Origin of the sequence: Hymenobacter puniceus, from assembly GCF_014333525.1 — a bacterium.
Classification (GTDB): domain Bacteria; phylum Bacteroidota; class Bacteroidia; order Cytophagales; family Hymenobacteraceae; genus Hymenobacter.
This window is the reverse complement of sequence record NZ_JACSCX010000003.1, coordinates 576,135-633,805: the sequence shown is the minus strand read 5'-3', so window position 1 is coordinate 633,805 and position 57,671 is coordinate 576,135. Positions and strand designations below refer to the sequence as shown.

The 57,671-nt window shown below is 60.6% G+C and carries 44 protein-coding genes and 2 tRNA genes (1 of these 46 only partly in view); 27 read left to right on the top strand and 19 right to left on the bottom strand.

All coding sequences use genetic code 11. The annotated features are described in order from the left end of the window. The 8 genes from miaB to groL form a co-directional block, all read left to right on the top strand. Positions 1 to 601, top strand: partial view of a tRNA (N6-isopentenyl adenosine(37)-C2)-methylthiotransferase MiaB gene (miaB, locus tag H8B14_RS11330; protein WP_187315742.1) — the final stretch only. Its footprint begins 863 nt before the window's first position; the window shows 601 of its 1,464 coding nt (coding positions 864-1,464); its start codon lies beyond the left edge, outside the window; the stop codon is at positions 599 to 601. 31 nt (positions 602 to 632) lie between these two features. After that, positions 633 to 1,088, top strand: a complete 456-nt coding sequence (locus H8B14_RS11325; protein ID WP_315984822.1) for a four helix bundle protein — start codon at positions 633 to 635, stop codon at positions 1,086 to 1,088. A gap of 1 nt (position 1,089) precedes the next feature. Next, positions 1,090 to 2,406 carry a sigma-54 interaction domain-containing protein gene (locus H8B14_RS11320; protein ID WP_187315741.1) on the top strand — a complete coding sequence of 439 codons (1,317 nt, stop codon included), beginning with the start codon at positions 1,090 to 1,092 and terminating at the stop codon, positions 2,404 to 2,406. Between the two features lie 64 nt (positions 2,407 to 2,470). Further along, positions 2,471 to 2,968 carry an LptE family protein gene (locus tag H8B14_RS11315; RefSeq protein ID WP_261989970.1) on the top strand — a complete coding sequence of 166 codons (498 nt, stop codon included), beginning with the start codon at positions 2,471 to 2,473 and terminating at the stop codon, positions 2,966 to 2,968. Positions 2,969 to 3,100: 132 nt separating this feature from the next. Beyond that, positions 3,101 to 4,540: a hypothetical protein gene (locus tag H8B14_RS11310; protein ID WP_187315739.1), complete on the top strand. Its 1,440-nt coding sequence runs from the start codon at positions 3,101 to 3,103 to the stop codon at positions 4,538 to 4,540. Further along, complete coding sequence (gene secG / locus H8B14_RS11305) at positions 4,541 to 4,942, top strand: preprotein translocase subunit SecG (protein ID WP_187315738.1); 402 nt, start codon at positions 4,541 to 4,543, stop codon at positions 4,940 to 4,942. Between the two features lie 385 nt (positions 4,943 to 5,327). After that, entirely contained in the window at positions 5,328 to 5,618 is a 291-nt protein-coding gene (gene groES / locus H8B14_RS11300) for a co-chaperone GroES (RefSeq protein WP_185889738.1), read from the top strand. A 45-nt stretch (positions 5,619 to 5,663) separates the two neighbouring features. After that, positions 5,664 to 7,304, top strand: coding sequence for a chaperonin GroEL (groL, locus tag H8B14_RS11295; RefSeq protein ID WP_187315737.1), 1,641 nt, complete (start codon positions 5,664 to 5,666; stop codon positions 7,302 to 7,304). Positions 7,305 to 7,770: 466 nt separating this feature from the next. Here groL and H8B14_RS11290 read toward each other — a convergent pair whose 3' ends face one another. Continuing rightward, complete coding sequence (locus H8B14_RS11290; RefSeq protein ID WP_187315736.1) at positions 7,771 to 9,507, bottom strand: peptide MFS transporter; 1,737 nt, start codon at positions 9,505 to 9,507, stop codon at positions 7,771 to 7,773. A gap of 251 nt (positions 9,508 to 9,758) precedes the next feature. On the opposite strand from H8B14_RS11290, the gene pckA reads away from it, so the two are divergent. Next, positions 9,759 to 11,372: a phosphoenolpyruvate carboxykinase (ATP) gene (gene pckA, locus H8B14_RS11285; RefSeq protein ID WP_187315735.1), complete on the top strand. Its 1,614-nt coding sequence runs from the start codon at positions 9,759 to 9,761 to the stop codon at positions 11,370 to 11,372. 204 nt (positions 11,373 to 11,576) lie between these two features. Next, complete coding sequence (locus H8B14_RS11280; protein ID WP_187315734.1) at positions 11,577 to 12,362, top strand: S1/P1 nuclease; 786 nt, start codon at positions 11,577 to 11,579, stop codon at positions 12,360 to 12,362. Positions 12,363 to 12,436: 74 nt separating this feature from the next. Here the strand turns inward: H8B14_RS11280 and H8B14_RS11275 are convergent, their stop codons facing one another. Beyond that, on the bottom strand, positions 12,437 to 13,459 hold the full coding sequence (locus tag H8B14_RS11275) for an SDR family oxidoreductase (protein ID WP_187315733.1): 1,023 nt from the start codon (positions 13,457 to 13,459) through the stop codon (positions 12,437 to 12,439). Between the two features lie 137 nt (positions 13,460 to 13,596). On the opposite strand from H8B14_RS11275, the gene H8B14_RS11270 reads away from it, so the two are divergent. Further along, a complete protein-coding gene (locus H8B14_RS11270; RefSeq protein ID WP_187315732.1) occupies positions 13,597 to 14,313 on the top strand; it encodes a 16S rRNA (uracil(1498)-N(3))-methyltransferase in 717 nt (238 codons plus the stop codon). Between the two features lie 8 nt (positions 14,314 to 14,321). On the opposite strand, the gene H8B14_RS11265 is transcribed toward H8B14_RS11270, so the two are convergent. Further along, positions 14,322 to 14,504: a hypothetical protein gene (locus H8B14_RS11265; protein WP_187315731.1), complete on the bottom strand. Its 183-nt coding sequence runs from the start codon at positions 14,502 to 14,504 to the stop codon at positions 14,322 to 14,324. 433 nt (positions 14,505 to 14,937) lie between these two features. Here H8B14_RS11265 and H8B14_RS11260 point away from each other — a divergent pair, with 433 nt between their 5' ends. From H8B14_RS11260 to H8B14_RS11240, 5 genes are all read left to right on the top strand, one after another. Next, a complete protein-coding gene (locus tag H8B14_RS11260; RefSeq protein ID WP_187315730.1) occupies positions 14,938 to 15,609 on the top strand; it encodes a DUF4159 domain-containing protein in 672 nt (223 codons plus the stop codon). A 180-nt stretch (positions 15,610 to 15,789) separates the two neighbouring features. Continuing rightward, the gene (locus H8B14_RS11255) at positions 15,790 to 16,368 is read left to right on the top strand and encodes a biliverdin-producing heme oxygenase (RefSeq protein ID WP_187315729.1); all 579 of its coding nucleotides are present in this window, start codon (positions 15,790 to 15,792) and stop codon (positions 16,366 to 16,368) included. Beyond that, the gene (locus H8B14_RS11250; protein WP_187315728.1) at positions 16,350 to 18,665 is read left to right on the top strand and encodes an ATP-binding protein; all 2,316 of its coding nucleotides are present in this window, start codon (positions 16,350 to 16,352) and stop codon (positions 18,663 to 18,665) included. Before H8B14_RS11255 ends, H8B14_RS11250 begins: the two co-directional genes overlap by 19 nt. Next, complete coding sequence (locus tag H8B14_RS11245) at positions 18,666 to 19,112, top strand: response regulator (protein WP_187315727.1); 447 nt, start codon at positions 18,666 to 18,668, stop codon at positions 19,110 to 19,112. 6 nt (positions 19,113 to 19,118) lie between these two features. Then, a complete protein-coding gene (locus tag H8B14_RS11240) occupies positions 19,119 to 20,363 on the top strand; it encodes a sensor histidine kinase (protein WP_187315726.1) in 1,245 nt (414 codons plus the stop codon). 56 nt (positions 20,364 to 20,419) lie between these two features. On the opposite strand, the gene H8B14_RS11235 is transcribed toward H8B14_RS11240, so the two are convergent. From H8B14_RS11235 to H8B14_RS11215, 5 genes are all read right to left on the bottom strand, one after another. Then, a complete protein-coding gene (locus H8B14_RS11235; RefSeq protein ID WP_187315725.1) occupies positions 20,420 to 20,947 on the bottom strand; it encodes a hypothetical protein in 528 nt (175 codons plus the stop codon). Between the two features lie 114 nt (positions 20,948 to 21,061). Continuing rightward, on the bottom strand, positions 21,062 to 21,634 hold the full coding sequence (locus H8B14_RS11230; protein ID WP_187315724.1) for a 1-acyl-sn-glycerol-3-phosphate acyltransferase: 573 nt from the start codon (positions 21,632 to 21,634) through the stop codon (positions 21,062 to 21,064). 104 nt (positions 21,635 to 21,738) lie between these two features. Continuing rightward, positions 21,739 to 22,587, bottom strand: coding sequence for a patatin-like phospholipase family protein (locus H8B14_RS11225; RefSeq protein WP_261989969.1), 849 nt, complete (start codon positions 22,585 to 22,587; stop codon positions 21,739 to 21,741). A gap of 33 nt (positions 22,588 to 22,620) precedes the next feature. Continuing rightward, positions 22,621 to 23,469 carry an MBL fold metallo-hydrolase gene (locus H8B14_RS11220; RefSeq protein ID WP_187315723.1) on the bottom strand — a complete coding sequence of 283 codons (849 nt, stop codon included), beginning with the start codon at positions 23,467 to 23,469 and terminating at the stop codon, positions 22,621 to 22,623. Between the two features lie 155 nt (positions 23,470 to 23,624). After that, a complete protein-coding gene (locus H8B14_RS11215) occupies positions 23,625 to 24,572 on the bottom strand; it encodes an acetyl-CoA carboxylase carboxyltransferase subunit alpha (protein WP_187315722.1) in 948 nt (315 codons plus the stop codon). A gap of 243 nt (positions 24,573 to 24,815) precedes the next feature. On the opposite strand from H8B14_RS11215, the gene H8B14_RS11210 reads away from it, so the two are divergent. From H8B14_RS11210 to H8B14_RS11185, 6 genes are all read left to right on the top strand, one after another. Beyond that, positions 24,816 to 24,889 (top strand) — tRNA-Asp (locus tag H8B14_RS11210). 273 nt (positions 24,890 to 25,162) lie between these two features. Beyond that, positions 25,163 to 26,794: a DUF6377 domain-containing protein gene (locus H8B14_RS11205; protein ID WP_187315721.1), complete on the top strand. Its 1,632-nt coding sequence runs from the start codon at positions 25,163 to 25,165 to the stop codon at positions 26,792 to 26,794. Between the two features lie 327 nt (positions 26,795 to 27,121). Next, the gene (locus H8B14_RS11200) at positions 27,122 to 29,239 is read left to right on the top strand and encodes a glycoside hydrolase family 97 protein (RefSeq protein ID WP_187315720.1); all 2,118 of its coding nucleotides are present in this window, start codon (positions 27,122 to 27,124) and stop codon (positions 29,237 to 29,239) included. Positions 29,240 to 29,388: 149 nt separating this feature from the next. Further along, positions 29,389 to 30,807, top strand: a complete 1,419-nt coding sequence (locus tag H8B14_RS11195; protein WP_187315719.1) for an alpha-amylase family glycosyl hydrolase — start codon at positions 29,389 to 29,391, stop codon at positions 30,805 to 30,807. 228 nt (positions 30,808 to 31,035) lie between these two features. Continuing rightward, positions 31,036 to 31,109: transfer RNA gene (locus H8B14_RS11190), tRNA-Asp, on the top strand. Between the two features lie 315 nt (positions 31,110 to 31,424). Next, on the top strand, positions 31,425 to 32,744 hold the full coding sequence (locus H8B14_RS11185) for a DASH family cryptochrome (RefSeq protein WP_187315718.1): 1,320 nt from the start codon (positions 31,425 to 31,427) through the stop codon (positions 32,742 to 32,744). Positions 32,745 to 32,831: 87 nt separating this feature from the next. Here H8B14_RS11185 and H8B14_RS11180 read toward each other — a convergent pair whose 3' ends face one another. The 3 genes from H8B14_RS11180 to H8B14_RS11170 all read right to left on the bottom strand — a co-directional run bounded on the left by H8B14_RS11180 (position 32,832) and on the right by H8B14_RS11170 (position 42,163). Continuing rightward, positions 32,832 to 33,779, bottom strand: coding sequence for an ADP-ribosylglycohydrolase family protein (locus tag H8B14_RS11180; protein WP_187315717.1), 948 nt, complete (start codon positions 33,777 to 33,779; stop codon positions 32,832 to 32,834). 129 nt (positions 33,780 to 33,908) lie between these two features. Beyond that, positions 33,909 to 35,792: a glycoside hydrolase family 13 protein gene (locus H8B14_RS11175; RefSeq protein WP_187315716.1), complete on the bottom strand. Its 1,884-nt coding sequence runs from the start codon at positions 35,790 to 35,792 to the stop codon at positions 33,909 to 33,911. A gap of 230 nt (positions 35,793 to 36,022) precedes the next feature. Next, positions 36,023 to 42,163 (bottom strand): carboxypeptidase-like regulatory domain-containing protein, encoded by a 6,141-nt coding sequence (locus H8B14_RS11170; protein ID WP_187315715.1) that lies wholly within the window; start codon positions 42,161 to 42,163, stop codon positions 36,023 to 36,025. Between the two features lie 244 nt (positions 42,164 to 42,407). On the opposite strand from H8B14_RS11170, the gene H8B14_RS11165 reads away from it, so the two are divergent. Beyond that, positions 42,408 to 42,644: a hypothetical protein gene (locus tag H8B14_RS11165; RefSeq protein WP_187315714.1), complete on the top strand. Its 237-nt coding sequence runs from the start codon at positions 42,408 to 42,410 to the stop codon at positions 42,642 to 42,644. 225 nt (positions 42,645 to 42,869) lie between these two features. Here H8B14_RS11165 and H8B14_RS11160 read toward each other — a convergent pair whose 3' ends face one another. The 4 genes from H8B14_RS11160 to H8B14_RS11145 all read right to left on the bottom strand — a co-directional run bounded on the left by H8B14_RS11160 (position 42,870) and on the right by H8B14_RS11145 (position 49,703). After that, positions 42,870 to 43,952: a DNA polymerase beta superfamily protein gene (locus H8B14_RS11160; protein ID WP_187315713.1), complete on the bottom strand. Its 1,083-nt coding sequence runs from the start codon at positions 43,950 to 43,952 to the stop codon at positions 42,870 to 42,872. Positions 43,953 to 44,064: 112 nt separating this feature from the next. Further along, on the bottom strand, positions 44,065 to 44,832 hold the full coding sequence (locus tag H8B14_RS11155; RefSeq protein ID WP_187315712.1) for a nucleotidyltransferase domain-containing protein: 768 nt from the start codon (positions 44,830 to 44,832) through the stop codon (positions 44,065 to 44,067). A gap of 58 nt (positions 44,833 to 44,890) precedes the next feature. After that, positions 44,891 to 46,657 (bottom strand): T9SS type A sorting domain-containing protein, encoded by a 1,767-nt coding sequence (locus H8B14_RS11150; protein ID WP_187315711.1) that lies wholly within the window; start codon positions 46,655 to 46,657, stop codon positions 44,891 to 44,893. A gap of 265 nt (positions 46,658 to 46,922) precedes the next feature. Further along, positions 46,923 to 49,703: a polynucleotide kinase-phosphatase gene (locus H8B14_RS11145; RefSeq protein WP_187315710.1), complete on the bottom strand. Its 2,781-nt coding sequence runs from the start codon at positions 49,701 to 49,703 to the stop codon at positions 46,923 to 46,925. A 76-nt stretch (positions 49,704 to 49,779) separates the two neighbouring features. Here H8B14_RS11145 and H8B14_RS11140 point away from each other — a divergent pair, with 76 nt between their 5' ends. After that, positions 49,780 to 50,226: an SMI1/KNR4 family protein gene (locus H8B14_RS11140; protein WP_187315709.1), complete on the top strand. Its 447-nt coding sequence runs from the start codon at positions 49,780 to 49,782 to the stop codon at positions 50,224 to 50,226. Positions 50,227 to 50,296: 70 nt separating this feature from the next. On the opposite strand, the gene H8B14_RS11135 is transcribed toward H8B14_RS11140, so the two are convergent. Then, entirely contained in the window at positions 50,297 to 51,697 is a 1,401-nt protein-coding gene (locus H8B14_RS11135) for a 3' terminal RNA ribose 2'-O-methyltransferase Hen1 (protein ID WP_187315708.1), read from the bottom strand. Positions 51,698 to 51,994: 297 nt separating this feature from the next. On the opposite strand from H8B14_RS11135, the gene H8B14_RS11130 reads away from it, so the two are divergent. Continuing rightward, entirely contained in the window at positions 51,995 to 52,555 is a 561-nt protein-coding gene (locus H8B14_RS11130) for a hypothetical protein (RefSeq protein ID WP_187315707.1), read from the top strand. A gap of 100 nt (positions 52,556 to 52,655) precedes the next feature. Here the strand turns inward: H8B14_RS11130 and H8B14_RS11125 are convergent, their stop codons facing one another. Further along, positions 52,656 to 53,168, bottom strand: coding sequence for an NUDIX domain-containing protein (locus H8B14_RS11125; RefSeq protein ID WP_187315706.1), 513 nt, complete (start codon positions 53,166 to 53,168; stop codon positions 52,656 to 52,658). A gap of 385 nt (positions 53,169 to 53,553) precedes the next feature. Between H8B14_RS11125 and H8B14_RS11120 the strand changes: the two genes are divergently transcribed. Together H8B14_RS11120 and H8B14_RS11115 are read left to right on the top strand one after the other, a co-directional pair. Beyond that, a complete protein-coding gene (locus H8B14_RS11120) occupies positions 53,554 to 55,002 on the top strand; it encodes a DEAD/DEAH box helicase (RefSeq protein ID WP_187315949.1) in 1,449 nt (482 codons plus the stop codon). A 208-nt stretch (positions 55,003 to 55,210) separates the two neighbouring features. Further along, entirely contained in the window at positions 55,211 to 55,702 is a 492-nt protein-coding gene (locus H8B14_RS11115; protein ID WP_187315705.1) for a hypothetical protein, read from the top strand. A gap of 156 nt (positions 55,703 to 55,858) precedes the next feature. Here H8B14_RS11115 and H8B14_RS11110 read toward each other — a convergent pair whose 3' ends face one another. Both H8B14_RS11110 and H8B14_RS11105 read right to left on the bottom strand, forming a co-directional pair. Next, complete coding sequence (locus H8B14_RS11110; protein WP_187315704.1) at positions 55,859 to 56,029, bottom strand: hypothetical protein; 171 nt, start codon at positions 56,027 to 56,029, stop codon at positions 55,859 to 55,861. A 764-nt stretch (positions 56,030 to 56,793) separates the two neighbouring features. Continuing rightward, positions 56,794 to 57,600, bottom strand: a complete 807-nt coding sequence (locus H8B14_RS11105; protein ID WP_187315703.1) for a helix-turn-helix domain-containing protein — start codon at positions 57,598 to 57,600, stop codon at positions 56,794 to 56,796. Between the last annotated feature and the right edge of the window lie 71 nt (positions 57,601 to 57,671).

Sequence of the window (57,671 nt, the reverse complement as noted above, 5' to 3'; positions counted from 1 at the left end):
TACGGACGAGGTGCTGCACACCATGGCCCGCTACGACAACATCTGCAAATACATCCATCTACCGGCCCAAAGCGGTAACTCGCGCATCCTGGCTCTGATGAACCGCACCTACGACCGGCCCTGGTACGAGGAGCGCGTGCAGGCCATCCGCCGCATCCTCGGCAACGACTGCGCCATCAGCACCGACATGATTGCGGGCTTCTGCTCGGAAACTGAGGAAGAGCACCAGGACACGCTCAGCCTCATCGACTGGGTGCAGTACGACATGGCCTTCATGTTCTTCTACTCGGAGCGCCCCGGCACGCTGGCCGCCCGCAAGCTCCAGGACGACGTACCGCTGGACGTGAAAAAGCGCCGCCTGCAGGAAATAATTGATTTGCAGCAGAAAAGCAGCGCCGCCCGCAACCAGCAGGCCGTGGGCAAAATGCACCGGGTGCTGGCCGAGAATTTCTCCAAGCGCAGCGACCAGCACCTCAGCGGCCGCAACAGCCAGAACCAGGTCGTCATTTTCCCCAAAAAGCACTACCAGAAAGGCGACTACGTGAACGTCTTCGTGCACACCGGCACCGGCGGTTCGTTGCTGGGGGATTCGGTGGAATAATTAGTTGTCAGTTGCTGGTTGTCAGTTGTTAGTGTCTGTTGATATGGGAAACGGAGCTGAAAGGTCCTACACAGAGCTTGTTGTCTGGCAAAAAAGCAGGGCTTTGGTCAGTGCGGTCTATAACCTGACCAAGCGTTTTCCGAAGGAAGAGCTTTTCGGCTTGAGCAATCAAATGCGCCGGGCCGCCGTTTCCATTCCGTCCAACATTGCTGAAGGCTGCGGCCGCCAACACTCGCGTGATACTCTGCAGTTTCTATTTATAGCCCGAGGATCACTATTTGAGATTGAAACCCAATGCTATCTGGCCGCTGATCAACAGTATATTTCCTCTGAAGAGTTGACTCTTATTCTGACAGCTATTCAGGAGTGCAAGAAGCTACTGCAGGGATTCATTCGTTATTATCGTACGCTCGCACCGTCGTCACAAGCGCATGAAGATGCTGCGTTCTACCAAACTGACAACGGACAACTACCAACAGACAACTGATTTGACACCTTCCGAAATACAAAGCATCAAACAACGGTTCGGCATCATCGGCAATGCGCCGTCGCTGAACTACGCCATTCAGGTGGCCACGCAGGTAGCGCCCACCGACATGACGGTGCTGATAACCGGCGAAAGTGGCTCCGGCAAGGAGTCGTTTTCCAAGATTATCCATGCCCTGTCGCCGCGCAAGCACGGGCAGTTTATTGCTATCAACTGCGGCGCCATCCCGGAAGGCACCATCGACTCGGAGCTGTTCGGGCACGAAAAGGGCTCATTCACTGGCGCGCAGGAAGCCCGCAAAGGCTACTTTGAGGTGACCAACGGCGGCACCATCTTCCTCGATGAGATTGGCGAGATGCCGCTCGGCACCCAGGCCCGCTTGCTGCGAGTGCTTGAAAACGGCGAGTTTATCCGCGTCGGCAGCAGCAAAGTGCAGAAGACCGACGTGCGCGTAGTGGCCGCTACCAACGTGAATCTGCTGGATGCCGTGCGCGAGGGCCGCTTTCGTGAAGACTTATATTACCGCCTGAACACGGTGCCGATTACGGTTCCACCACTGCGTGAGCGAGGCGACGATATCTACTTATTATTCAGAAAGTTTACCACTGACTTTTCCGATAGATACCGCGTCAAGCCGATAACGCTGACGCCCGACGCGGTGCAGGAATTACAGCGTTTCCGCTTCCCCGGCAACATCCGCCAACTCAAGAACGTGGCCGAGCAGCTGTCGGTGCTGGAGACGGACCGCGAGATTGACAACCGCCGCCTGCGCCAGTACCTGCCGCAGGAGCAGGCCAGCCAACTGCCTATGCTGCTGCACGCCGCCGGCCCCGATGCGGCCGGCAGCGGCTACTCGGAGCGCGACCTGCTCTACAAAGTGCTCTTCGACATGCGCCGCGACATGACCGACCTCAAGAAGCTGGTGTTGGAAATGGCCGCCGGCCAGCGCCCGCAGGACTCGCAGGAGTTGCTGCGCCAGAACAGCCACCTGTTCACCAACATCAACGCCGCGCCCTACGAAAGCGGCAACCGCCCGTTGCGCCAGCCCTCCCCCGATGGCGGCGCCACCGAATACATTCTCACCCCCGGCCCCCTCGACGACGACGCCACCGACTACGAGGACGAGGTGCAGCGGGTGGAAGATATTCCGCACGAAACCGAGGAAGAAACCCTCTCGCTGGAAGCCAAAGAGAAGGAAATGATTCTCAAAGCCCTGAAAAAGCACCACAACAAGCGTAAATACGCCGCCCACGACCTGGGTATTTCCGAGCGCACTCTCTACCGTAAACTCAAGCAGTATGACTTGGAAAATGCGTAGTCTTGCGCTACAAGCTCCTTTTCGCAAGGCCGGAACCAGGTCGGCTACCCTCTTAGCTTGCAGCTTGTGGCTTATAGCTTGCAGCTTACTGAGCGGTTGCTCGGTTTACTCGTTTTCGGGCACCAACATCGACCCGGAGGTGAAAACCATTTCCATCAGCACCTTCCAGAATAACTCCAGCAACGGGCCGTCTTTCCTGGCCCAGCGCTTCACCGAGGACTTCAAGGACTACTTCCAGCGCAACACCACGCTCAAGCTTGTGCCGCGCGACGGCGACCTGCAGTTTGAGGGCGCCATCACGGCCTACGACTATGCGCCGGCCGCCATCCAGAACCAAAACGGCATCGACCAGGCCGGCGTCAACCGCCTCACCATTCAGGTGCGCGTGAAGTATTCCAACACCAAGGACCCCAAGCAGGACTTCGAGCAGACGTTTCAAAGCAACGGCGACTTCCCAGCCGACCAAGACATTACGCGCATCAACAACGACCCCACGGCCACGCGCCGTATCACCCAGAACATCATCACTGATACCTTCAACAAGTCGGTGGCGAACTGGTAGCCGGGGTGGCCGGGCTGGCGCAAGTGCGGTAATTGCCGTATTGTTGCGCCCCCGACTTCGTTTTTTTAATGGCCGGCTGGTTTCCGGCAAAACCCAGCGCCACTTATCTGGCCCTCTAACACGCAAAAAGAAATGACCCGCGCGTCGCTGTTACATATTCTGGACCACGTAGGCGGCATTTCGGAAGCGGAAACCCGGGAGCTGGAGCAATTGGCGGCGGCTTTTCCGTATTGCCAGTCGGCGCACATTCTGCTGGCCAAAGCCGCCCACGACCGGGGCAGCATGCTGGCCAGCCAGCGCCTGCGCCGGGCTGCCACCTACGCCGCCGACCGCCAATTGCTGCGCCAGTTACTGGAGCAGCCGGTGCAGGAGCGCCTTGCTGCTCCCGCGCCGCAACATCTGGTAGGCGCGCCCTCCGCGCCGCAACCCGCCCCTACGCCGGGCAACACAGCGGCCTTCCTGCAAACGCTGGAGCCCGAAGACGTGCTGCCGCTGGAAAACACGCCGGAAGAGGTTTCCGCTGATGGCAGCAGCGCTACCCTGGTAACAGAAGAAGCCCCGGTTGCCACCACAACGGTAGCTCCGGCAGAAACGGAAACGCTGCCGGTTTCTGAGCCGCCTACCGAAAAAGTAGCGGAAGTCCTGCCAGACACCGCCGAGCCAGCGGCAACCACCGCCGACCCAACCTCTCAGCCGGCTGTAGAAGCTGCCGCCCCAGTAGAAACGGCAGCCGAAACCGTAACTTCTTTAATTGAGGGCACGAATGCCGCCGCCGCTACCTCGGAACCTGAAGCTGTTGCCGATTCCTTAGCCGCTACAGCAGCGCCGGCAGTTGCAAGCGCGCAGCCTACTGCGGTGGCAAGCGCCCCAGCCGCCACCGCTGTTGCCGACGCTTCAAACGAGCCTGTATTGGCCGCCGAGGAACTGCTGCCGCCCGTAGCGCCGCCCATCCGCCCTCCGGCGGAGGCAGGTATTTCCCGCTTTGAGTTTGGACTGGCAGAGGCCGAAACGCTGCCGGCGCCTTCATCCTACCAACTCACCGGAGACACTGCTGATGAGGAGGAAGATGATGTGCTGGCCCGCCTGCTGCCACCGGTGCCCAAGCCGGTTGTGCCGGCCTTCCATTCTGATGCCGCCCTGGCATATGCGCTGCTGGGCGGCGGCAGCCGCCTCGGCTATGCGCTGCAGATGCAGGATGGCGAATTGACCACCGGCCTGCCTACCGACGAGTTCTTCGAGCCCGATGCTCTGCTGCAGGCCCACGCTGCGGCGCACCAGCCCAAACGCCGGCCGGCCCGCTCTTCCCTCACCCTCATCGACCAGTTCCTGAAGAATCAGCCGCGGCTGAAGTCGGCGGCAAAACGGCCCGCCCCAACCGAAGAGCAGGCCGATTTATCGGTGCGCAGCACCAGCGTGGTGCCGCAGCTGGCATCCGAGAGCCTGGCCAAAATCATGGTCAAACAGGGCAAAATCGATAAAGCAATTGAAATATATGAACGGCTAATGGTGCGCCAGCCGGAAAAAAGCGCGTACTTTACCGACCAAATTCAACAACTGCAAACTCCGGAGTAGATGTACACTGCGCTTATTATTGTAATCATTCTTGTGTGTTTCCTGCTTGCCCTGGTGGTGCTGGCCCAGAACCCTAAAGGTGGTGGCCTCTCCAGCCAGTTCGGCTCGGGCGGCGCGGCCAACCTCATGGGCGTGAAGCGCACCGGCGACTTGCTGGAGAAGCTCACCTGGGGTTTTGCCATTGCCCTGATGGTGCTCACGCTGGGTACCCACGTGCTCAACGGCACCACGGATGCCGGCCCCGGCCGCAGCATCAACCAGCAGAAAGCCCTCGAAACCCGCCTGCCGGCCGCACCGGCTCCGGCAATTCCTGGCGCAGCCGCTCCCGGTGGCGCTGCTGCCCCGGCTACCGCGCCCGCTCAGGCTCCGGCCCAGGCCCCCGCACCAGCTCCGGCTCAGTAATCAGCTCTGGCTTTCTACAGCATGCAACGGCGGCTTCCTTCACGGGAAGCCGCCGTTTTTTGTGGCTGCTGGTACGGGGCGGCACCTCATTCGAAGGGCCGCAAGCAGCAAAATAGCGCAGACAGCTTGAGTAATGTGGCCGCTACCGCCCGAATACTGCACTTTCGTCAGCCGCGCATTCTGCTACCTTCGCCCCGCAAACTGCCCACACTGCCAGTTAGCGGGCCCACAGCTTCTGTCAGGTTTTGGCAGGCTGGCGTAGCAACCTGACCGATTAGAGGCCTTTTTGGCGTTCATTCTGTCAGGTTTGGCGGGCTGGCACGGGAAGTGTGGAACGCTCGGCACCACCTTGTTTCAAGTAAACCTTTCAACCAAAACGTACAATATGTCGCTTAGCATCAAACCGCTGGCTGACCGCGTGATTGTCGCGCCGGCCGCTGCCGAGGAAAAAACCAAATCGGGCATCATTATTCCCGACACGGCCAAGGAGAAACCCCAGCGTGGCGAAGTAGTAGCCGTGGGCGAAGGCAAGGTTGCCGACAATGGTACAACCATCAAGCCCCAAGTAAAGGCAGGTGACCAGGTGCTTTACGGCAAATATGCCGGCACCGAAATTACGGTAGATGGCGAGGACTACCTCATCATGAAGGAGTCGGACATCTTTGCCGTACTCTAAGCCGCTTCTTTCTCTCTTTCTGAATTACCCATACCCGAATAACTGATGGCTAAGAACATCCAATTCGATACCGACGGCCGCGACAAGCTGAAACGCGGTGTAGACAAACTGGCTAACGCCGTGAAAGTAACCCTCGGCCCGAAAGGCCGCAATGTGGTTATCGACAAGAAATTCGGCGCTCCGAGCATCACCAAGGACGGTGTAACGGTAGCCAAGGAAATTGAGCTGAGCGACCCAGTAGAAAACATGGGTGCCCAGTTGGTGAAGGAAGTAGCCAGCAAAACGGCTGACCAGGCCGGTGACGGCACTACCACTGCCACCGTATTAGCCCAGGCTATCTACGCTGCCGGCTCGAAGAACGTAGCCGCTGGTGCCAACCCTATGGACCTCAAGCGTGGCATCGACAAGGCAGTAATTGCCGTGGTTGCCAACCTGAAGGCCCAGTCCAAGAAGATTGAAAACTCGTCGGAAATTGCCCAGGTAGGCGCTATTTCGGCCAACAACGACATGGAAATCGGCAAAATGATTGCCGACGCCATGGACAAAGTGGGCAAGGAAGGCGTGATTACTGTAGAAGAAGCGCGTGGCACTGAAACCGAAGTGAAAACGGTGGAAGGCATGCAGTTCGACCGCGGCTACCTCTCCCCCTACTTCGTGACCAACCCGGAGAAAATGGAGGCTGAGTTCGACAACCCCTACATCCTCATCTACGACAAGAAGGTGAGCACCATGAAGGAGTTGCTACCCGTGCTGGAGCAGGTGGTGCAAAGCGGTAAGCCGCTGGTTATCATCTCCGAAGACGTAGATGGCGAAGCTCTGGCGACGCTGGTAGTAAATAAGCTGCGTGGCTCGCTGAAGATTGCCGCCGTGAAGGCTCCTGGCTTCGGCGACCGTCGCAAAGCCATGCTGGAAGACATTGCTGTCCTGACGGGCGGTACGGTTATTTCGGAAGAGCGCGGCTACAAGCTCGACAGCGCGACGCTGGAGTACCTCGGTACGGCCGAGAAAGTTATCATTGACAAAGACAACACAACCATCGTCAATGGTAAGGGTGAGAAGGAAACCATCACCGCCCGTATCAACGAAATCAAAGCCCAGATCGGCACTACCACGTCGGACTACGACAAGGAGAAGCTGCAGGAGCGCCTGGCCAAGCTGTCGGGTGGTGTGGCCATCCTCTACATCGGTGCCAGCACTGAGGTGGAGATGAAAGAGAAGAAAGACCGGGTTGACGATGCCCTGCACGCTACTCGCGCCGCCGTTGAGGAAGGCGTAGTACCCGGCGGTGGTGTAGCGCTGGTGCGCGCTCTGGATTCGCTGGAAGCAGTTGATACCCTTAACGGCGACGAGCGCACCGGTGTAAACATCATTCGCACGGCGCTGGAAGCTCCCCTGCGGACCATCGTGCAGAACGCCGGTGGCGAAGGCTCGGTGGTGGTGCAGAAGGTGCGCGAAGGCAAAGCCGACTACGGCTACAATGCCCGCGAGGACCGCTACGAAAACCTGATGGCGGCTGGTATCCTCGACCCAACTAAAGTAACGCGCCTGGCGCTGGAGAATGCCGCTTCGATTGCCGGCCTGCTCCTAACCACCGAGTGCGTGATTTCGGATGAGCCCGAGGCTGAGAAAGACCACGGCCATGGCGGTGGTGCCCCCGGCATGGGCGGCATGGGCGGCATGATGTAAGCATCAGCCGCTAAGCCAACCGCTTAGATAAGAAAAGCCCCGCTTAACTTTGGTTCGGCGGGGCTTTTTCGTGGGCGGTGTGCGAAGTTACTTCTTGCTAATCAGTTGGTTGCTGAAGCCGACAAGCGCCCATAAAGCGCCAAGTGTAGCCCAACTTAGCCACTTTATTCGCTCGTAGTCGGCACATAGGTTACGGCCCGATACTACGGATAGGCAAGAATCATTTCCAACCTCGTATTTCAGGCTCACCTGCGTGTCAAGCATGCTCAGGCCGCAGCACAGCAACAGCACGCTGGCGCCTACCACCAACCAGGTATGCACACGGTCTGACATCAGAATTTTTTGAAGTAGGAAATTCCTGAAGGCGCTAAAACTTGACAGAGTAAGCTAAATTAATGCAAGCTACAAACACAAAAAAGCCCTGCCAGGAAAGTCTGACAGGGCTTTTTGATTGAAAGCAATAAAACTACGCCGCTTGTACTGGCTCAGCCATCATCGTATTGAGACGCTTATACAGCACAAACAGAATGAGTGAGGCCACGGCTGATAGCCCCACAAAGATCATGAAGAAGTCGTAAAGGCTGGTGATTTGGAAGCCCAGGAATGAAGGCCAGTTCGAAGCCAGCTCCAGTTCCGCCAGTTTGGCCGTTACGTCGGCGGTGGCCTGCGAGGTGCCGTTCAGAATGTTAGGCAGGTTGATGCCTTCCTTAGACGCTTTGGCAAACTCGCCGGGGCCGGGAGGATACAGGCCAGACAGCACGCCCGCCAGCTTGTTGCCGGCGGCTGTAGCCAGAAACCATACCGCCATCAGCAGGGAGGCAAACCGGGCCGGAGCCAGCTTATTTACCAACGCCAGACCAATCGGCGACAGACACAGCTCGGCAAAGGTGTGGACCAGATACATAGTAATCAGCCAGAACATGCTCACTTTGGTGCTGGCATCCACTCCCTTCACGCCGAAGGCAATGATGAGGTAGCCTACGGCCATCAGCATCAGGCTGATAGACATTTTCAAAGGCGAGGAAGGCTCGGTCCCGCGCTTACCCATCCAGGTCCAGAGCACCGCGAAAATCGGGGCGAAGATGATGATGAACAAGGCATTGGCGGACTGGAAGTAGGAAGCCGGCACCACCGAAGAGCCCAGCGTACGGTCAGTCTGCTCGTCGGCGAAGAAGGTCAGCGAAGCGCCAGCCTGCTCAAACGTGCCCCAGAAGAAGATTACGAAGAAGCTCAGGATGAAAATAACGTAGATTTTCTGCTTCTCGCGGGCCGTGAGCGTGGGGTCGGTCAGGATGGTAACCGGGGCTACAATCATAGCTGAAAACACCAGCGCACCAATCCAGTCACGGTCCATCAGCCAGGCAATGGCCGCGTACACCACCGCAAACAGACCAATGAGCATGGGCAGCTTGCTGGCAAAGCTCTTGGCGGGCTGGGCAATGGTTTCGGAACGAACCGGGCCGTCGGTTTGCACGGGCACTACCGGGGAGTGCTCCACGGTGCGCTCAGGCTTGGCGCCCAGCGGCGCGCCTTCTGACGTTACGACGTACTTGTTTTTCAGCATCTCAAACGTGAGGCTGCCAATCAGCATGCCGATACCGGCGGCCAGAAAGCCCCACTTGAAGTCGGCCGGATTGCCGGTGTCGCCGAGTGTGCCGCACACCAGCGGCGAGAAAAACGCGCCGAGGTTGATGCCCATATAGAAGATGGTGTAGGCCGCGTCAATGCGCGAATCTCCTTTTGGGTACAACGACCCCACCATCGAGGAAATATTGGGCTTGAAAAAACCGTTACCGAAAATCAGGCAGCCGAGGCCAATAAAGAACAGCAGCAACTGGGCGGAAGGCACTTCTGTCTGACCAGCCCCATACATCGAAGCCGAGAAAAACAAAGAAAATTGTCCGGCGGCCATCAGCAAGCCACCCACCAGGATAGAACGGCGGTTGCCCCAGTACCGGTCGGCCATGTAGCCGCCCAGCAATGGCGTCAGGTACACCAGCGAAGTATAGTTGCCGTAAATCAGAGACGACATCTCCTTGTTCATAAGGAGCGCCTTGAGCATATACAAAGACAGCAGGGCGCGCATACCGTAGTAGCTGAACCGCTCCCACATTTCAGTGGCAAAGAGCACATAAAGGCCCTTCGGATGGCCGGTGGAAGCGGCCATGTGGGGCTGCTCCTGCACGGCGGAGGTCGTTTGCATGAAGTAGAAATGAAGTGATAAAAAGGAAGGAAAGCCGCCGGCTGCAACCGCACGGAGGTTGGTAAAGCTACAAAAGATTCCTAACCACCCGAACAGCCAACCTTATTTGCCCGTAGGGCTTGCAACTACCTTCTCTCACCAGCGAATTTTCGCAAAGTTTTTTTCCGGCAACGTTGCCGGACCGCCGTTTTGCCTATTTTTGTCCTACCGTTCCCCCATTTTCCCACCCAACCCAGTTTCCGGCTTCTGTTATGTTAGATTCCGCCGCTACCCTCCGCCTGGCTCCGCTTGGCATCACGCAGGCTGCGCAGGTGCACCTGAACCTCTCGCCTGAGCAGCTTACCCAAGAAGCCCTGCGCCGCCACGAAGGGGTGCTCACCGACACCGGCGCCCTGATGGCTGACACCGGTACCTTCACCGGCCGCTCCCCCAAAGACCGTTTTGTGGTAAAAGACGCCGGCACCGCCGACAGCGTGTGGTGGGGTGACATCAACATTCCGTTTGCCGAAGACAAGTTCGAGCAGCTCCACCAGAAGATGGTGCAGTACCTGGCCGACAAGGAAATCTACGTGCGTGACGCCTACGCCGGCGCCAACCCCGACTACCAGCTGAAGCTGCGCGTGGTGAATGAGCTGGCCTGGCACAACCTATTCTGCTACAACATGTTCCTGCGCCCCGCCGAAGGCGCTGACACTAGCTGGACGCCTGACTTCAGCATCATCTGCGCCCCCGGCTTCGAGGCCGACCCGGCCGTAGATGGCACGCGCCAAAAGAACTTCGCCATCCTGAATTTCTCTAAAAAGATGATTCTGATTGGCGGTACGGGATATGCCGGCGAGATGAAGAAAGGCATCTTTGGGGTGCTTAACTACCTGTTGCCTCACGAGCGCGCCACGCTGCCGATGCACTGCTCGGCCAACGTGGGCAAAGACGGCGACACGGCCATCTTCTTTGGCCTTTCCGGTACCGGCAAAACCACGCTGTCGGCAGACCCCAACCGTGGCCTGATTGGCGACGATGAGCACGGCTGGACGCCAGATGCCGGCATCTTCAACTTTGAGGGCGGGTGCTACGCCAAGGTTATTGACCTGAGCGCTGAGAAAGAGCCCGAAATCTGGAACGCCATCAAGACTGGCTCCATTGTGGAGAACACGCGCTTCGTGCCCGGTACTACCACCGTAGACTACGCCAACAAGAGCGTAACCGAAAACACGCGCACGGCCTACCCGATTCACTTCATTCCGAATGCCATTGAGCCTTCGGTGGCCGAGGCACCTAAAAACATCTTCTTCCTGACGGCCGACGCCTTCGGCGTATTGCCTCCCATCAGCAAGCTCGACAAGAGCCACGCCATGTACCACTTCATGAGTGGCTACACGGCAAAGGTGGCGGGCACCGAAATGGGCATCACCGAGCCACAGACCACGTTTTCGGCTTGCTTCGGCGCGGTGTTCCTGCCCCTGCACCCCACCAAGTATGCCGAGATGCTGGGCCAGAAGATGGACGAAAATGAGGTGAATGTGTGGCTGGTAAATACCGGCTGGAGCGGCGGCAGCTACGGCGTCGGTTCGCGCATGAAGCTGAGCTACACCCGCGCCATGATTACGGCCGCCCTCAACGGCGAGCTGAACGACGTGGAATTCAGCAAACACCCGATTTTTGGGGTGGAAGTGCCAGCTTCGGTGCCAGGCGTGCCCACCGAAATCCTGGACCCACGCGCCACCTGGTCCGACCCGGAAGCTTACGACAAAACGGCCGCTGACCTGGCGCAGAAGTTCGTAACCAACTTCCGGAAGTACGCTGATTTCGCTAACGACGAAATCCTGGCCGGCGCCCCCAAAGCAGCAGTAGCAGCCAGCGTATAACGGTTGGTTTGCTTACAAAAGAGCCCCGCTGGCGTTGCCGGCGGGGCTCTTTTATTTTAGGAATAGCAGCTACCGCCGAAGAAGTTGAAACGAACCATGACAAGCCGCTAACCTGCGCCAACTTTGTTGGTAAGATTGCCGCAAATCCTTGGAATGGCAGTAATTTGCCCTTGTTTTCCGACCTTCTCACCTTCCTTTCTGATTATGCGCAAGCGTTTGCTGCCGCTGTTTTTGTTGCTTTTGTCGCCACTGAGCTTGTGGGCCTGGGGCGTTGACGGGCACCGGGCCGTGGGCCAGATTGCCGAAAACCACCTCAGCCGCAAGGCCCGCCGCGAAGTACAGCGCCTACTGGGCACTGAAACCTTAGCATTGGTCAGCACCTGGCCCGACGAAATCCGCTACTACCCGGAGTTCAAGGAAACTGCCCCCTGGCACTACGTCAACTCGCCCTCGGGCCTGAACGAAACCCAGTATCTGCAGGATTTGAAAGGCCAGACCAGCCCCAACGCCTACAATATGCTACAGGCCAAGCTCAAGGAACTAACCGACCCCGCCAAATCGCAGGCCGAAAAAGTGGCGGCCCTTAAGTTCGTGGTGCATATTGTGGGTGATGCGCACCAGCCGTTGCACGCCGGCCACGCCGACGACAAAGGCGGCAACGACATCAAGGTGAAATACCGCGGCAAAGACACCAACATGCACAGCCTCTGGGACAGTGGCCTGATTGACTATCAGGGCCTCACCTACTCGGAAATGGCTACCAAGTACGACGGTCCCATCCGGCGCCAGCAGGTGCGCGAGTGGCAGGCATCATCGCCGGAAAGCTGGTTCTGGGAGTCGTACCAGGCCAGTGAGCAGGTGTACCGCAGCGCCCCGGCCAACGGCGACATCGACTACAACTACTACCCGGCGCACTCCGAAATGATGAAGCAGCGCATCCAGCAGGCCGGCGTGCGGCTGGCGGGCTTGTTGAACGAGGTGCTGGGCTAATCTAGCTGAACTAAACGCCAAACGGCCCCACTGACACAGATCAGTGGGGCCGTTTGCATTACTAGGTAGTCAACTTATTTCTTCTGGCTGGACTTACCATTCAGCCATGCTGCTGCGGCCACGCCGGCACCAACCAGCAAAGCGGCTTTCAGGCCGGTGTTGCTGCGCGTGACGGCTTCGGTGTAGTAGCTGGTTTCGCGGGTGCTGCCGGGGTAGTTGCCGCGCTCCTCCAGCCCACCCATGGGCCGGTCGAGGCCGTTTTGCTGTACCGGACGCGGGGCGTAATCAGCCTTTTCCTGCTTCACAAATACCTTTTCCATAAACTGGTCGAGCAGCGCGGGCGTCCAGCGGTTCATGCCGATGAAGGCGCGGCCGCCGCCACCCACCACTACGTCGCGCTCGGGGTGGGCGGCCGCATGCAGAATGGCGCGGGCTACGGTTTCGGGGGCGTAGGCCGGCGGCGCGTGCTGGGCTTCGCGCTCCATATAGTTTTTGGCGTGAATCGGGTACGGCGTGTCGATGGCCGAGGGCTGAATCAGAGTCACTGAAATCGGGGCTTCGTCCATTTCCAGCTCCATGCGCAGCCCATCCGTGAAGCCTTTCACGGCGTGCTTGCTGGCAGAATAGATGGTCTGCAGAATAGCCGTGACTTCCGACAGGATGCTGCCTACGTTGATGATGGCGCCGCCTTTGCCTTTGAGGTGCTTAGCGGCTTCCAGCGAGCCGTTTACCAGGCCCCAGAAGTTTACGTCGAACAAGCGGCGCATATCTTCCACGGGCACCTGCTCCAGCTTGCCGTAAATGCTCACCCCGGCGTTGTTGATCCAGGTGTCGTAGCCGCCGTAGCGGGTGGCGGCTTCCTGGGCCAGGCGCTGCACGTCCTCGGGCTTGCTGACGTCGGCCACCACGTAGTCGGCCTGGCCGCTGGCCTGCCGGATCTCGCTGGTGAGCTGGCGCAGAGCGTCTTCGCTTCGAGCTGCCAAAATCAGGCGAGCACCGGCTTTGGCCGCCATGCGGGCCGTTACGAGGCCAATACCGGACGAAGCACCGGTGATGACGATGGTTTGCTGAGAAAGTTTTTTGAGTTTAACTGACATAATAGTTGTGCAGAAATAAGAGAGAAGTGGTCAGGCGCCTCGCTGCTGGCGGGCATACTTGGGCATACGGGTGGGTTGCACGGGCGTTGTGTTGCGCCCGGCCCTTGGCGCGTGCTTTTCCGGTTTACCTTTGCCCCATGCCGCATACTTTCTTCGCCCCCGACCTTTCCGGCCACTCCTACACGCTGCCCGAAGACGAAAGCAAGCACGCCGTGCGGGTGCTGCGCCTCGCCCCTGGTGATGAGGTAGTGCTGGTAGATGGCCGCGGCGGGGTGTTTCAGGCCGAAGTAGCGGACGCCAACCCCAAGCGCTGCCAGCTGCGCATCACGCACGAAGCGCAAGTGCCGCGCCGCTCCTACTTCGTGCACGTAGCTGTGGCACCCACCAAAAACCTTGACCGGATGGAGTGGCTGGTGGAAAAGGCTGTAGAAATCGGCGTTGACCGCCTCTCCTTTCTGCGCTGTGCCCGCTCGGAGCGGCGCGAGCTGAAGCTGGAGCGCCTCCACAAAATAGCCGTCAGCGCCCTCAAGCAGTCCAGTCAGGCGTGGCTGCCGCAGCTGGGTGAGCTTATGGATTTCGCTGACTTCCTGCCAACTATAGATGGCGCCACCGCCTTCATCGGGCACCTCGAAGAAGGCGACCGGACGCCGCTGGCGCGCGTGGCGGCAGCTGGCAGCAGCTGCTGCGTGCTCATCGGCCCCGAAGGCGACTTTACGCCCCAGGAAATTGCGGCGGCCTTCGCCCACGGCGTCCGGCCCGTGACGCTCGGAGCTTCCCGGCTCCGCACCGAAACGGCGGCACTGGCTGCTGTGCACACTGTGCACGTAGCGCGGGAGCTGGCAGCAGAAGCGTAGCCCAGCGACTATTCCGCCAGCGCCGAACCGTCAGCCTGGGTATCGTCGGCAGCCAGCCGGGCAGCTTCCTCGACATGCTTTCTCTTACGCCAGGGTGCGTCCTGCTCCCAGTCGCCAGCCATGATGCAGCCGTAGGGCAGGATTTCGTCGATGGTGGTGGCCAGGTCGAACTCCGTAAGCTGCCGCTTCACCTCGTGGGTGTCTTTGTAGGCGCTGGGCAGCTCGGAAATGTCGATTCGGTTAAAGAAAAACCGGGCGTCGATACCCTGGTTTTACTCGTCGAACAACTCCTCTTTGATTTGGCCGATTTTGCTGTATTTGTGGCGGGTACAACTCAGGTTACGGCCGGCACCGTGCGACGCTCAGCCCCTGCGTGTTGATGCGCTCCAACACTTCTTTAAACTACTTTAGTAAACCACTTTCCGGGCTTCAGCCCCAGCTACAGCAAATCTTTTCCGGTTATCATCGGTGCTTATACTCTGTATAATTGGTCGGCAAGAAATGAATTAAGTGAGGAATTGGCCCACCCTCACCGTGCAGCGGGCCTGAGCAGGTGCCTTCCACTGAACTTATCCGGGCTATCCGTTACTTTGTTTACCGGTGGGTTACTCCTGCCCCTGCGCTATGCTAAAATCTTTTTGCCTGTCCTTCTTCCTGGTGCTGCTGACGGTGGCCGCCGTGCCGCGGGTGGTAGCGCCCAGCTTCCGCATCGCCAAGCTGCACTACGGCGGCGGCGGCGACTGGTACGCCAACAAAACCAGCCTGCCCAACCTGATCCGCTTCTGCAACCAGACGCTCAGCACCAACATAGCCCCCGACGAGGCCACCGTGGAGCTGGACTCGCCAGAGCTGCTCAGCTACCCATTCGTGCACATGACCGGCCACGGCAATGTGCTGTTCTCGGAAACCGAGGCCAAAAACCTGCGCCGCTACCTGATGGGCGGCGGCTTTCTGCACATCGACGACAACTACGGCCTCGACAAGTTCATCCGGCCCGAAATGAAGAAGGTGTTTCCCGAGTTGGAATTTGTGGAGTTGCCCTTCTCCCACCCCATCTACCACCAGAAATTTCAGTTTCCCAGAGGTTTGCCCAAAGTACACGAGCACGACGGCCGGCGCCCGCAGGGCTTCGGCCTGCTCTACAAAGGCCGGCTGGTATGCTTTTACAGCTACGAGTGCGACCTGGGCAACGGCTGGGAGGACCTGGGCACCTATCCCGAAGATACCCCTGCTACCCACGAAGCGGCGCTGAAAATGGGTGCCAACCTGATAACTTATGCCCTCACCCAGGATTAAGTACTGCTCTGTCTCTGGCATACTAGCTGCCTGGGCCAGACCTGCCAGCCAAGGGCCAAGTTAGTCACTGCCTATAAACTTTTGGCGGGTGGGCAAGGCTTGCCCACCCTCTTTTTTCCGGTAAAGGATGAGCTTCGTGCGCCTTTGCCGTAGCTTTAGTGTTTTAATTTCGTTTTCTGTATGCCTTCTGCTTTGCCAGCGCCAGGGATTCTGTCCCGGCTGCGCACCGAAACCCGCCCTTACCACGACGCTGTTGAGCGGAATCCGTTCAACCAGGCGCTGGCTGCCGGCACCGTCACGGCTGCCGAAACGGCGCAGTTTCTGGCGGGCCTGTATGGCGTTCTGGCCTTGCATGAGGCGCACTTGCAGCAGCACGCCGACGAATTTGCCGCGGCCTGGGAACTTCCCCAGCGGCGCCGTGCCCACCTGATTCTGGCCGACTTGCCCGCGCTGGGCTACACTGGTACGCCGCCGCTGTGCCCGGCCATGCCGCCGCTGACTACCAAGCCGGCCCTGTTGGGCGCGCTTTATGTGCTGGAAGGCTCCACACTGGGCGGGCAAATAATCGCGCGCCAGCTCAGCAACGCCGGCATTCCTGACTCGCAGTACTTCCAGGGCTATGGCGCCCTAACCGGTCTGCGCTGGAAAACCTTCTGCCAGTTGCTTGCGGAATCCACCACCGAGGAAAACGAGCAGGAAATAATTGATTCAAGCATCCTTGTATTCACCACCCTTGCCGCATGGCTCAATCGTCCGTGAGCTACTCCGATGAAAACCTGCTGGCCCCGGACGTCACGCTCACCAACTGCGACCGGGAGCCCATTCATATTCCAGGCCTGATCCAGCCCTATGGCTTTCTGCTGTGCCTAGACGAACACACTCACTGCATTGTGCAGGTCAGTGCCAACACAGCGCCCTTGCTGGGCCTGCAGGAGGCGGATCTGCTGGGGGCCGGGCTGGCTGTGCTGCTGGACACCGCCGCCTTGGCGGAGGTGGAGGCGTTGTTGCCTGCCCTCACAGAAACGGCCCGGCTGCTGGGCGTACGCCTCCATCGGGTGGCCGGCCACCCTTTCTACAAGCTAATTCTGCACCGCCACGATGGCCTGCTGTGGGTGGAAGGCGAGCCGGTAGCGGAAGCAGGTGGCAACGCCTTTGACCTACCAGCCCTCAACCTGACCATGAGCCAGCTACTGGCCGCCGACAGCGTGCTGGAATGCTGCCAGATGGCCGCCGACCAAGTCCGGGCCCTCACGGGTTTCGACCGAGTGGCCATTTACCGGTTTGCGCCCGACGACAGCGGCGAGGTGATTGCCGAAGCACTGCACTCCGGTCTGCCGGCGTGGCTGGGGCTGCGCTACCCGGCCTCTGATATTCCGCAGCAGGCCCGCGCCATGTACCTTAAAAACTGGCTGCGCTTCATTCCGGATGCGCACTACCAGCCGGTGCCGCTGGTGCCCGCCGTGCGCCCCGGCGCCACCCGCCCGCCCGACATGACCTATTCCGTGTTGCGCAGCGTGTCGCCCATTCATTTGCAGTACCTGCACAACCTGGGCTCGGCTGCCACCATGACCATCTCCCTGATCCGGGAAGGTGTGCTGTGGGGCATGATCACCTGCCACCACCAAACTCCGCGGCTGGTAAGCTACGAGCTACGCGAATTGTGCCAGTTCATCGGCAAAACCCTGTCGCTGCTGCTTCGCTCCAAAGAACAGCAGGATGAGCGGGACTACCGCCGGCACGTGCGCGAGCAGCAAACCCGCCTGATTGACTTGGTACATACCGACAGCACGTTCACGGAGGAGCTTTCCCGCCACAGCCCTGCGCTGCTGAAAGTGTTCCGCTGCGGGGGGGCAGCCATCTGCTACGGTGGGGAAATCCAGCAATTGGGCCAGACGCCCACGCTAACCCAGATAGCCGACCTGGTGGCGTGGCTTAACGAGCACGACACCCAGCCAATCTTCCACACCAGCTCCTACGCCCAGCACAACCCGGCCGGGCTGGCTATACGCGAAACCGCCAGCGGTCTGCTGGTTATCAGCCTCTCGCAGGCTCCAGACGAATACATCATCTGGTTTCGCCCCGAGCAGGTGCAAACCGTAACCTGGGCCGGGCGCCTCGAAAAGCCCGAAACCCTGCTCGACGGACAACTATTCCTGTCGCCGCGCCAGTCGTTTGAGGCCTGGAAGCAACTCGTGGAAGCCACGGCCACGCCCTGGCTGCCGTTTGAACTGGAAGCCGCCGCCGCCATCCGGCAGCACATTTCTGATGTTCGCCTGAAACGCTTCCAGGCGTTGCAGCAGCACGCCGCCGACTTAGCCCGCCTCAATACCGAGTTGGAACGCAGCAACGAAGAGTTGGATTCGTTTGCTTACGTAGCCTCGCACGACCTCAAAGAGCCTTTGCGGGGCATCCATAATTACTCGGTATTTCTGCTTGAAGATTACGCCGACTTGCTGGATGCAGAAGGCATCAGCCGACTTCAGACGCTGGTACGCCTCAGCCAGCGCATGGAAGGCCTCATCGAATCATTGCTGCAGCTTTCGCGCGTGGGCCGCCTCGATCTGACGCTGGAAGATATATCCCTACCCGAAGTACTGGCGTCGGTGATAGACTTGCTGTACCCACGCATCGCCGAAACCAATACCGTAGTACACCTGCTCGACGACCTGCCCATAGTTCGGGCCGACCGGGTGCGGCTGGGCGAGCTATTCAATAATCTAATAACTAATGCCATGCGCTATAATCTTGCGGAGCAGAAGTTTGTGGAGATTGGGCTGGCTCCTGACACCGCACGTGGCCCGCAAGGAACCGGTAATCCAGCCGACTATCATGTATTTTACGTACGCGACAACGGCATCGGTATTGCACCCAAACACCACGAAAACATCTTTCGGATTTTCAAGCGGCTGCACGCGCAGGATAAGTTTGAAGGAGGCACCGGGGCCGGCCTGGCTATTGCCAAAAAAATGGTGGAAAAGCACGAAGGTGAGCTGTGGGTAGAATCCGAGCTGGGCCAGGGTGCCACCTTCTATTTCTCTATTTTCAAGCACCTGTAAATGCTCGTTTCACCATTCGCTCCCGTTTTGATTGTGGACGATAACGCGGAGGACTTCACGGCCCTCAGCCGTGCGTTTCGCAAAAATGCGGTGCGCCACCCCGTACTGCGGTGCGAAGACGGTGACCAGGCCTTGGAATACCTGCAAGGGTATGGCCGCCATCCAGCCTGGCCAAACATGCTGCCCATCATCATCCTGCTCGATTTGAACATGCCCGGTACCGACGGGCAGGCTGTACTCGACGTCATCAAACACGACGAGACGCTGCGCATCATTCCAGTGATTGTCTTCACCACGTCTGCCAACAGCCGCGACGTAGCTGAATGCTACCGGCTGGGTGCCAACAGCTACCTGACCAAGCCCATTGAGTACCACATGCTGGAAGAAAAAATAGGGCTTATTGCCCGCTACTGGCTGGATTCGTCTGAACTATACCCTATAAGCTAGCGTGCCGTGAAGCGAATTATGCTTATCGATGACAACCCCGAAGACCGGATGCTGTACCGGCGCTATCTGGGCCGGCAAGTGGGGCACGAGCGGCTGGAAATTGTCGAAGCTGCGTCGGGCGAAGAAGGCCTGGCACTATTTCAGCACTTTCGTCCTGACTGCATCCTGCTGGACTATAACCTGCCCGACACCGATGGCCTAGAGATGCTGGACCAGCTCGGCCAGTTGGTGCCCCGCGAAACGCTGTGCGTGGTGATGATTACGGGTGGCGGCAATGAAAGCATTGCCGTGCGCGCTCTTAACAACGGCGCCCTCGATTACCTGGTAAAGCAGCATTTCGACCGGGAACTGCTTTATAAAACAGTGCTGCATGCCATCGAAAAAAACGAATGGCGCCAATACCAGAACCGCTACCACGCCGAAATCCAGACCATGAACCGCCAGCTGCGCGACTCGCTGGCTGAACTGACCAATACACGGCAGGCCCTTGACAGCAAGAACGCGGAACTGACGGCAGCCAACGACCAGGTAACGGCCCGCAACCAGCAGCTGGCCCGCAGCAACCAGGATCTGGATAACTTTGTGTACGCCGCCAGCCACGACCTCAAACAGCCCGTAAATAACCTGCAGGGGCTGTTTGAGGAGCTGAGTCGTACTACCACAGTGCGGGATGCTGACACGGCCACCATTCTGCGCCTGTTCAAAGAGTCGCTCCAGAGCCTGGCTACCACCATCAACGATCTGGCAGCGGTGGTGCAGGAGCAGCGGCCGGCTAGTCTTCCCCTGAGCGAATCGGTGGAGTTAGCCGAACTAACGGCCGACGTAGAGCAGGAACTGCGCCCGCAGATCATAGCTACCGGCGCAGTTATCGACACCGATTTCTCCAAACTGTCAACGCTGCAGTATGTGCGCATCAATCTGCGCACTATTTTGCTTAACCTACTGAGCAACGCGCTGAAATACAGCCACCCCTGCCGTCGGCCGCACGTGCAGATCCGGACTTACCAACTGGCGGGCCAACCCGTGCTGGAAGTGCAGGACAATGGACTGGGCCTCAATCTGGAGCGGCACGGCGCCGAGCTGTTTCAGCTATTTCGCCGCTTTCACCCCCAAGCCAGCGACGGTACTGGCGTCGGGCTTTTCCTCGTTAACCGCCTAGTGGAAGGCCCGGGCGGCCATATTGAGGTGGAAAGTAAGGAACACCACGGCACTACGTTCCGACTATTTCTGCAGGGCAGCACACGGCCCTAGGCAGGCAGAATTCTCTATAAATTGACACCCACCCGCAAGCAGCGCAAGAGTTGAATTTAAAAGCGGCGTTGTAGGATCTCACTTAGCACGAAAGCGGCCCGCAAGTCGGCCGGGTTGCGCAGCAAGTCTGTGACAGTAGCCCGGGCCGGCTCCTGAGTTTGGGCCTGCTGGCGGGCCCAATAATCGGCGGGCTCGTGTGGGCGGCGGCTGGCGCGGGGCTGGCTGGCGGCTCGCCTGGCCTCGTGCAGCGGCACCTCCAAAGAGCGGGCGTCTGGTGCAGTTTCCAGTGAAGTGGCGGCCACGGTTGGCCGTTCCAGGCTTCGGGCTGGCGTCGCCGTCTCATGCGGTAGCGGCCGGCCAGCCGGAGTCATCTGCCCGCTGGCAGGCGCAGCCGGGCGGTTGCCGGCCTGCATTTGTTTCAGCAACTCCTCAAACGAAGCGGCTGGCAGCGGTGGGGCTTGGCGTGTCCGGGGCGGGCGCTGCTGCTGCTCGCGCGCCGTGGTGGCCTGGGCCTTCTGCACCATCCGCCAGATAAATACCCCCAGCCCCAGCACAATCCACAGCAGCGAATATATCTTTTCCATAGCAGGTAGCTGTGTCTGAGTAGCATATGAGGTGATCAGCCAGCAAAGTACGCTTTCAACAGCCAGATGCAAGGGCCGGTAGCTGCCCGGCCTTACTCCAGGCAGGACGCATACTTATCGTACGCCTTTCTCGGGAAAGCGCCCCTGCTTGGTGCGGTAAAAGGCCTTAATTTCTTCCAGGTCTTTCTCGTAGTCGCCGGTAGGCCAGAAGGCGGGACCAACACCAGCCTCTTTATTTTTATAGTCGAGGTAGCCCAGCAGAATCGGAACGCCGGCACCCATAGCCGCGTGGTAAAAGCCTTTACGCCATTTTGGCTGATAAGCCCGTGTGCCCTCCGGTGTGATGAGAATCACTAGTTCGTCGCGCTCCTTGAATAGTTGCACCATGCCATCTACCAAGCTATTGTTGCGGCTACGGTCTACGGCCAAGCCCCCCAGGCTGCGCACCAAGCCCCCCAGCAATGGCGTGGTGGTCCACTCTTTTTTGATAGTGAGGCGCACATCTACGTCCATCAGGAAAAAGGCGGCCCGCGCAAAGATGAAGTCCCAATTGCTGGTGTGTGGCGCGGCAATCATCATGCTCTTCTTGATGTTGGCGGGCACCTGTGGGCCCAGCCGCCAACCGGCTACCGCAAAAATAGCTTTGGAAATGTAGTACCAGAACGTAGAGGTTTTGCGAGCGGCCATGCAGAATGAAGTGGAAAGACAACAACAGCCACCTGGTGTGGGAGCTGCCGGAAGCCAAAACTAGGAAAATGTAAGGTAAGCCGGACTATCCGGACCTGTTGCCACTACTGCACAGCCAGCAGCGCCCGTAGCGCTGGGGCCTGCGCCAGCGTGTAGCGGTAGCCGATATCGAACAGCTCCTGCCCACGCCGGTAATCCAGTGGGCGGTAGGCGCGCAGCTCCGGCGGCTCCAGCAGCAGCTGGCACTGCTGCTTGCTGAGCGTGCTGTTGGCCCCGATAATCAGGTTGAGGGTGCGCTCCACCAGATTACGGAAGCCCGTAATCTGGTGGCCGGTATTGGTCGGGATGCAGTTGACGGCTACCACTGGCCAGCCCCGGCCCAGCAGCGCATCAACCGGCAGATTATTGAGCAGGCCCCCATCCACCAACTGCCGGCCCTGATACTCGATGGGCCGGTATAGCACCGGCACCGCCGACGAAGCCAGCAGCGGCGGAATCAGGGGGCCCTGCGAAAAACGCACCGATTCCCCGGCTGTCAGGTCAGTAGCCACTAGTGTCAGAGGCACTTGCAGGCTTTCGAAGGTGCGGCCTGCTCCAAGGTGCCGGGTAAACAGCACTTCCACTGCCCCCATCTGCAGCAAGCCATAGCGGCTGAACGCCATTCGGGTGAGCCGCGTAAAGCTGGTGCCCACAAAGAGCTGCAGGATAGCACGGGGCGCAAACCCGGCCGCGTAGAATGCCCCCGCAATAGCGCCTGATGACACACCGGACAGCGCTGCCACCGGCAGTTCCAGCTCATCGAGAGCAGCTAATACGCCCAAGTGGGCCAAGCCCCGGGCCCCGCCCCCTGATAGAGCCAAGGCCAGGCCGGGGGGCGTTGCTGAATGGTGACTGATGCTTATTGGCTTCTCGGTCAGCGTCACGGTGCCTGTGGTGCTAGGGTTAACTCTCAACGAAAAACCGACAACGAAAGGCGAAAAACGACCTTACAGCTCCGCCAGCTTGAACGTTTCACTTAGGCGTACGCCTTTTTCGGTGTGCTGCACGGTGCAGCACTCGTGGGTGGCATCATGCTCTAAAATCAGCACCCAGTTTTCGTCGGCGGCGCGGCGCAACACCTGTTCTTTCTCGGTTAGGGTTTGCAGGGGGCGCACGTCGTAGCCCATGACATAGGGTAGCGGAATATGGGCAGCGCTGGGCAGCAGATCGGCCATGAAGGCGAGCTTGCGACCTTTATAGTTTAGCAGCGGCACCATCATTTTCTCGGTGTGGCCATCAGCAAAGATGATTTCCTGCAGGGCGCCCAACTCGGCTGGAATGCCGGTGGCCGGGTCAAGAAAGCGCAAGTGGCCGCTTTCCTGGATAGGCAGGATGTTCTCTTTCAGGAAACTGGCTTTCTCGCGTGGGTTTGGCGTCACGGCCCAGTCCCAGTGGCTTTGGTTGCTCCAGTAAGTGGCATTTGGGAAAGCCAGTTCCAGCTGGCCGCCAGCGGTGCGCACCACCGAGCCACCACAGTGGTCGAAGTGCAAGTGCGTCAGCAGTACATCTGTAATATCAGCTGACGTGTATCCCAGCTGTCGCAACGATTTCTCCAGCGTATCGTCGCCGTGCAGGTAGAAATGCCCCCGGAACTTCTCGTCCTGCTTGTCGCCGATGCCGTTGTCAATCAGTAGTAGTTGGCCGTTGTTTTCCACCAGCAGGCAGCGCATAGCCCAGGTACACATGTTGTTGGCGTCGGCGGGCACCAGCTTCTGCCACATGCTTTTGGGCACCACACCAAACATGGCGCCGCCATCAAGCTTGAATAGGCCGGTATCGAGGGTATGAACGGTCATGGGAATTTCGGTTGGGAGGAATTCAGTAGTCGAATAAATAAAAAAAGCACGTCATGCAGAGCGGAGCGAAGCATCTCGCCAGGGTAGTATCTAATTCTACCACACTGGCGAGATGCTTCGTTCCGCTCTGCATGACGTGCTTGAGTGTCCTTCTTTTATTCCAGCACCACGCCCATTGCGGCAAACTTGTCGATGCGCTGGCTGATGCGCTCCTCGTGAGGCAGGGCTTCCAGCTCATCGAGGGTTTTGAGGATGGTTTTCTTTAGGGTTTTGATCATGGCGGCGGTGTCGGTGTGGGCGCCGCCCAGGGGCTCCTTCACGATGCCGTCCACGAGCTTATTGCCCAGCATATCGGTGGCCGTGAGCTTAAGGGCTTCGGCGGCCTGCTCCTTATAGTCCCAGCTGCGCCACAGAATACTGCTGCACGACTCCGGCGAAATAACTGAGTACCACGTGTTTTCCAGCATCAGCACCCGGTCGCCGATGGCAATACCCAAAGCGCCGCCCGAGGCGCCCTCGCCGATAATGATGCAGATAACCGGCACCTTCAGCAGAAACATTTCTTTGAGGTTGCGGGCAATGGCTTCGCCCTGGCCCCGCTCCTCGGCTTCGAGGCCCGGAAACGCGCCCGGCGTGTCAATCAGCGTCACGATGGGCTTCCCGAACTTCTCGGCCAGCTTCATCAGGCGCAACGCCTTGCGGTAGCCCTCGGGGTTGGGCATCCCGAAGTTGCGAAACTGCCGCTGCTTGGTGTTTCGACCCTTCTGCTGCCCAATAAACATCACCGAGCGGCCCTCTATTTCAGCAAACCCGCCCACCATGGCCTTATCGTCGGCCACGGTCCGGTCGCCGTGCAGTTCCACAAACTTCTCGGTCATGCCTTCAATATAATCGAGGGTATAGGGCCGGTCGGGATGGCGCGAGAGCTGCACGCGCTGCCAGCGGGTGAGGTTCTGGTAAGTTTCCTTTTTAAGGGTCTTGATTTTGGCTTCGAGGGCTGCTACGGCTTCCGAAACGTCCACTTGGCTATCAAGCGCCAGTTGTTGCATTTCGCGGAGTTTGCCTTCGAGAGCGGCAATAGGTTGTTCAAAATCGAGGAGCATTGCCACGGCAGAATGCGTCAGGGTTGCAGAGTGAGAGAAGAAAGCAAAGGTAAGTGAAGCCATGCACTCCGCGCACTGCCAGCTACCGCCGATTTTTGCAATTTTTTTCTTCCTGATAAACAGCCTCCAACGCCCTCTGAATGGAGTTTCTTGCTTTTTTTAGCCTAGGCTATTGTGCAGTCCAATTCATCCTTCTACTTTTGCACCACTTCAACGCCACTAGGGCTGCAAAGTAGAACACCTGGTTCGGTAGTTCAGTTGGTTAGAATGCCGCCCTGTCACGGCGGAGGTCGCGGGTTCGAGTCCCGTCCGGACCGCAGAGGCCCTTCAGAGAAATCTGAAGGGCCTTTTGCTTTTTCCGGCTACCTGCGCGAGCAACCAAAACGTCATCCCGAGCCTGCGAGGAATCTCGCGTGCTGATATTGTTAACCACAACCGCCGTAGCCCAGGGCTTAAACCCTGCGCTAGTGAAGCACTGTCAGCCTGCGAGATGCTTCACTCTGCTCTGCATGACGTTCCAGGGTTTATTATAACTGCTTTATTCGGCGGGGCGGTAGCCTTGCTGGGGTACGGCGGTGCATATTTGCCGGGTGAAAGGTCTGCTGGTTGTCTGCGCTTTTGTTTTTGGGAGTCTGGCGGGCCGGGCGCAGGCGGCCCCTGCCCCGGCCGACAGCCTGCTGCGCACGCTGCACGCCACGCTGGCCCGCCAGCCCCACTACGACCAGCAGCGCTGGAACCGCATTGCGGTGCTCACGGCCGCCTACGCCTCCAATAAACAATATGACGAGGCCAAGTTCGACCTGGGCCTGCGCATTTACGAGGAATACAAAGCTTTCCAGTACGACTCAGCGTTTGTGTATAGCCGGAAGATCAGCCAGATAGCCCGCCAACTGAACAGCCCCGAGAAAACGGAGGTAGCTAAGCTCAAACTGGCGTTCATTCTGCTGTCCTCGGGCATGTTTAAGGAGACGTTTGAGGAGTTGAACAGCATTCGGCCTGGCTACCTGAACCAGGCAGGTAAGCTGGATTTCTACTTTCTGCAGGCCCGCGCCTACAGCGACCTGGGCGACTTCAACCAGGACCAGGTGTACCGCCCCGCCTACCACGCCAAGGCCCTGGCCTACGCCGATACGGCCCTGCAGTTTGGCCGGCCCGGCTCCTACGAGCAACTGGCGGTGCAGCAGTTTCAGGCCATGAAGAAAGGCCAGCTGGCGCGGGGCGTGGCCCTGTACCAGCAGATTCGGCAACTACCCCAGCTGACCACGCACCATCTGGCCGTGAGTGCCAGCACTACGGCCTACATCTACTCCCAACTCAAGCAGGAGAACAGGGCGTTTGAGTTGCTCTTGGTATCGGCCATTGCGGATGTGCAGTCGGCTACCAAGGAAACGGTGGCCATTTTCCAGCTCTCCGACTACTGCTACCGGCGCGGCGACCTGGAAAACGCCTATGCGTTTATCAAGGAGGCCCGGGAGCAGGCGGCGTTTTACAAGGCCCGGCAGCGGCAGATTGAAATCAGCCACATTTCCTCGGTTATAGAGGGGCAGAAAATCAGCATCATCGAGCGCCAGCGCAAGTCGTTGAAGGTGTACGCCGTGGCCGTTACGTTGCTGGCGTTATTTGTGGTGGGCTTCGTCGTCATCATCTTCAAACAGCTGCGCAAGCTGCAGAAGGCCGGGCAGCTAATTTCGGCCACCAACCAAGCGCTGCAGGCTCGCAACCACGACCTGGGCCGCCTGAATACCGGCCTGCACGAGGCCAACCACATCAAGCAGGAATATATCGGTTACTACTTCCACAACAACTCCCAGCTGATCGACCGGCTGGAATCCCTGAAAAAAGCGCTTGATACCCAGCTAGGCAACAAGCAGTACGGGGCCGCGCAGAAGCTGGTAGATGGCCTCAACATCCGCCAGCAGCGGCAGGAGCTGTTCAAGGGTTTCGACACGGTGTTTCTGCGGCTGTTCCCGAATTTCATTACCCAGTTCAACGCCCTCTTCCGGCCCGAAGACCAGTTCACCTTGCCCGACGACCAACTGCTGAGCACGGAGCTGCGCATCTTCGCCCTGATCCGTCTGGGCATTCAGGACAGTGAGCAAATCAGCCGGATGCTGGGGTACTCCATCAACACGATTTACACCTACAAGACCCGGGTGAAGAACCGCTCTTTGGTGCCGAACGAGGAGTTTGAAGCCCGGATTATGGCTATTGAGGCCGTCTGAGTTGGCGGGTTACCCGGAACAAAAGAACCGTCCTGCTGAGCTTGCCGACTTGCGCGAAATATTCACGCTGGGCGCCAGTACCTCGTAAACAAAATGCCCGTCCTAACAGACTTCAATCGGGTAATAGCAAGCTATATTCGGTTGATATTTTTGGCTGATTATTTTAACTTATCAATCTGTAAGTCAATGCATAATCACCCATATCTGATTATATTTTCTTGACTTCAGCTTGATATGTTTCGGGTGGGTGCACGATAGGGTTGCTTTGTAGTGTTGCGGGTGGGTACGCCGCCCGATACTGCTCTGCTGCTCCTCTACAAATTCCCCATGCGCCATACCTTTTGGGCCGTTTTGCTCCTGCCTATCGGCTTGCCAACGGCCACCGCTCAGGCTCCGGCCCCGCTCACTGCCCGCCTCGATAAAGTCAGCCTGACGGTGGCTCTTAACGCCGCCGGGCAGCCCACCTACGCCGTGCAGTACGGCAAGAAATCCGTCGTTAATCCGTCGCGGCTGGGTTTGGAGTTGGCCGATGGCAAGGGCTTTGAGGGGCCGCTGGAAATCACCGGCTCTGACACCAAGAACGTGGATGAAAGCTGGAACCCGGTGTGGGGCGAGGTGAAAACCATCCGCAACCATTACCAGCAGCTCACGGTGCACCTGCGCCAGCCCCAGCAGCCCGGCCGCCGCCTCGACGTGGTGTTCCGGGTATTTGCCGATGGCGTGGGCTTCCGCTACGAGGTGCCCCGGCAGCCTAGCCTGAGCTACTTCACGGTGCAGCAGGAGCTAACCGAGTTCAACCTGCCCGCCAACCACAAAGCCTTCTGGATACCCGGCGACTACGACTCCAACGAGTACGCCTACACCACCTCCCGCCTGAGCGAGGTGAACACCACGCCCATTGAAGCCATTCAGCAAAAGGCCGCCCCGAACCGGATTCAGACGCCGCTGATGCTGAAATCCGACGACGGGCTGTACGTGAACATCCACGAGGCGGCGCTGGTGAACTACCCGGCCCTATTCCTGAACGTGGACACCAAAACCTACGGGCTGCGCAGCCAGCTGGTGCCCGGCGCCACCGGCGCGGCCGCCTACCTGCAGGCCCCCGAGCACACGCCCTGGCGCACCATTGTGATGTCGGACAAGGCGCCCGAGGTGCTGGCCAGCAAGCTGATTCTGAACCTGAACGAGCCCACCCAATTCCCCAACACCGACTGGATCAAACCCCAGAAATTCGTGGGCGTGTGGTGGGAAATGCACGTGAATAAAGCCAGCTGGAACTACGCCGACACCAGCAACATCAAGCTGGCCGGCACCGACTGGAACCGCCTCAAGCCCAACGGCCGCCACGGCGCCAACACCGCCAACGTGAAGCGCTACATCGATTTTGCCGCCCAACACGGCCTGCAAAGCGTGCTGGTGGAGGGCTGGAACGTGGGCTGGGAGGACTGGGCCAATAACTGGAAAGAAGAAGTGTTCGACTTCGTGACGCCCTACCCAGATTTCAACGTGACGGAGCTGCAGCAGTATGCCGCCGCTAAGGGCGTGCAGCTGATGATGCACCACGAGACCTCCGGCTCCGTGACCAACTACGAGCGGCGCCAGCAGGAAGCTTACCGCTTCATGAAGGAGCATAACTACGCGGCCGTGAAAACCGGCTACGTGGGCCGCATCATCCCGCGCGGGGAGCACCACGACGGGCAGTGGATGGTGAACCACTTCAACCACACCGCTGCTTTTCTGGGCCAGAACCAGCTGATGGTGGACATGCACGAGTCGGTGCGGCCCACGGGGCTGCACCGCACCTACCCCAACTGGCTGGCTTCGGAAGCGGCCCGGGGCAACGAGTTTAACGCCTGGAGCAGCGGCAACCCGCCCGAACACGAAACCATTCTGCCTTTCACCCGCCTCATGGGTGGGCCCATGGACTACACGCCCGGCATCTTCCAGATCAAGCTAGAAAGCTGGAACCCCGCCCAGAACAAGGGCCGGCAGGTGCACACCACCCTGGCCAAACAGTTGGCCCTCTACGTGACGATGTACAGCCCCGTGCAAATGGCCGCCGACCTGCCTGAAGCCTACGAGCAGCACCTTGACGCCTTTCAGTTTATTAAGGACGTGGCCGTGGACTGGGACGACACGAAAGTGCTGCTGGCCGAGCCCGGCGAGTACATCACCACGGCCCGCAAAGCCAAGGGCCGCGAGGACTGGTACGTGGGCAGCATCACCGACGAAAACCCGCGCCAGCAAACCATCAAGCTTGATTTCCTGACGCCCGGCCGGCAATACGAAGCTACCCTCTATACCGACGGCCCGGGCGCCAGCTGGGACCAAAACCCCATGGCCTACCAGATTCGCAAGCAGAAAGTGACCAGCAAAACCACGCTCAAGCTACAGCTGGCCGCCGGCGGCGGCACGGCCATCAGTATCAAGCCAGTTGGCCGCTAAGCAGTAGTTGTCATGCTGAGCTTGCCGAAGCACCTCTACCGCTTCGTTGGATTACTACTGCAACGAAGCGGTAGAGGTGCTTCGGCAAGCTCAGCATGACGTTCTGATAAATTTCCCCCACGCACAATTCCCACCATCTTCCCCGCCTTATGTCACTGTTTATCAACTCCTACCGCGCCAGCCTGGCCCTTGTACTGGCTGCCGGGCTGCTGGGAGCCTGCAAATCGTCCGGCTCCGACGACCCCGCACCCACGCCGCCCACCACCAACCCGGGCACCCCGACGACGCCCCAGTATGGTACCCCATTCGCGGGCGTACCCAACCGCGAGGATGCGGTGATGTACCAGGTGAACATGCGCGCTTTCAGCCAGAGCGGCAATTTCGCCGGCGTCACGGCCCGGCTTGATTCAATCCGGGATTTGGGCGTGAACGTGCTCTATCTGATGCCGATTTACCCCATTGGCACTGACAGCAAATCGGTGAACTCGCCCTATGCCGTGAAGGACTACCGCGCGGTAAACACCGAGTTCGGCTCCCTCACCGACCTGCGGGCCCTGGTGGACGGGGCCCACCAGCGCAACATGGCCGTGATGCTCGACTGGGTGGCCAACCACACCAGCTGGGACCACGCCTGGATTACCCAACACCCCGACTGGTACCAGAAAAATGCGGCCGGCGCCATCACCCCCGTGTCCAATAACGGCACTACCTACAACGACGTGGCCCAGCTGAATTTCACCAACGCAGCCATGCGCCTGGAAATGATTTCGGCCCTGAAATCGTGGGTGTACACGGCCAACGTCGACGGTTTCCGCTTCGATTACGCCGACTTCCAGCCCAACGATTTCTGGAAGCAGGCCACCGACACGCTGCGCAACATCAAGTCGCACAAGCTGCTGCTGCTGGCCGAGGGCACCCGCCCCGCCAACTTCAGCTCCGGCTTCGACTACAACTTCGGCTTTAACTGGTACGGCGGCATTTACCAGGTGTACAAGAACGGCGCCAATGCGGCCAATACCTTCGATGCCCTGAATACCAGCGAGTACAACGGTGCCACGGGCACTCAGCAAGTGGTACGCTACATCACCAACCACGACGTAAACGGCTCCGACGGCACGCCCGTAACCCTTTTCGGCGGAAGAGATGGTGCCATGTCGGCGTTTGTAATTACGGCCCTCTACAAAGGCGTGCCCATGATCTACAACGGCCAGGAAACCGGCATGAGCCAAGCCATTCCGTTTCCGTTTACCAGCGTAAAAGTGCGCTGGGGCCAGAACCCCGACGTCAAGCGCGCCTACAAGCAACTCCTGGCAGCCCGCGCCGGCAGCGTGGCCCTGCGGGTGGGCACGCCCACGCCACTTACTACCCGCAACGTGTGTGCCTTCACTAAAACGGCCGGCTCCGAGCAGGCATTTGTGGTAGCCAACGTGCGCAACTCCCCGCAGGTATATACCCTGCCTGCCAACTTGGCCAACACCACGTGGACTGACGCGCTAACCGGCAACTCCGTGGCGTTGAACACGCAAATTTCGCTGCCGGCGTATGGCTACTTAGTGCTGAAAAAATAACCCCCGGGACGGGACGGTTTCGCCAGCCTTGTCTCATTGCAGTAATAGGTCCGATAAAAAATGAATATTTTTTTATCGGACCTATTGAGTTTAGTAACAGTTCGATACCTTCCGAAAACCCCTGCTCTACGCCGTTAAGGCAGTTTTTTGTTTGCACAGTCAGAATCGGGCTTCTATATTTGCATCATCAAAACGGAAGGACGCACGGTCTGCCCGGCGAGATGAACTGGTTCGGTAGTTCAGTTGGTTAGAATGCCGCCCTGTCACGGCGGAGGTCGCGGGTTCGAGTCCCGTCCGGACCGCAGAGGCCCTTCAGCGTAAGCTGAAGGGCCTTTTGCTTTTTCCGGCTACCTGCGCGAGCAACCAGAACGTCATTCCGAGCCTGCGAGGAATCTCGCGTGCTGATGTTGTTAAATCGTCAAGCCACAACCGATCCGTAGCCCAGGGTTTAAACCCTGGGCTACGGAGCAACGGCACCACGCGAGCTGCTTCGGCTGCGCCTCTGCATGACGTTCTTTCAAATTCAGCGGAACAGGATTCCGGGGAAACCCACGCACCGTAATCGGGAAGATTTGCCGGGCCAGCTGTTAGCCCCCAACCAAGATCCTGTTTTTTCGATGACCATCCTCTACTGGCTGCGCAACGACTTGCGCCTGCACGACAACGCCGTGCTGACGGCCCTGCCGCCCCACGCCACAGCCCTGCTGCCCGTTTACTGCTTCGACCCCGTGGCCCTGGGCCCCGACCCCTACCTGGAGCTGCCGCGCACCGGCCCGCACCGGCTGCCCTTCCTGCTCGAAAGCCTGGCCGACTTGCAGCAGCGCTACGCCGCCCTGAGCAGCGGCATTCACTTTGTGGTGGGCCGGCCCGAGGATGAGCTGCCCGCCCTGGCCCGGCAGGTGGGGGCCGATGCCATCTGGGCTAGCGCCGAGCACACCACCGAGGAGTGGGAAACCGAAGATGCCCTGGAAGCCGCGCTAAACCCCAAAATCCCTTTGCGCTTCTTCGAAACCCTGACCCTGTTGCGTCCCCAGGACCTGCCCATTCCGGTGCGCAACCTGCCGTACTCGTTCAGCAAGTTCCGGTTTGATGTCTTCTCCAAGATGACGGTGCGCCCCCCGGAGCCCGCCCCCAGCCAGCTGCCGCCGCTGCCCGCCGGCTTCACGCCGGCCCCGCTGCCCACCGCTGCGGCGCTGGCAGCCGCGCTGGGGCAGCCAGCTCCCGCCACCCGGCCCCGCGACCGGCGCTCGGCCCTGCCTGTGCTGGGTGGCGGCGAAACCGCCGCCCTGGCCCGCCTGCACGATTACGCCGTGGAGCGCCACCTCATCGGCCGCTACGACGACACCCGCAACCAGATGCTGGGGGAAGCTTTCAGCACCAAGTTTTCGCCCTGGCTGGCCAACGGTAGCCTCTCAGCCCGCCAGATATGGGCCGCCATCGACGGCTACGATACCACCCACGGTGCCCGCAGCAAAGGCGCCATGCAACTGCGCCTGGAGCTGCTGTGGCGCGATTATTTCCGGCTGCTGGCCCTGCGCGCCGGCGCCGACTTTTTCCGCTGGCGCGGCCTGCGCGACCAGCTGCCAAAGCCCACCAACCCCGACCGCGCCGTGTTTGAGCGCTGGACCCAGGGCCGCACCGGCAATGCCTTCGTGGATGCCAATATGCGCGAGCTGGCGGCCACCGGCTTTATGAGCAACCGCGGCCGCCAGAACGTGGCCAGCTACCTCATCCATGATCTGCACCAGGACTGGCGCTGGGGAGCCGCCTGGTTTGAGCACCAACTCATCGACTACGACCCGGCCTCGAACTGGGGCAACTGGAAGTACATTGCCGGCACCGGCACCGACGTGCGCGACACCGCCTTCGACGTAAACCAGCAGGCCCAGCGCTACGACCGCCAGGGCCGTTACGTACGCACCTGGCAGCAGCCGTAGCCCATTCAGCAATTACCCGTTTGGGATACGTAGATGAGCCATAAAATTCAAAAAGTCCCTTCAGATTAACTCTAAAGGGACTTTTTTTTAGCTTCCTTGCTTGGCCATGCGATGCGCAAGGTCCTCGATATCAGGGCGGCGGGCCAGCACTTGTAGCCATTCAGGCGGGATGGCCGCTTCGCCGTAGAATAGGCCAGCCAGGCCACCCGTTACGGCGCCGGTGGTGTCGGTATCTTCGCCGAGGTTGACGGCGGCCAGTACGGTTTCGGCGTAGGTTTCGTGGCGGAGCAGGCACCAGAGGCTGGCTTCCAGCGTGTGCATCACGTAGCCGCCACTACGGATTACCTGCACCGGCAAATCGGCTAGACGCCCTGTGAACAGGTAATTGAACTGGGCAATTTCCACGGCAGGAATATCCAGCTCCCGTAGCTGAGCTGGGGCTTCGGCGCACAGCTGAGCGTAGGCTTCGGCGGGCGTGAAGCCGGCGCGCAGGTGCCGGGCCATTTCCAGATACAGAAAGCACGCTACTGCCGAGCGGATGTGGCCGTGCGTGACGGCAGAGGCTTCAAAGAGCAGCTGAAAACGTTCTTTTAGCGGAAGTGCTGTCTGGTAAAAGGCCAGCGGCAGAATCCGCATCAGGGCCCCGTTGCCGTTGCTATACTCGTCGGTGCCGCCGGCCAGAATCAGGTCGTCATCAGCCTTCAGCTGTTGGATGGCCTCGCGGGTGGTGATGCCGATGTCGAATACGGAACCGTGGGGCGTCCAAAAGTTCTGGTAGTACCAGCGGCAGCAGTTCTCAGCCAGCTTGCCCACGGTGTAGCCGTCGGCAATGGCTTCGGCCAGGCAGAACGTGAGGGAGGCGTCATCGGACCAGGTGCCGGCGGACTGATGGTGCGTGCCGTATTCGCGCATGTGCACCACGGGGTCCTGGCGGCGAGCCGCGCGGCTCTGGAATTCCACGGGCACGCCCAGCGCGTCGCCTACGGCCAGCCCCAGCAAGGCAGCGCGGAGTTGGACTTCGAGAATATCAGGCATAAGTAAGTTGTTGGTTGCTGGTTGTCAGTTGTTAGCAATTGGCTGTTAGATGATTGTTGTTTAAAACAGATTATTCTATTGCATTGGATTTCCCCTGACAACTAACAACCAGCAACCAACAACTAAATCCTACTTCATCAGCTCCAGCACCAGGGCTGTCTTGGCGGGTAGCTGCAGGGTTTTGAGGTCGGAAATGGTTTCGCCGGTTAGCACGTTGCGGGCTTTGGTGAAGCCGGTGAGGCGCTCGGAGAAGCGGGCGGTGGGCAGGCTGGTGGCTTTGTCGGTGGTGTTGGAGGCCACCATCACGCTGCCGGCATCGGAGTAGCGGAAGTACACGTACTGGCCGTTTTCGGGCAGGTACTGCATCAGCTTGCCGGAGCTGAGCACCGGGTGCGTACGGCGGTAGTTGGCCAGCGTGCTCACGAAGCGGAAGGCGTCGTTTTCGGCCTCGGTGCGGCCGGCGGCCGTGAACTTGTTCTGCGCGTCGCCGGGAAAGCCGCCGGGGAAGTCGCGGCGCACTTCGGCGTCGGAGGGGTCCTTGAAGTTCTTCATCAGGATTTCCGTGCCGTAGTACATGCTCGGGATGCCGCGGGTAGTCAGCAGCCAGGTCAGGCCCATCTTGTACTTGGCCACGTCCTCGCCTACCTCCGACAGAAACCGATTGTGGTCGTGGTTGTCGATGAAGGTGACGAGCTTGGTGGGGTCCTGGTACACGGCGTCCTGGGCCAGGGCCTGGTACACGCGCTGGGCGCCGTTGTCCCAGCCGGTGGCACCGGGCGTGCCCACTTCCTTCAGGCCGGCCAGCATGGCGTTTTCCAGCACAAAATCGAGCCCGCCGGGCTGGTTGGACTTGAACGGAAAGTCAATCTTATTGCGCACGTAGTAGGCCTGATCTACGATGCTGGTCACCGACGACTCCCCGAAAATGTGGATTTTCGGATACTCCGTGAGCAGCGCCGCGTTGCAGCGGTTCATGAAGGGCTGGTCGTTGTACATATAGGTGTCGATGCGCCAGGCATCCACCCCGAAGTTCTCCACCGTCCAGAGGGCATGCTGGATGAGGAAGTTGGCCACGTAGGGGTTCTGCTGATTCAGGTCGGGCAGGAAGGGCACAAACCAGCCGTCGAGCGTCACCTTGCGGTCAATCTGGGCGGCGTGGGGGTCGGTGATGGGCTGCTGGCGGTAGCTGGTGTTGGTGTAGGTGGGCCACTGGTGCAGCCAGCTTTTCATGGGCAAATCCTGGATAAACCAGTGGTTATTGCCGATGTGGTTGTACACGGCGTCCTGCACCACTTTCAGGCCCATGCCGTGGGCTTTCTGCACGAAAGCCTTATAGGCCGCGTTGCCGCCCAGGCGCTTGTCCACGGTGTAGTGGTCGGTGAAGCCGTAGCCGTGGTAGGCCGAGCGTTTGGCCCCGCCTTCGTCGGTGAGGCCCTGGTTGTTTTCGATGACGGGCGTAAACCACACGGCCGTTACGCCCAGCTCCTTCAGGTAATCCAGGTGCTGACTGGCCCCCTGCAGGTCGCCGCCGTGGCGCAGGAAGGGCTGGGCGCGGTCCGAGCTGGGGTCGGCCATGTCGGCAAACTTGTCGTTGCCGGGGTCCCCGTTGGCGAACCGGTCCGGCATGGCCAGGTAGATGAAGTCGGCCTGCGTGACGCCTTGGGCCTTCACGGCGTTGTCGCGGGCCTTCAACTCCCAGTTCTGGGTGACGGTTTTCGCTCCCTTTTTGCCTACCAGTGCTACCTGACCCGGTTTGGCGGTGGGCGCGATAATCAGGTCGAGGAAGGCGTAGTTGGGGTTCTCGACGGTGTTGGTTTTCACCAGCTTCACGCCGGGGTAGTTCACGGTGTAGGCCAGCGTGCCGGCCTGCGGGCCGTACACCAGCACCTGTACCGTATTGTGCTTCATGCCCACCCACCAGTTGGTGGGGTTCAGGCGGGTAATGGACTGGGCCGAGGCGCCCAGCGGCAGCAAAGCAGCCGCCAGCAGCAGCGTATAGAGCGTTTTTTTCATGTCTGGTGTCGGGTGGAAAAACAGGCAACGGTGTTAGCAGGCCGGAAGTTATCGGTTTCGGCGGGCAGTTTCGACAAGCGGCATTTCGGAGCCAGCCAAACGATGTATAGACGCGAAACTTCGCGTCTGTTGTCGAACGACTGAGGCCATCGTCTTTATTACAACGTCAGCAACGACGAAACGCGACATGTCCCGTCTCTACACCGTTCTACAAACCAGCCAAACGGCCCCTACTCCACCACCGCCTGCTTGCTGGCCGAGCGGCCAAACCGGGTGGGAAAGTACATCAGCTCGGCTTTAGTGGGATTCAGGGTATAGCGGCCCCGGTAGCGTGGCTGCAGCGCCACCCGAAACGTGTGGCGCCCGACGGGCAGCACGTCGATGAAGATTCCGACCTGATGGCGCAGGTATTCGCGGTGCACCTCGAAGGAGTTGCCGGGCGCTTTTTCGCCGTAGGAGCAGCCGGCCGGAATGGGTACTTCCAGCAGCACGTAGCGGGCTTCGGCCTTCACGTCCACGGTTACGAGGAGCTCGGCGGGCTGGCCGGCGCGCAGCAGCACGCGGCTGCCCTCCTGCCCGGCCAGCGTGGTGCGCACCCCAAACGGCGCGGCCACCGCCACCGGCGCGGCATTCCAAAACGACTGATACGCCGTGGCGTACACCGGCAGCCCGCCTTCCTTACGCAGCACCAGCAGCCCGGCACCAGCAGCTACGATGGTATCGAACGGGAACTTGCTCACTTCCTGGCTAATAGCGCCACTGAGCTGCGCCCGCGCCATCAGACCCTTGCTGCCAGCCACCAGCAAATCGGGCACGATGGTTTCCAGAATCAGGGCGGCCTCGTAAGTGCTGCTCCAGTGGCTGGCGCTGCGGCGCTGCTGCAGCAGGTAAGTCCGGATGCGGGTCAGCTCCACTTCCTGGCCGCCGCGGGCGCGCAGCAGGCGGTAGGCCAGCAGCGTGTTGGCGGTGCGGTCGGGCAGCAGGTAGCGGTAGAAGGAAGCATCGCGCAGCGTATCGGCATAAAACACGCCGCCCAACTCGGTGCGCAAACGGTAGCGGCGCAACGTATCCAGCTGAAACGGGAGGCCCAGCTGATGGCGTAGGTTAGCTAGGGACAGGTACCGGTCGAGAGGCTGGCGGCCCTTGTTGCGCTCTATGGTTTCGCGCTCCAGGCGCAGCACGTAGGTGCGGAAATCGGGCTGGGCGCCGAGGCGGTGCAGCAGCTGCAACAGACGGATTCGGTCGTCGTCAGAGCGGAAATACAGGGCTTCGTAGCGCTGGCCGGTGGGCGTGGCAGCCAAGGCGGTGCGGGCCGCGGCATCCGCAAACGCCACGTCCAGCTGCCGGAGCAGGTAGTTACGCAGCGCGTCCCGGTCAATCTTCACGGCATAGCCCTGCTGGGTGGCATCGAGCAGCGCCTCCACCACATGCAGCGTAGCCCAGGGGCTGACGGCCGCGCCGGGCCAGGTGCCCCACAGGCCCTCGGGCTGGTGGCGGCCGCGCAGCAGGTGCCGGATCAGGCGGTTCACATCTTTTTCGCCCGCAAACGGCTGCTTGAGCTGCTCGCGGATGCGCTGCTCCAGCAGCAAAGTTTTCAGCTTGGAAGCGGCCTGCTCGTTGCAGAGGTAGGCGTAGCGCTGCACATGCCGGATTTCATCGAGCAACGTAGGCAGCGGGTCGCTTTCGAGGCGCACCGTTACGGGGCCCAGCTCGGGGCGGATGGGCAGCGTGAGGGTGGTATCGGTGGCAGTGAGCACGGCGAAGGTGCCCACCCGCTCGCGGGTGCCGGCCGGCAGCACCGGCAGGTAGCGCAGCTCGCCGTCTTGGTAGCCATTGGGCTGCGTGAGTTGGAAGCTAACTTGCACCGAATCGGGGCCGCCGGTGGGGGCCGTGAGGGTGAGCGTGTCGAGGGCGGCGGTGGCGACCTGGTGGCGCTGGGTGCGGGCCGGCTCCTCGCCTACCCGGAAGCTGGTCGTGACCTGGGCGGTGTCGGGCAGGTAGTTGAGGGTTTTGCCGAGCAGCTGCGCCCGGTCGCCTTCAATGAGGAAGCGCGGCGCGGCCAGCTCGCCCAGCACGGCCTTGAAGGAGCGCATCAGGGCCGTGAAGCTGCCGGTGCGGGCGTGGTCGTCGGAGGCCAGCACGAAGGTGTCCCAGCCGGTGATGTCGTCGGGCACAATGACTTCGGTACTAACCCGGCCCTGGGCGTCGGTGACGAGCGAGGGCCGCCACCAACCAGAATCCGAGAAGCGGCGGCGCAACGCCAGGCGCGGGTCGCGGCCGGCGGTAGGCTGGCCGTCGGGGCCGATGGCAGTGGCCGGGTCGGTATCGAAACCCAGCGCCTTGCGGCCGCCGACGCCGGATTTGGTGGTGATGATGATGACGCCGTTGGCGGCGCGCGAGCCAAACGTAGCAGCCGCCGCGGCCCCTTTCAGCACCTTCATCCCCGCAATATCGTCGGGGTTGATATCGGCTTGGTTGCCCGAAAATGGCAGCCCGTCCACAATCAGCAGCGGCACCCCGCTCCCGCTGAGCGTGCTGCTCCCGCGGATCTGCACGCCCGCCACCCGGCCCGACAGTGAGGCGCTGGTGATGGTGGACACAGCACCGGTCAGCTCTCGGCGCCGCTCCATTCCGAAGCCCGTCACCACCACTTCATTCAACTGCTTGGAATCCATAGTCATCCCCACCAGCATATCGCGCCCATCCAACCGATGCTCCATGGTCACGTAGCCGATAAAGGAGAGTTGCAGCAGGCCGCCGTCTGGCGGCACGCTCAGCTCGAAGCTGCCGTCGGCGTTGGTGCTGACACCGATGGTGGTGCCTTTGAGCAGCACTGTGACGCCGGGCAGGCCTTCACCGGTTTGCTTGTCTTCGATGCGGCCGCGCTGCACGCGCCAGCCCGGCTGCGGCACCACGGGCACTGTCACCTGCACTTCGCGGCGCTCCTCGCGTGCCGGGCTAACGGCAGTTGCGCGGGGCAGCCGCTCACGCACCAACTGTTGGAAACGGCGGCGCAGCGCCCGTGCCGCCGGACCGGGCGGCACCAGGCCGGCGGAATCCAGCTGCACATAGGTAGTGCCGTTGGGCTGAATGCTGATTGCCGCGATTGGGGCCAGCACGGTGCTGTCGGCCAGCAGCAGGGCCAGGCGGTAGCGGCCGGTGGGCAGCGCGTGGACGGTTTGGGGCAGGCCGCGCTCCAGCCGCACGAATTTGGGGTTACCGGGCTGGGTGAGCAGCGTGTAGAGCACCGGCGGCAGCGTGGCAGGCTGGCGCCGGGCCGCGTTGGCGGCGGGTGGCACCGGCAGGCGCACGGTTAGCCGCCCCTGCCCGGCGGGCGTGGTTACGGGGTTGTGCAGCTCCGGCTCGGGGCTGTAGCTGCTGCGGTAGTAGCCGGTGGCGGGCTGGGGCTTGAGGTCGGCTTCGGTGTAGGCGAAATCCTGAAATGGCAGCACCCCGAAGCTGGTAGCCTCGCCCAGGCGACCAAACTCCGAGCCGGTCATGCAGCGCATCTTCAGCAGGCCCGCCCCAAAGGTGAAGCGGTAGTTAGGCTCCAGCAGGAACCGCCGCCGCAGCCCGTCGGAGCGGCGCAGCAGCACGGAATCGGGGCGGAAGGGGCCAGCGAGGTGGAAGTCGGCGCGGTCGTAGCGGTTGTAGCTGCTGTAGCTGAAGCGGCGCGTGGAAGCGCCAGCCACCGGCATCGGGTGGCCCGCGCCGAGGGGCTGCAGGCGGTTGCCCTGGCGCAGCAACACCTGCTCGTCGTAGTCGCGCTTATCGATCAGCAGCAGAAAGCGTTGCAGCTGCTGGCGCTCGGTTTCGGTGAGCGGGCCCCGCTTCTCCACCGTCAGCTCGTGGCAGGGTTGGTTGGGGTCGATGCTGAGCGTGAGCTTGTGCAGGTGGCGCAGCCGCACCCCGCGCAGGGTCACGAGGCGGTTGGGGGTGCGAATGGCAACGGTATGCTGGCCGCTGTCGGCCACCAGCGCAAATGGCTCCTCGCCGTTGACGCCGGCCACGTACACCGGCAGCCCATCTACGTACACGGCCACCGCCGGCTGCACCCGCCCCGAATCCACCACGAACGGCGAAATCTGGGTGATGCCGCCCGGCGCGGGCTGGTACTCGTGGAACGTGCCGTACTCCGGATACAGAAACTGGTAAAACCGCAACGAGTCCAGCCCGAGGCGCTGCCGCCACGCGCCCCAGGTTAGCGCCTGCCGACCCGGCTGCTCCGTTTGGTTCTCGAAGCCTGCGCCCAGCCGAAACCGTCGCAACGACAGCCGCCCGGCCACGGCCGGCTCGAAATCGGGAATTTCCGGGGCTTCTGCCGTTTCAAACTTGCTGGTATGGGCGTAGGCCGTGAGGTCGGCGCGGGGCACGGGCCGGCCGCCGCCATCCGTGACGGTGTACTGCAGCCGCACCCGCTGGCCCGGGTACACCACCTCGGGCTGCTCGGCCCGGATCAGCAGGCGGTGCTGGGGCAGCGGCACGTTGTACTCGGCCGTTTGCAGCTGCCCGCCCCAGAAGTAGTGCACCGACATGTACCACGGCTCCGGTCCCGCGGCAGCCGTCTGCAGCGCGAAATCCGGTCCGTAGCCGCGCTGTACCAGCGTGTTGCCGCGGTACAGGTAGTACCAGAACGGCAGCCGCCGCGGGTTCTCCACGGCCAGCCGAATGGAGTCGGTGGTGCGGTCGGAGCGCAAAAACAGATCGGCATTATCCTCATTAAGGTAGAGCAGGGCCTGATGACCAGCCGTATCAAGGAGGCGGTAGCGGGTGGCACGGGCATCGAGTGGGCGAGCGAGTGGCAGCGACACGGTTTCGCGGCGCAGCGTGGATACGTTGAGGTAGTTGAGGGTTTCGGTTTCGAGGGTGGCCGTGGCCGGCTGACTGGTGCCGCGCACCGTGTAGCGGGCCAGCAGCGAGTCGTGGCGCAGCTCCAGCTGCAGCTCGCCGGGGTCGAGGGTGTAGCTGACGGCCTGGCTTTGGGTGCGGCGCTCGTTGTCGGAGTTGAGGAAGGTGGCCTGCACTGAGTAGGTGAGGTTGGCGGCGGGCAGGGCGGTTTCGGGGAGGTTGAGGCGGGTTTCGCCGGTGGCATCGAGGGGCTGGGCGCGGGCCCAGAGCGTGTCGGGCACAAACACCTGGCGGCCAGGAAAGGCCCCTACCCCGGCCGGCGTCACGCTCAGGCGCACCCGCGCATCCAGCAGGTTAAGGTCATTGGCATCCTGGCCGCGCAGAAACAGCGCCTGCGGCGTGCCGCGCCGGTGGGGCGTTTCGGCGGCCCGCAGCGTGTAGCGGGTGTTTTTCAGCTCGTAGTCTTCCAGCCGGAAGCTGCCGCTGGCCAGGTCTTCGCCTTTAGGCCCCGGCTGCGCCAGATACACACGTATGGGCTGGTCAATCGGCAACCCCAGCGTATCGATCAGCGGCAGTATGTACTCGTAAGAACCCGGGCGCATGGGCTTGAGCACGGCCAGGCTCTTGGGCCGGCCCTGTCCATACAGACGCAGCTCCAGCGGGCGGTTATAGGGCCGGCCGTCGCGCTGGCGCAAGATGCGGGCCTTGAGGCGCAGCGTGTCGTGGGTGGGGCGGTACAGGGGCTTGCTGAGGACGAGGTAGCTCACCCATTCGTCTTGGTGCCGGTTCTGGCGGCGGCTCTGGCGCTGGTCGCGCACGTCTTCGCTGAATACCGAGCGCAGCAGCCCCACCAGCCCGGTGGTGGTGTACGAGGGGTTTCGCAGCTGGAAATACAAACTGCGCACCGGCCGCGTGAGGTAGCCCAGCGGAAACCCATACACCACCCGCCGCCAGCCCCATACCGGCCGCCGCCGTTCCCCACTCGGAAATGCCTGTTCCAGCGCGTGAAACGTGGTGCGGCCGGCGTGCTCCACGGCCAGCAGCCCCGCCCGGCCGGCCTTGCCGGGCAGGCGGTAGCTGCGCGTGGCGGCATCAAACGGCACCAGCTGACCTTTGGGCAAACTCACGCGGGCATCTTCCAGCAGGCGGCCGAGCGAGTCGCGCACGAGCAGCGTGAGGTCGGTCTGGTTGTCGAGCAGCGTGAGCTGGCGGTCCGTGACGGCGCGCAGCCAGTATACCAGTTGGGCGCCTTCGGTGTGAGCCACCAGGTAGTAGCCGGGCGGCAACGGCCGCCGCCGGCCGAGGGCCGCGCTATCGGTCGGGAACGAATCGACGGGCTGGGTGAAGAACTCGGGCCGGGCGCGGCTGAGGTCGGTTTCGTAGAGCTGCCGGGTTTGGGTTTCGGTGAGGCGAAACACCTTGGTGAGGTAGCTGCGCTGGCGGGCGGAAGCCAGGCGCTGCTGGGCGGGCAGATGCAGCGGCAGCGCCAGCAGGCAGAGGAGGGCGCGTAACGGTAGGCACATAAGCAGGGCCGGATAGAGTGTTTCCCTGCTGATGCCGCCCGGCCCCACATTCCACACCGCGCCGGCCGAGTTTACCGCTTGTTTTCAGTCAGAACTGGCGCAATGCCTGTTGAAGACAATGAAATTTTGGCATCATTCGAAGAGCTAATTGGCACAATGACAAGAATATGCCACCATTTCGATCCGCAATGCAATTTTCTGCAAGGGCCCACAGTTTTAACCGCACACCAACGCTGCTTGCCTTATGTTCAGGATCCTGCTGCTGTTTTTTGCCCTGCTGCTCGTGAGTGGCGCCGAGCCCTCCCAAGCGGCCCGGCCCACGGCTTACGCCCGCGCCAAGATGAAGGGCCGCACCTTTACGCACCGCCCCTTTTACAAAAGCTACAAGGGCCGCAAGAGCCACAAAAAGAAGCTTTTCCGATTCGGCCAGAGCGGCCGCAGCAAAGCCAAGTATTCCGGTAAGCGTACCGGCCGGCTGTAGGCCAGCCAAGCACCTACAGAAAAAGCCCGCCGTGCAGTCAAGCTGCGCGGCGGGCTTTTTCGTGAGCATTCAGAGTGCACAGCCGCTCTACCCAAAATCATCCCAATCGTCAGGCTTCCCCTCACCTTTTTCGGAGTGGGAATTGGGGGTTGAGGCGCAATCGTGAGGGCGAAGCGGTAGAGATGCTTCGACAAGCTCAGCATGACGTTCTGGGCTATACGCTTGCTACACCTGCTTGGTCTGTGCGTACCAGGCCCGCCGCACTCGTACCAGCAACAGCTCAGCGGCTTGGCGGTCGGGGGTTTCGGGCAAAGTAGAGGTGGCAAAGGCGGCTTCCACCTGCGCTACTAGGGCCTCGGCCTGCGCTACCAGCTGCTCGTACTCGAACTTGCCGCGGCGGATTTCGAGCAGAAACTCCCGGTTGGGGCGGCGTACGTGCAGGCGGCCGGTGGTGGCAATTTCCAGGGCCATGCTCAGCAGCCGGAACACGTGCAGCATGTTCTTGGCATCGTAGTTTTTGCCGTGCTGCACCGTGTTCTGGTACCGCTCGGGGTTGCGCTTCTGCTCCCACTCCTGGTACTCCCGAAACACGCGGCAGTAGGTGCTGTAGCCGTTGCGGTTAAAGCTCAGATAGGCCACCGGCACCTCCCCTTTCGGTACGGCCGAGAGCAGCACGTCCTGGGAAGTTTCCGCGTCGCGCAGCAGGCCCCGGTAGCCGTGGCGGCGGTCGGGGGTTTCGTCCACGAACAGGGCGTATAGGTCGTGGAGGTGGTTCACGTTGGCCAAGCCGCACTGGCTGGCTTGGAAGCCGCGCCGTTCCAACCAGGTGGCTACCGGCTGCGCCCCCGCGCCCACCGTCACGTAGCAGAAATCCAGCACCGACTTGCGGGCGGGCGGCTCGGGGTGGTTGATTTTCTTGTTGAGCCCCCGCGCCTTCCGGATCTGAGCCACGGCGTACTCGGCGAAGCTCTGGCGGCACAGCTGCGACAGGAAATCCTCGACCCGAAACGCCTCGAACAGCGGGTGTCGGTACCGCACACAGTCTTCGGGCGAGGCCAGCAGCTCCAGGGCCGTGGGGTTGCTTTTGAGCAGCAGTTCCATGAAGCGCCGCAGCTCGTAGTACACCTCATCGTTGGTATCATTCGCTACCTGGGGCACATAGTCGAGGCCGTAAAACTCGGTTTCGGGCAGGATGAAGACGCCTTTCAGGTCGGTATCGGAGTGGGGCAAATCGGTGCCGTAGGCGCGGCTGCCGCTTAGGGCCTCAAACAAAATCAGGCCGCGCTGGCGCAGGTCGTGGATGGTCATGGAGCGTACTAGGAACGATTGTCGAGACGCGAAGTGTCGCGTCTCGGCGTTGCTGACGTTGTTTATACTGCTTGTTGAAACGGCGCGGACAGCGAAACGCGAATATGCGTCTTTACATCGTGCCAGCCAGCCACGCCCGAAACACGGCTTCCAGCGCCGCCGTCGGTTCAGGATGGCGCGGTACGGGCAGTGTGGCGCGGGCAGTTTGGCCGGCGGCGTATTCCTGCTGCAGAAACGCCACCAGCGCGGCCGGGCGCGGCACGGTGGTTTTCTCGTCGGCAGTGGCTTTTCGGATTAGCAGCTCATCGACTACACCATCCAGGGCCGGCGGCAGCAGCTCCCGCAGCGCGGCAAACTTCATTGGCGGCACCTTATCAGGATAACGCTGAATCCAGCGGGCGGCCAGGGTGGAGCGCAGGGCGTAGAACAGCCGCTTGAGGCGCACCTGCTCCGTGGTCAGGTCCTCCTCCACCCCGCGCCGCAGCTGGCCCAGGTAGTGGTGCAGGCCGGCGCGCGGGTTCCAACAGGCGGGCAGCAGCGGCTGCAGCGCCGATAGAAATCCGGCCGCCTCCCGGTACACCACCGGCGACTGAACCCACTCAAACAGCGCCGCGTTGGAGCCGCGCAGCAGCTTCAGGGCCTTCCGCAGCTCCCAGCCGGCCAGGTCCAGCGCCTCATCCACGGGGAAGCTGAGCGTATCGGGCCCCTCGTCCAGGGTTAGATACCAGTCGGCCGGATGGCTATAGATAAAGCGCACGTCGTAGTCGGAATCCGGCGAGGGGAAGCCCCAGGCCCGGCTGCCCGACTCGCAGGCGTACAAAACGCGGATGTTGTGCGTGGCTTCGAGCTGGGCAAGGGCGGTTTGGATACGAGCATGCATACGCGGGAGCTGGGTTGGTGCGGGTATTGTTGACTTGCCCCCGGCCAGGGCCTGCTCGCTATTCAATCATCAGCTTTTCCGAGGTCAGCACGCGGCCTGCCTGCACCTGCAGCGTGTACAGGCCGTGGGGCAGGTGGGCCAGTAGCACCTGGCAACTAGACGGGCTCGATGTCAGCAACACCGACTGGCTGACAACCACTTGCCCGACGGTATTGGTCAGCGTCAGCAGGCCTGGGGTGTGGCCGGCAGTAGCGGGTAGCGGCACGGTGACGGTGGCCCGCACGGGGTTGGGATAGGCAGGCTGGCGGGGCTGCAGGCGGGCAGGCGTAGCGGCTAACGGGTCGCCGGTGCCAATCGAAGCAATAAAGGGCAAGCTGAAGTTGATGGTGCCGGGCAGAGAGAAACCGCCGAATATGGCCGGAACGGTTGCGTAGCCCGCCGTATACAGTGCCGGGCCGTGCGTGGCCAGGGCCAGGCCGGTGTCGCCGTACCGGCTGCCGGCTTGCTGTGTCCAGGAGAAGCTACCGGTGTCAGTGAGCTTGGTGAGGAAAATATCGGGGCCGCCCGAGGAAGTGGTGGTGGCCGGGTCGAGGTTGGTGAGGACAGTGCCCCCAAAAGTGGCCGTAGGGCTCAGAAAGCCGCCCGTGACGTACACATCGGTGTTGTGCAGCACCAGCGCGCCCACCCCTTCGAAACCCCCTCCTCCGCCGCGCCGCGCCCAATCGACGGCCGCTCCGGCGCCAGAATCGGTGAGCCGGGTTACAAACACATCAGAGGAACCCGCACTCGCTAAAGCCGTCGAACCAAAGGTACCAGTGCCATCAAAGTTGCCGGCCAGGTACACGCTAGCTCCGCGCACGGCCAACGCAGTGGCGCTGGAGCTGTTGAAGTTCTGCGAACTACCCAGCGCCTGCGACCACACGAAACGGCCGCTGGTGCCGGCATCGGTGAGTTTGGCCACATAGCCGCTGGTGCAGCCGGGGGCGTTCAGGGTGGTAGAGCCCAGGGTAGCGTAGTTTTGAAACGCGCCGCTCAGGTACAGACTCGAGCCGCTTACGGCCAGCGCCGCCGCGTAGTCTGAGCCGAGGCCGCCCCCGGTCTGCACCCATTCGAAGGTGCCGCTGCTACCAGTATCCGTGAGCTTGGCTACAAACAAGTCGGTGTTGAGTTGGGTGCCGCTGCTGCTGTTGACGACCGTAAGGCCGCCGAAGGTGGCGGATGGGGCGCCGTGGCGACCGGCCAGGTATACGGTGTTGCCGCTGGCTACTACGGCAGAGGCTATGTCGAAGCCGGGGCCGCCAGCCTGCCGGGCCCACGCAAAGCTGGCGTCGGAACCGCTGTCTACCAACTTAGCCACAAACGCGTCGCTGCGGAAGTTGAACGGCACCGTGGGCGGCTGCGCGTTGCGGAGTATATGCGGCCCGAAATCGGCCGGCGTGCTTTCAAACGAGCCGACAATATAGATATTGGCGCCGCTGACGGCAATGTCGCCGGCATAGTCGTTGTCGGCGCCGCCGGCCCGTTTCGCCCATACAAACGTGTTGGTAGTGGGATTCCACTTCGCCACAAACACATCGGCAAAGCCGGCCCCGATGAGCGTGGTGCTGCCAAACGTGAGGTTGCCGTTGAATGTGCCCGTCAGGTAGACGTTGCCCGCCGCATCGGTCGCCAACGCCTCAACGCGGCCACTACCACCCGACGCCGCCAGCACCGATTGCCAGGAGGGGGCTTGGGCGCAGGCACTTCCTGCCGTGAACAGAAGCAACAGTAGCAGAAACAACGGGCGCCAAACATTCGAGTAAATACGAGGGGTAGAATCAGGCATAAGCAAAACGTAAGCTGAGAGAAGTAAAGACCAGGCGTTGCGGTTTTTCTCCGCTGGGCTGTTCGTTCAAAGGTAAAAACTCCTGCAAATGCTGCGCGAAGCCGCCAGCCATTATTGTTCCGGCAAAGGAATCATGGCCGAATATGGATAGGTCACGCGGCACCTGCTCAACTTACCACATCCACACAGCCTCCCGGCAGGTCCGGACCCACTCGATAGTTATTGCTAAGCGACAGCAAATTATGCCCCCCCTCGGCAGCCGCGCCTACAGCCGCGGGTCCACGGCTTCGCTTTCCAGGGCCAGCACGCCGAATACGCACTGGTGCACCTGGCGCAGCGGAGCGCCGCCCACGAACCGTTCGAGGCCTTCCACGCCCAGGGCGAATTCGCGCAGGGCCAAGTTGCGCTTGCTCTTCACGTTTCGCTCGCGCAGGCGCTCCAGGTTGCCGGGCAGCAGGTAGTCGGGGCCGTAGATGATGCGCAGGTACTCGCGGCCGCGGCACTTGAGGGCGGGCTGCACCAGCTGTTTCTGGCCCGCGGGGATGAAGTCGTAGGGCTTCACCACCATGCCTTCGCCGCCGGCCGCGGTGAGGCCCAGCCACCACTGGGTGGCGGCTTCCACGTCGGCAATGTCGCGCAGGTGCACCACGCGGTAGGGCGTGGCCTGGAGCAGGCCTTCATCCTGGAGGCAAAGGGCGCGCAGGGTTTCCATGTGCCAGGCGTGGTCTTTATCGAAGTAGGTGCGGCCCTCGGTGGCGAGCAGGTGGAACGGGGCCAGGCGCAAATCGGCGAGGCTGTCCACCGGCCAGCAATAGCGGCGGTAGGCATCGGCGTAGTGCTGGGCGGCCGACTGGCGGGCGGTGGTGCGGGCCAGCAGCGCCTCTGCCCCATCGAGGCCCCGGGCGGCAGCCTGGGTGAGGACGGCCGCCGCTTCGGGCAACGCGGCGGTGGCCGCCGCGGCCACGGCGGCGTACTGGGTTTTAATCAACTCCTGGGCCTTGGCCGACCACGGCAGCAGCTCGGCATCGAGGCAAACCCAGTCGGTGCTGAACCGCTCCCAGAAGCTGCTGGCCGTGAGGGCGTCCTGCAAACGGGCGAGGAAGGCAGCCTCCAGCGCGGCATCGGTGAAGAAGTTACGGCCGGTGCGGGTGTATACCTTGCCCGGCCCCTCGCCCACCACCCCGAAGCGGCGGCGCGCGGCGTCCTCGGAGCGGGCCACCACCACCACCACGCGGCTGCCCATGTGCTTTTCCTCACACACCACCCGCTCCAGCCCCTGGCGGCGGAAGTAGTCGAAGGCTTCGGTGGGGTGCTCCAGCAGATCGGGCAGCGCCGAGGTTTCCGACGGGCTCATGGTGGGCGGCAAATACAGCAGCCACTTGGGGTTCAGCGCAAACCGGCTCATCACCTCCAGCGCCGCCGCCGCGTTTTCCTCCCGAATGGTCACCGACGGCAGCAGCCGCGTCCTGATGATCTGCTTGCCCAGCACATCCTGCAAATCCAGCAGGTCGTCGTGCTGCTGTTGAGTTGTCAGTTGTTGGTTGTCAGTTGTTAGTTCGCTCTGATTATCGGTTGCCTCTCCACTAACAACTGACAACTGATTCCTGACAACTCCCAACGGCCGAACCGGCTCGCAATACACTTCTTGGGCGGGCACGGATACCAGCTCCCGTTCGGGGTAGCGCAGGGCGGTGAGGCGGCCGCCGAACACGCAGCCGGTGTCAATATCGATGGTGTTGTTGAGCCACTCGGGGTCGGGCACGGGCGTGTGGCCGTACACCACGGTAGCCCGGCCGCGGTACTCCGAGGCCCAGTTGTAGCGCACCGGCAGCCCAAACTCGTCGATTTCGCCGGTGGTTTCGCCGAACAGCGCGAAGGCTCGCACGGCCCCCGAGCCACGGCCCTGCATTTCCTCGCGCATGCCCGCGTGGGCCACCACCAGCTTGCCCCCATCGAGCACGTAGTGGCTCACCAGCCCATCCAGAAACTGCCGCACCTGCGCCTTGAACGTGTCGGACTCCGCGGCCAACTGCTGCACCGTTTCGGCAAAGCCGTGCTTTTCGTTGACCTGCTTGCCGTTGAGGTAGCGCAGCAGCTTGATATCGTGGTTGCCGGGCACGCACAGCGCCAACCCGTCCTGCACCATGCGCATGACCAGGCGCAGCACTTTGGGCGAATCGGGGCCCCGGTCCACCAAGTCGCCGAGAAACAGGACACGGCGAGGCACCTCATTCTCTGGGTGATGTAGAGACGCTACACTTCGCGTCGCGTCGTTGCTGAGGTTGTCTGGACTGCGCGTTTCCGGGTCGTTCAACGACGAGACGCGAAGTGTCGCGTCTCTACCCACATCTTCCCGGCGCGTCACCCACACGCCCAAATCCCGCACGTCCAGCCGGGGTTCTTCCTGCACCGTGTAGCCCAGCTTGTCGAGCAGCTGCACCAGCTCCTGGTAGCAGCCGTGCACGTCGCCGATGATGTCGAAGGGGCCGGTTTCCTGCTTGCGGTTGCTGTAGAGCGGGTCGCGCTGCACGGCCTGCACGGCGTCAATTTCCTCGGGCCCGCGCAAATGATACACGTGGCGGAAGCCCTCCTGCTTGAGCGACTTGAGCGAGCGGCGCAGCTGCTGGCGCTGGTTCGGGATGACGTGGCGGCCCAGGTGCTGCCGCTCGGCGCGCTGGCGGTTGCGGTCCTCGGCCAAACGGTCGGGCACGTCGAGGACGACGGCGGTGGGCAGCACGTGGTAGTCGCGGGCCAGCTGCACGAGGGTTTTGCGGGCTTCGGGCTGCACGTTGGTGGCATCTACCACCGTCAGCAGCCCACGCTTGAGGCGCAGCCCTACCAACTGGTGCAGCAGCGCAAACGCCTCGGGCGTGGCCGACTGGTCGTTCTCATCATCGGCCACCAGCGCCCGGCACTGGTCCGACGATACAATTTCGGTGGCCTGAAACAGACGCCGCGCAAACGTGGACTTGCCGGCGCCAGACGTGCCGATGAGCAGGACGAGCGAGAGTTCGGGAAGCTTGAGGGTGGTAGCTGGTTGAGGCATTATGGTAGCAAGTGAATGGTACTGAGTAGCAACGCTGTATCTTGGGTTATTATCAGCTAGCAGGCAGCGCTTTACAATGATTTACGAACTATTAATGTCACTCAGAGCCAATCTGAGCCAAACAGATATCACACTGTATGCTGGCGCAAGTGAACAACTTATCTATCAGTTTGAACGAGAAATGAATTTGATTCTTCCAGCTGATTTCAAAGCGTTTTACCTGTTCTGCAATGGGTTTGAGTCCGAAGATGATATGTTTCGAATGATTCCTTTGGAGGAAATTCTCGAACGGAAACAGGAGCTTCCCTCTCATCAATTCTACGTAGCCGAATATTTGATCTACTGTGATATGTGGGAAGTTGAACTGAGCGACCAAATGTCAGGCAAGTATCGAATTCACAACATGAATATTACTCTGACTGATTCGATTGTAGAGTTCTTAAATAGATTTTTGCAGGGAGGCGTATTTGAAGCCGGAGGGCTTTACGATTGGCGCCAAGAAGCCATAAGATCAAAGTCATAAACCGAGCAGCAAGCAAGTAACCGCTTCTTTGCACGCACATCAACGCGTCGCAGCAAAGCTGATTTTCATCCTACCGCTCAAACACGGCCAGTTGTGAGGGCGCGCCGACTTCAGCGGCTTCCGGCCCCAGCGGCTCCAGGCGCACCCGGTAGCCGTGGCGCGCGGCCACACCGTCGGCCCAGGTGGCAAACTCAGCCCGCGTCCACTCGAAGCGGTGGTCAGCGTGGCGGAAATCGCCGGCCGAGAGGGTTTCGTAGCGCTGGTTGTAGTCGGCGTTGGGTGTAGTGACGAGCACGGCACCGGGCCGGGCGCGGGCAAACACCACTTGCTCGAAGGCGGCCAGCCGGTTTTCATCCAGGTGCTCAATGACTTCAACCACGGCCGCCGCGTCGTAGCCGGCCAAACGGGCATCGTGGTAGAGCACCGAGCCCTGGGTTAGCGTCAGCCGCTCGCGCTGGCGCGGCGGCATTTCGGAGAGGTGCAGGCGCTGTCCGGCCCGCTCCAGCTCCCGCCAGCTCACATCCAGGGCCAGCACGTGCTCCACCTCGGGCAGCAGCAGCAGCCGGCGCACCAGCTTGCCCTCGCCACAACCCAGATCCAGCACGCGCTTCGCCCCCAGTTGCCGGATTACCTCGGCCACGCGGTCCAGGCGCTGGTCGTGGAGTTTTTGGATGGGACTTGCGGGTTGCGAAAGGTCAGTGGCCAACTCAACAACGGGCTCGTCGTCCTCGGCCTGCTTCTCCACGGCCAGCAGGCGCGCCAGCGTGGGGTTCACGTACTCGGCGAAGCGCAGGTAGCGGCGCGTGATGAACTCCCGCTCGGGGTGGCGCGGCAGCCACTCGCCGCCGCGCAGCAACAGCTTTTCGGCCTCGGCCGGCCCGATGTAGTAGTGTTTGTTGTTGTCGAGCACCGGCATAAGCACGTAGAGGTGCGTCAGCAAATCGCGCAGGCGCAGGCCCGGGTGGCGCAGGCGCAGCGTGTAGTATGGACTGTCGCCCCACTCCGGTCGGGTAGGGTCGAGCGGATGGGCCTCGGTTTCGATTTCGTAGCCTAGGGGCGCAAACAGGCGGTGCAGCTGCGCGGGGCTGGCTGCCGGCACTACGGCCACGGTGGCCTCCAGCGGCAGCAGCGCGTCGGGCAGGCCGGGGCGGTCCTGGCAGGTGCCGTTCATGGCCGTATTGAAGGCTTTGGCCAGGGCCGTGCTCAGAAACGACGAGGCCACGTAGGGCCGGTCGTTCACGTACTGGGCCAGCGCAAAGTTTTCGGCGGCACCCTTCTGGCTGCGCACCAGCCCCACTGGGTCGATGTCGAGCAGCAACGCCACGGTGCAGCGGTCCGCCGTGGCTTCGGGGTAGAAAATGTGGGCCTGCCCGGCGGTGAGCTCCAGTGTCTGGAGGCGGGCCGGGTTCTTGTGTAGCAGGTAGCCTAGGTCGGTGGCAGGCTGGTGGGTGGTAGTAATGGTGAGCAGCATCAGCTACGGATAGAGGAATATTAGCAAGTAGGTACGTATCAGCAGCGGCAGAACAACCAACCGGGCAACAGGCGGGGCAGCATTCGTCGCCGTAACGATAAGAAGCGGACAAGGTACGAAAGTAGTTGCCGCGGACGAAGCCGGCATTCTGGGGCAGAAAGCAGCTTGGCGCGGCGAATTACGCCGGTCGTAGTTTCTGGTTTTTTGGACGAAACCTAGTGAAATGGCCTTTTACCTTGCGTATATTTGGACCGCCGAAACCTAACCTGCCGGCGCTTACTCTATTTTCTGTTGCTCATGAAGAAACATTTCCTCCTCGCATTCCTCCTGTTGTGCAGCCTGGCGGCGGCGGCTCAGTACATGCCCGGTAAGCCCCGTAAGAAGTACACATTCCCCAAAAAGGACGAAGAGTGCCAGTACGTATTCAACGTCACCAAAAACACCGACGAGGATGCCGAAGTAGATGCCTGCGTGACCCGCGTGGCCTACCGCCCCTACGCCGAGCTCCTCACCGAAATTGACGAGCTGAAAAAGCTGAAAAGCTGGGCCGACACCACCTACCAGCGCCGCTTCAGCCAGCTTCCTGCCGGCGGTTTGCTGGTCGTGACGATGTACCGCCGCGGCGGGGCCAACGCCGACCCTTCCTACCTGAGCGTGGTAGCCAAGGACAAGGACAACAAGGAAGTTTTCAACGTGCCGGCGCTGACTGCCGGTGAAGGCCGCTTTTGGAACCGCGACCTATACGTGAGCAAACGCTCTATCCCATTTGTTAAAACCGAGACGCCGCAAGACCTAACTTTGGTAATCAACGACATCAAGACCAAGCAGACGTTTGAGTACGTAGTTAAAGCTCAATAGCCTAGCAGCAAGAAAGTTAAAACGCCTTAATTAGCCTTTTAAAAAGGCTAATTAAGGCGTTTACCATTTGTATAAACTATCTGAAAACACCTGTTTGCCGCTACCGGTTCAGGCGAACCCACTGCACCGCAATAATCGTTTTGGCATCCTCGAACTGTTGCCGCTGCAGCTGCTCCGAAGTCAGGAATACAGCTTCGATCTTCTCGCTTTCCTCGGCCAGTCCGCCCCCCTGCCCCGACTGGTGGCTGACCTCGGCCAGGAATACTGTGATGGTTTCGGCACTCGTGCCGGGCGAGGGATAGATGCGGGCAATCTGCTCTAGCCGGTCCACGTCGTAGCCCAGCTCCTCGTGCAGTTCGCGGCGGATAGCAATTTCCGGGGCTTCGTCGCCGTCGATCATGCCGGCGGCCAGCTCCAGCATCTCGGCTTCCGGCCCAATGCGAAACTGCCGGGTCAGCACGTATTGTTCTTTTTTGGTGTCCCACACCAGTGCCGCTACGGCCCGGCCCGGCTCGAAACGCTCCCGCTTCAGCTGCGCGTCGCCGTCCTGCACCGTCAGCAGCCGGAGTTTGAAATGGCCATCGTAAGCGGTTTTTCGGTCTATTACGTGCATAGTCGGAACGGAAATCAGGTTTATTTTCCGAAAAGTAAACGGATTTTGCGGCGGCCCGGGTTATGCAGGTGCTACTTTAACTTCGGCCACAGTCTTAGCACCAAACCAATAATTATTTTATCTCTTCTCCCTCAGCCATTTACTACATTGCTTTAAGGCTATTTTCTAGCTTGGCGCTATCCTGCTGCCCCTAAACTTCCGGCGGGCAGCACCAGCTAACCGGCCCTTTTAGCGGCGTATTTAGTGCGCCGGCCAGCCTCGGCAGCACCGGCCATCACAAAGTCGCCGTAAAACCACCGACCTTTGCGGACTCGTGCCTGTTCTATGGCACATCCGATAGTTTAGCCGCCCCCGTTGGCGGCTCCGTTTTTCCTTTTTCCGTTTGATGATCTTCGACGACCTTAACCTTATTGAGCCTATCCTGCGTGCCCTGCACGAGGAAGGCTACACTACCCCCACGCCTATTCAGCAGCAAGCCATTCCGCAGGTACTGGAAGGCCACGACCTGCTGGGTGTCGCCCAGACCGGCACCGGTAAAACCGCTGCTTTCACGGTTCCGATTCTGCAGATTCTGCACCAGACGGCCCAGGTAGAGCGCCATGCTCCCGGGCGCATCCGTTGCCTGGTGCTCACGCCTACCCGCGAGCTGGCCATCCAGATCGGGGAAAGCTTTAAAGCTTATGGCCGCCATTTGCCTAAGCTGCGCTCCACCGTCATCTTCGGCGGCGTCGGCCAGCACCCGCAGGTGCAGATCCTCAAGCGCGGCGTTGAGGTGCTTATCGCCACGCCCGGCCGCCTGCTCGACCTCATGAACCAGGGCTTCGTAGACCTGCGCCACGTGGAAGTGTTTGTGCTGGATGAAGCGGACCGCATGCTTGACATGGGCTTCATTCACGATATCAAGCGCATTCTGCCCAAGCTGCCGGCCTCACGCCAGACGCTGTTCTTCTCGGCCACCATGCCCGGCCAGATTCAGGAGCTGGCTTCCAGCATCCTGCGCCCCAACCCGGTGAAGGTGGCCGTAACGCCCGTTTCAAGCACCGCCGACACGGTTACGCAGGGCGTGTACCTGGTAGATAAGAACGACAAGCCGGCGCTGCTGGAGCACGTGCTGCAAAACCGGGAAATCCGCCGCGTACTGGTGTTCACGCGTACTAAGCACGGCGCCGATAAAGTGGTGAAGACGCTGGAAAAGGCCAACATTCCGGCTGAAGCCATCCACGGCAACAAAAGCCAGAACCACCGCCAGCGGGCTCTGAGTAACTTCAAGGCCGGCACCACCCGCGTGCTGGTTGCTACTGATATTGCCGCTCGCGGCATCGACGTAGATGAGCTGACCCACGTTATCAACTACGAAGTACCCAACGAGCCCGAAACCTATGTGCACCGTATCGGCCGGACGGGCCGCGCCGGGGCCTTTGGCACGGCTTTCACATTTGTGGAAGATGAGGAGCGCGCGTACCTGCAGGATATCCAGAAGCTGATCCGCCGTCAGATCGACCTGATTGAGGACCACCCTTATACCACTCGCTCAGTGGCGCCGGTGTTGCTGCACGGCGGGGCCCCCATCAAGCGGCCCAAAGGCCCGGCAGGCCGTCCGGCGCGGCCCGGCCGCGAAGGCGGCGGTGGCCAGGGTGGCGGCCGTGCACCCCGCCAGGGACAGCAGTCCGGCGCCCCGCGTGGCGGCCAGGAGCGGAGTGCCAGCGGCGGCCACCGTAGCAGCTCCGCGGCTTCGTCGCGGCCCGCTGGTGAGCGGACGCCCGGCAGCAGCCAGGGCTCTGGCTCGGGCCAGCGCCGCTTCCGTGGCGGCAACGGCGGCGGACGCCCGCAGTAGCCTGACCTGAGCAGTAGCTACTGCTGTCTTATATAAAGAGCTAAGAAAGGGGTGGCTCCAACGATTTGTTGGGGCCACCCTTCTTTTGCTGGGGCAGTACCAGCCGAATGGCGCTACCAAACAACAGCTTTAAAACAAAATCCCGCGCTGCCGAATTATAAAGCCGGTGGCGCCGTTGCCACGCCGTACTCTTCAGCCTTTCGTCCTTATGGCTCAACGCACTCTTGCTGTCATTCAGGCCCTGCGCGACACGGCGCACCGCCTGGCTACTCAGGCTCCCTACCAGTGGGGGCACATGGGCAGTTGCAACTGCGGCCACCTGGCCCAGACGGTTACCCAACTCACCAAAGCCGAAATCCATGCCCGGGCCATGCAGCGCTACGGCGACTGGGAGCGGCAGCTCACGGACTACTGCCCCACCAGCGGCCTGCCCATCGACCAGACTATTGACGAGATGCTGGCCGTTGGCTTCACTCGCACCGACCTGGCGCATCTGGAACGTCTCTCCGACCCGCTTATCCGGCGGGCCATTCCGTTTGAGCGCCGCAACGCCCTGCGCCACAACCAGCGCGACGACGTGGTACTGTACCTGCGCACCTGGGCGGCTTTGCTCGAAGATGAGCTACTGGCTACCATCGCCCTGCCGCATCTGCTACCGGCACCACCAGTACCCACGCAACCGCAATACGCAGGAGCCTAGAGTTCCTGTTACCGGCCACGACATACAGCAACGCCCCATCTGACCTGAGTCGGATGGGGCGTTGTATTTTATATCGAATGGCACCGACGTAGCGAGGAGCACCGAAGCCGCCGTCGGACACTAGGGCTGACTACCGGGCGGTACCTGAGGCCGCTATTAGTAGTTAACGTTGCTGCGTTGCGCTTCACGGTATCCTTCGGCGCGGTGGTTGCGCTTGTATTCCGCATCAGCGTTGGGGTCTTTCTCGGCGTCGGGGGCTTGCGAGCAGGAAGTTAGGAACAACGGCGCGCTGGCGGCAAGCAGGAAGAGCAGGCGGATTTTTTTCATAGCCCAAAGATAAGCAGCAACCCGAAAATCCCCAACTCACTAGCAACTGGTGTTTCTGCAGTTACTCTCAGTATTCTGTACTACCAAATATGCCTGGACTTTGCATCCACGGCTATCTACCAAGGAATACTTTACATAAGTAAATAACATCTCTGTACGGCTGCTTTTGCTGGAGCTGAATGCCATACAGCTCCAGCAACGGCTGAGCCTTCTACAACCAATACCAGCTGCGCTACCATCTACTGTGAGCCACTCATTGCACCTTGCGAAATGCCAGTTACAGGGTTAGAAACCCGGCTGTGCTCCTGATAGTACCATTAGCATCTCTAATTATGTTAGCTGTTTGAACCTCGGAACATATATAACTAAACAACTTTCGCACATGGTTAAGTAATTTAGTATGAACCCAGCAAAAGAACATGCTTGTCAAAGACAACCAAATAATAAAACTAATTCATGCCTAGCAAGCACCAAATACACAGAAAGTTAAACTTTAAATATTAATCACATTGCACTGATATACAGACTATTAAAAATAAAATACATGTTCATTATAGCAAATATAAACATTTATTAATATTATAAATTAATCCACATACAACCAGTCAAAAAAGATCCAATTATTCCGGTGTTGACAAGCTTGTTGCGCCATCTGATTCGCCATTTGTTAGGGCACTGACAAATTGCACTTCTTTTGCTTTTTCAGCTGGCAATGTCTCTGCAGAAAGTGTTCTGGCTTATTATAGCAGTAGGCTGTTGAATTATTAGCCGCGCGGCTCTGGCTGGTAATCAGTGAACGTACCATCCTGATAGAAAATCACGATCCGGCGGATTAGTTTGCCCGGTTCAGCCAAAGCGCCTGCTAAAGACTTGTCTATCGATTGAGCAGATGCGGCACCATTGGTTTTGGCAACTGTAGTCTCAGTTGGCTGCGACAACAAAATGTCTGGCTGTTGACGCACTGACTCCTGTGCATCAGCAGCTGCAAAACCGGGTGGCACAGCGGGCGGGCTGGCCGGCATACTAGTAGCCCCTGTAGGCACTGCGGCAGTAGTTGCCACATCTAAAATGCGGGGCATATGAGCAGATGATGCGTAGCCCAAAGGCGCCGCTGTTGCACGTTCAGCTTCCGGGTGGTTTACCATTACTGATGGTGCATGCTGCGGTTTGTAGCGGGGCGCTTTGGCGGCTTTATGCGTGTGTGCCGGGCTTGGTGGTGTATCAACTGGTGCTTCAATTGGGGCATTTACTGGCGCATCAGCAGGAACTGCGCTTTGAGCTATGGTAGTAGTACTTGTAGCGGGAGGGGTAGCTCCAGCCAGCATACTACCGGCTCCCTTAAGTAGCCAGTCAAGTGACAACTGCGGGAATGCTGCTAGGATCTTCTGTACTACTTCCAGGCTAGGCTTATTACGTCCACTCAGAATATGGCTGATAATGGGTCGGGCTACCCCAATACGGTCCGCAAACTGTGTTGGAGTTAGCTGATCTGCCTGCAGCAGTTCTTTAATACGTTCTACCATGTCGATACTATATTTGATTACAAATGTACAACAATTACAGCCGAGCAAAGCACCCAGACAGTCATAGGAACATTTGCAACTTACGTAAGTGCGCCGAACTTTTAGATCACAAATGACAC

Excerpts from the sequence above, each read along its gene's own strand:
- H8B14_RS11110 (WP_187315704.1), bottom strand. The coding sequence starts at position 56,029 with ATGAAAAAAATCCGCCTGCTCTTCCTGCTTGCCGCCAGCGCGCCGTTG.
- H8B14_RS11185 (WP_187315718.1), top strand. The coding sequence starts at position 31,425 with ATGACCATCCTCTACTGGCTGCGCAACGACTTGCGCCTGCACGACAAC.
- H8B14_RS11130 (WP_187315707.1), top strand. The coding sequence starts at position 51,995 with ATGAAGAAACATTTCCTCCTCGCATTCCTCCTGTTGTGCAGCCTGGCG.
- H8B14_RS11270 (WP_187315732.1), top strand. The coding sequence starts at position 13,597 with ATGCCGCATACTTTCTTCGCCCCCGACCTTTCCGGCCACTCCTACACG.
- H8B14_RS11125 (WP_187315706.1), bottom strand. The coding sequence starts at position 53,168 with ATGCACGTAATAGACCGAAAAACCGCTTACGATGGCCATTTCAAACTC.
- H8B14_RS11290 (WP_187315736.1), bottom strand. The coding sequence starts at position 9,507 with ATGCAAACGACCTCCGCCGTGCAGGAGCAGCCCCACATGGCCGCTTCC.
- H8B14_RS11120 (WP_187315949.1), top strand. The coding sequence starts at position 53,554 with ATGATCTTCGACGACCTTAACCTTATTGAGCCTATCCTGCGTGCCCTG.
- H8B14_RS11115 (WP_187315705.1), top strand. The coding sequence starts at position 55,211 with ATGGCTCAACGCACTCTTGCTGTCATTCAGGCCCTGCGCGACACGGCG.
- H8B14_RS11230 (WP_187315724.1), bottom strand. The coding sequence starts at position 21,634 with ATGGCCGCTCGCAAAACCTCTACGTTCTGGTACTACATTTCCAAAGCT.
- H8B14_RS11255 (WP_187315729.1), top strand. The coding sequence starts at position 15,790 with ATGCCTTCTGCTTTGCCAGCGCCAGGGATTCTGTCCCGGCTGCGCACC.
- groL (WP_187315737.1), top strand. The coding sequence starts at position 5,664 with ATGGCTAAGAACATCCAATTCGATACCGACGGCCGCGACAAGCTGAAA.
- H8B14_RS11180 (WP_187315717.1), bottom strand. The coding sequence starts at position 33,779 with ATGCCTGATATTCTCGAAGTCCAACTCCGCGCTGCCTTGCTGGGGCTG.
- H8B14_RS11245 (WP_187315727.1), top strand. The coding sequence starts at position 18,666 with ATGCTCGTTTCACCATTCGCTCCCGTTTTGATTGTGGACGATAACGCG.
- H8B14_RS11140 (WP_187315709.1), top strand. The coding sequence starts at position 49,780 with ATGATTTACGAACTATTAATGTCACTCAGAGCCAATCTGAGCCAAACA.
- H8B14_RS11145 (WP_187315710.1), bottom strand. The coding sequence starts at position 49,703 with ATGCCTCAACCAGCTACCACCCTCAAGCTTCCCGAACTCTCGCTCGTC.
- H8B14_RS11135 (WP_187315708.1), bottom strand. The coding sequence starts at position 51,697 with ATGCTGCTCACCATTACTACCACCCACCAGCCTGCCACCGACCTAGGC.
- H8B14_RS11260 (WP_187315730.1), top strand. The coding sequence starts at position 14,938 with ATGCTAAAATCTTTTTGCCTGTCCTTCTTCCTGGTGCTGCTGACGGTG.
- H8B14_RS11250 (WP_187315728.1), top strand. The coding sequence starts at position 16,350 with ATGGCTCAATCGTCCGTGAGCTACTCCGATGAAAACCTGCTGGCCCCG.
- H8B14_RS11280 (WP_187315734.1), top strand. The coding sequence starts at position 11,577 with ATGCGCAAGCGTTTGCTGCCGCTGTTTTTGTTGCTTTTGTCGCCACTG.
- H8B14_RS11170 (WP_187315715.1), bottom strand. The coding sequence starts at position 42,163 with ATGTGCCTACCGTTACGCGCCCTCCTCTGCCTGCTGGCGCTGCCGCTG.
- H8B14_RS11235 (WP_187315725.1), bottom strand. The coding sequence starts at position 20,947 with ATGGAAAAGATATATTCGCTGCTGTGGATTGTGCTGGGGCTGGGGGTA.
- secG (WP_187315738.1), top strand. The coding sequence starts at position 4,541 with ATGTACACTGCGCTTATTATTGTAATCATTCTTGTGTGTTTCCTGCTT.
- H8B14_RS11175 (WP_187315716.1), bottom strand. The coding sequence starts at position 35,792 with ATGAAAAAAACGCTCTATACGCTGCTGCTGGCGGCTGCTTTGCTGCCG.
- H8B14_RS11150 (WP_187315711.1), bottom strand. The coding sequence starts at position 46,657 with ATGCCTGATTCTACCCCTCGTATTTACTCGAATGTTTGGCGCCCGTTG.
- H8B14_RS11195 (WP_187315719.1), top strand. The coding sequence starts at position 29,389 with ATGTCACTGTTTATCAACTCCTACCGCGCCAGCCTGGCCCTTGTACTG.
- pckA (WP_187315735.1), top strand. The coding sequence starts at position 9,759 with ATGTTAGATTCCGCCGCTACCCTCCGCCTGGCTCCGCTTGGCATCACG.
- H8B14_RS11220 (WP_187315723.1), bottom strand. The coding sequence starts at position 23,469 with ATGACCGTTCATACCCTCGATACCGGCCTATTCAAGCTTGATGGCGGC.
- H8B14_RS11160 (WP_187315713.1), bottom strand. The coding sequence starts at position 43,952 with ATGACCATCCACGACCTGCGCCAGCGCGGCCTGATTTTGTTTGAGGCC.
- H8B14_RS11275 (WP_187315733.1), bottom strand. The coding sequence starts at position 13,459 with ATGTCAGTTAAACTCAAAAAACTTTCTCAGCAAACCATCGTCATCACC.
- H8B14_RS11155 (WP_187315712.1), bottom strand. The coding sequence starts at position 44,832 with ATGCATGCTCGTATCCAAACCGCCCTTGCCCAGCTCGAAGCCACGCAC.
- H8B14_RS11165 (WP_187315714.1), top strand. The coding sequence starts at position 42,408 with ATGTTCAGGATCCTGCTGCTGTTTTTTGCCCTGCTGCTCGTGAGTGGC.
- H8B14_RS11200 (WP_187315720.1), top strand. The coding sequence starts at position 27,122 with ATGCGCCATACCTTTTGGGCCGTTTTGCTCCTGCCTATCGGCTTGCCA.
- groES (WP_185889738.1), top strand. The coding sequence starts at position 5,328 with ATGTCGCTTAGCATCAAACCGCTGGCTGACCGCGTGATTGTCGCGCCG.
- H8B14_RS11310 (WP_187315739.1), top strand. The coding sequence starts at position 3,101 with ATGACCCGCGCGTCGCTGTTACATATTCTGGACCACGTAGGCGGCATT.
- H8B14_RS11215 (WP_187315722.1), bottom strand. The coding sequence starts at position 24,572 with ATGCTCCTCGATTTTGAACAACCTATTGCCGCTCTCGAAGGCAAACTC.